The following is a 56435-nucleotide window of genomic DNA, read 5'->3' on the forward strand; positions in this document are numbered from 1 at the left end:
GCGGCTGCAGCGCGGATTGCGCCTGCTTGCGCACGCCGACGAGAACGCTGTCTATCCGTTCCAGACCCGGCAAGGCGTGGTGCACCTGCGCGGCGCATCGCTCAGGGCGCTGCCGGCCGATTCACCCGATCTGGCCTGCGCGGTGCTTTACTGCTGCGATGCGCCCGCCGATACCGCGCCGCGCCTGCTCAGCGCGGCGAGCCGGATGCAATTGCTGTCCGCGGCGGCCAGCGTGGCGTACGCGTGCCAGCTGGCGGACCGGCAGCGGCCGGATCCCGACGCGCTGGAACCGGTATGGACGCAATTGCTGGAATCGCCCCAATGGACGCCCGTGCTACACCAGTACCCGATGCTGCGCCAGGTCCGCGAATTGATGGTCCACGTGGACGACCTGCTGGCAGCGGTCTAGCTGCGCCGACCTTCCGCCCACGGTAGTCCACGCCGATCCGGTCCCGCCCGTTCCTGCCTACCCCGCTGCGATCAAGCGGATGCCGCCGCTGCCTTCCCGTTCCAGCTGCGCGACCAGCCCCAGCTCCCAATCCAGGTATTCGCGGAACCCCTGGTCCCGCGCCGACAGGTCGTCAAACAGATACGGGCTGATGCTCTGGTCGTCGTCGCCGGTCAACACGCCCTGCGCGCCCTTGGCAAGTTCCAGGCCCTGCGCCTTCCAGGCCCGCGTACCGCCCAGCAGATACTGCACCGGGCGCTTGCTGCGCCAGGCCAATTCGGCCGCCACGGCGCTGGCCAGCACACCGTCCGACGACGTCACCACGACGGTGCGCTGGTCGTCCGGTGACAGGAATTCCGCCAGCCGGTCCGGCGCTGCGAAACGCGCGCCGGGCACATGGCCGCGTTCATAGGCCACGCGCGACTCCACGTCGAACACGATGGCCTCGTCCGCGTCGAGCGCGGCACGCAGCGCCTCTGCGCGCAGGCCCGGGGCGTCCGGCCGATGACGCAGCACCCGCCGCGGCTCGGGACCGCTTTGCACAGGCGCCAGCGCGGACGGTTGATACAGATAGACCTCGACCGCACCCAATTGCGCCAGCCAGGCGCCGGTGGTCAGCGCACGCACGCCGTCCCAATCCGCCAGCACGACGCGTGCGCGGCGCGTCGCCAGATACTCATCGGTGGCCTGCACCAGTTGCCCGCCCGGCGCCCAGCGCCAGCCTTCCAGATGCCCGGTCTCGTATTCCTCGCGGGTGCGCACGTCGAACTTGTAGAGCGTGCGCGTCGCCTGCTCCGCCTCGAACGCCGCGAGCGTCGCCGCGTCGATATACCCGATGCCGGCGCGTTGCGCCACGTCGCGGGCCTGTTCGCGCGCAGCGGCCAACGCGGCTTCGCTGGGCTCCGGCAAGGCGGCGTGGCGGCCATAGGCCAATTCCCGGCCCGACAGCAGCCATTCCATCGTGCCGTTGCGCAAGGAGGCGACACGGTTCGGGATGCCGGCGTCGATCAGCGTCTGCGCGCCGACGATGCTGCGGGTGCGGCCGGCGCAGTTGACCACCACAAAGGTCTTGGGATCGGGCGCCAGCTCGCGGATGCGGTAGACCAGTTCCGCCCCCGGCAGGCTGTGCGAGAACGGCAGCGTGAAGTTGTGGAATTCCTCAGGCGTGCGGCTGTCGACCACGACGATATCGTCGCCGCGCGCCACGCGCTCGTGCAGTTCCTCGACGTCGATCCAGGGCGTGTGCTTCTCATGTTCGATGACCTCGCCGAACGCCTTGCTGGGCACGTTCGTGCCCGAGAACAGCTCCAGGCCCGCGCGCTCCCAGCCGTCCGTCCCGCCAGCCAGTACCGATACGTCGGTCCAGCCCAGGCGGGTCAGCTTGGCCGCAGCCTGATGGGCCTGGGTTTCGTCGTCGTCCACCAGCACGATGCGGGTGTCGCGGCGCGGCACCAGCCGGTCGGCCAGCAGTTCCAGGCGCCACAGGGGCGCCGGCACGGCATACAGCAGATGGCGGCGGGCATAGCGGCCGGCCTCGCGCACGTCCAGCACGGCGATCTCGGCCTCGCCACGCAGTTCGTCCTGCAATTCTTGCGGCGACAGGCGCGCGTGATAGATGGCTGCGGGCGGCGAAAACGTCCGGTACGTGCCGCCCGCGGTGCTTTCGAACACCACGCGGCCGTGCAGCCGGTCCAGCGCCAGACCATAGAAGTGCAGATGCGCGCCAGGTTCGTCGCCGACCAGTTCGATGGTGTGCACGTCGCCCGGACCCAGCACGATCGAACTGCCGGGGCCGACGTCCACGCGCCGCACATGGGTCAAGGTATCGCGCAGCGGATCCTGGCTGGAGGCGCGCGCATAGACCTCGTTGCGCTCGTTGCCGTTCACCCCGGCGATGATGGCCCACGTCGTATGGTCATGCGGCGGCTGCGCCTTGCCCGGTTCGCCCAGCGACAGGTACAGCGCATAGCCGCCGTCGATGTCCTCGGCTAGACGATAGATCGAGGTCGGGCGGCCCGGCACGACGGCAAAGGCCTCGGCGGAAAACAGGTCGCGGCGTTGCCCCAGCGCTTCCAGCAGCGTCGCTACCTGGGCCAGTTGCGCGGGCGTGGCTTGCGCCGCATCGGGCGCCAGTTGCCGGACCTGGGCGATGAAGGCGCGCACGGCCTGTGCGCGTTCGGTGTGCTTGCTGAGGGCCGGCGCGGCCGTTTGGGCAGAGGTGCTCATGGGATGACCTGGACTTCCTGTAATGAAGAGAAGTCCAGGCTACGTGCGCGCCCCGGACGGGACAACGTAGAAATGCGTCTATGGATATGCGGCGCGCGGTTCGGCCCTGCGTCAGGCCTCGCCCTTCAACTCGCGGTCCACGACTTCGCGCGTCAGTGTCGGCACGAACATCTCGATGAAATGGAAGGCGTAACCGCGCAGCCAGGCGCCCCGGCGGATGGCCAGCCGCGTCAGGTTGATCTCGAATAAGTGGCGTGCATCGATGGCGGTCAGGCGGGTGTCGCGTTCGGCGTCCCAGGCCACCGCGGCCACGATGCCCACGCCCAGTTCCAGTTCCACATACGTCTTGATCACGTCCGCGTCCATCGCGGTCATCACGATGTCGGGCGTGATGCCTGCCCGGGCAAAAGCCTCGTCGATATGGGCGCGCCCGGTATAGCCGCGCCCATACGTGATGAGCGGATAGCGCGACAGCTGCGACAGGCTGACGCCGTCGTGCTCGCGCTCCAGCGGGTGGCCGCGCGGCACGATGATGCTGTGGCTCCATCGGTAGCAAGGCAGGTTCACGAGCCCGGGATAGTCCGCCACGGCCTCGGTCGCCACGCCGATATCGGCCTCGCCTTCCAGCAGCATTTCAGACACCTGCTTGGGCGAGCCCTGATGCAGATGCAGCACCACGTCGGGATAGCGCTGGCGGAATTCCTTGATGACGGGCGGCAACGCGTAGCGCGCCTGCGAATGCGTGGCCGCGATCGACAGCACGCCCTTGCGGCTGTCGGCGTATTCCGCGCCCGCATGCCGGATGTTGTCGGCGCATTGCAGGATCTGCTCCACCAGCGGCAGGATCAGCTCACCGGGCGGCGTCAAACCGATCAGCCGCTTGCCCGAGCGCACGAAGATGTCGACACCCACCTCTTCTTCCAGCTCGCGTATCTGACGGCTGACGCCGGGCTGGGACGTATGCAGGCTTTCGGAAACATCGGTCAGGTTGAAGTCCTGGCGCACGGCTTCGCGCACCGACCGCAGTTGCTGAAAATTCATCGCGCGCCTTCAGCCCAGAAAGGCCAGTTGATTGCCTGACGGATCTTTCACGTACATGACGCGCGGCTGCGCGTCGGGCAGCGAACAGACAGGGTGATGCCCCGCTTGGCGCAAGCGCGCCAGGATCTCGTCGTAGGCAGGGGTATTGATGGCCAGGTAATCGGGTTTGACGGCCCGGCTGACTTCCGCCACGGGCGACAGCGACAAGGTCGCTCCGCCCAGCGAAAAAAGCAGGCGCTGGTCGTCGGCACCCCCCACCTCTTCCAGGCCGATCACGCGGTGATAGAAATCCCGGACCGCTTCCGTCCGGCGCGACAAGAACGGAAGCTGTACCGATTCAATCGAAAGAAATGGAGTCATGCCCTGCTGCCAGCCATGGAACAAGGCAAATTCTAGTACCCGGGGGTACAACCGGACAAAGAGGTTGTAATTGCTTCTACATAGCCAGAAACCCTAAAGCGCAAGGCTTATTTGCATATGCCTCACGCGCTGCGGCGCAGTGCGTCGCGGGTGGCGGCGAAGGCGCGATCCAGATCGCCGATCAGGTCCAATGGGCTTTCCAGGCCGATGTGCAGGCGCACAACGGAGGGTTTGCCCGCGCCCTGTTGCCAGAAGCTGTGTTCGGCCAGACGCTCGGGCGAAGCCTCCAGCGCCAGACTTTCATAGCCGCCCCAGGACGCGCCGATGGAAAAGTACTGCAACGCATCGATGAAGCGCGATGCGGCCGTCGGATCCGGGTTGCCGAAGGCGAACGACACCAGGCCGCTTGCGCCGCTGAAGTCGCGCCGCCACAGCGCATGGCCCGGGTCTTGCGCCAGTGCCGGGTAGTAGACGCGCCCCACGTCCGCGTGCCGCGCCAGGTATTCGGCCACGGCCAGCGCATTCGTTTGATGGCGCGCCAGCCGCACGTCCAGCGTGCGCAGGCCCCGCAAGGTCAGATAGGCGTCGTCCGCGCCCACTGACAGGCCCAGCGCGTCGTACGTCACACCGAGCTTCTGCGCCAGTTCCGCGCTGTCGACGGTGACCACCCCCATCATTACGTCCGAATGGCCGGCCAGGTATTTGGTGGCCGCCTGGATCGAGATGTTCGCGCCCAGCGCCAGCGGCTGGTAATACAGGCCGCCGCTCCAGGTATTGTCGGCCGCGACCAGCACGCCGTGGCGCCGCGCCGTGGCGGCCAGCGCGGGCAGGTCCAGCACTTCGAACAGCAGCGAACTGGGGGACTCCAGGTACAGCAGCCGCGTGTTGGGCCGGATGCGCGATTCCAGCGCATCCTGTGCGGGTGAGAAATATTCGACCTCGATGCCGTAGCGTTGCAGCAGCGACTTGTCGACCTTGCGCACGGGCGAATAGACGCTATCGGCCACCAGCGCATGGTCGCCCGGCGCCAACGTCGCCAACAGCACCAGCGCAATCGCCGACAGGCCGGACGGCGCCAGCACGGTCCGGTAGCCGCCTTCCAGCGAGGCCACCGCTTCCTCCAGCGCCTGGTGGGTATCCAGGCCGTGACGCCCGTAAGTCGCCACGCGATCGCCCGCGGCGCGCTGCTTGTTCAGGGCTGCATGGGTGGCGGTATCGGCAAAGCGCACGGTGCTGGTGCGTACCACCGGCACGTTCACCGGACCCGACCCGCCCTTCAATTCTGGCGACCCGGCATGCACCAGCCGGGTCTGCACTTGTGCGTGGTCGAGGCTCATGCGCGCACCTCTTGGCCGGGCTTCATCTGGGTGGCGTTGTAGTTCAGGATCTGGCCGGTGGCCAGGTCGATGCCGATGCGCCCCGACAATGTTTCCAGCGGCTGGCCATAAAGGTGGAAATGCAGCGTCGGCGTGTCGCCGGTGACGTGAATGCTATGGATGTCGTCGGCCAGGAACGACACGGACTGCCCGGGTTGCACCACCACCTCGCGCACCTGCTCCAGCGTGGCGCGCCCTTCCTGCGAGCCGTCGTCACTACGGCGGTACACGCGATTCAATTCCTGCCCGGACAGCGCCACGATGGCGGCCCAGGTCGTATGGTTATGCGGCAACGTGGTCTTGCCCGGATTGATCGAATTCAGATACAGCGCCGGCACGCCCGGCGCATCATCCGGGTTCAGCCGGTAGCGGGTGGACGCGCCCACGCCCTGCCCGGGTGCGGGTGGCGGGAAGTCGGACACGGGAAACAGTTCCTGGCGTTGCGCCAGTTGCTCCAGGCGCGCGGTCACCGCAGCCAGGCCCTCTCGGGTCACGGGGCCGTCGCCCAGCAGGTGTTGGATATCGGACAGCGCCGCTTGCACCTGCTGGCGGCGTTCTTTGGAGATTGCGGATTCAGTGCTCATGGTCAGACTCCAGTGGGGATCACACCGCCAGGCGCAGCGGATCGAATGTCAGGTAGCTTGCAATAGGGTCAGGCGACGATTGGCGGGCCACGGCGGCACCGGACGACCGTTGCAGGAAGGCCCGCGTGCGTTCGCTTTGCGGCGAACCGAAGATGCGCGACGGGAGCCCGGATTCCACGATGCGGCCCGCCTCGGTGAAGTACACGGTGTCGCTGACCTCTTCGGCAAAACGCATCTCATGCGTCACCAGCATGCAGGTCAGGCCGTCCTGCACCAGGTCGCGGATCACGGTCAGCACCTCCCCCACCATCTCCGGATCCAGCGCGGACGTCACCTCGTCGAACAGGATCAACTCGGGCTGCAGCGTCAACGCGCGCGCAATGGCCACCCGCTGCTGCTGCCCGCCCGACAGCTCGCCCGGATAGGCGCGTTCCTTGTGGTCCATGCGCACCTTGGCCAGCAACTCGCGCGCACGCGCCTCGGCCTGGGCCCGCGGCTGCCCGCCCACCTTGATGGGCGATATCACCAGGTTTTCCAGCACGCTCAGGTGCGGGAACAGGTTGTATTGCTGGAAGACGAAACCCACGCGCTTGCGCAGCGCGATGAAGTCCGATTCCGTTTTCAGCCCGTCCACTCGTACATCGCCCACCTGGATCGTGCCGCGCTGCGGACGCAGCAGTCCGGTGATGCAGCGCAAGATCGTCGATTTGCCCGACCCGGACGGCCCGATGATGGACACGGCCTGCCCCTGCTTGACCTCGACGTCGATGCCCTTGAGCACCTCGGTGTCGCCAAAAGCCAGGTGGACGTCGCGCAGGCTGACCAGCGGTGAAATATCAATAATGCTCATGGCGTCGTTCCAGATACCGCGTCCAACGCGCGATGGGATAGCAATAGGCGAAGAAAAGCGCCAATAGCGTGAAATAGACCAGGATGGTGAAGTCGCTGCGGGCGACGGTGTTGCTGGCGACAGTGGCCGTGTCGACCAGGTCGTGCACGCCCACCAGCGAGGCGAGCGACGTGCTCATGGTGATGCTGGCCATCAGGTTCATCCAGGACGGCAGCATCCGCCGCACGCACTGCGGCAACACGATCATCCGGAAGATCTGCGTGCGCTTGAACGCCAGCGACTGCGCGGCCTCCCATTGCGCGCTGGGAATCGACTGGATCGCGCCACGGAAGATCTCGGCCACGTTGGCGCTGGCGGGCAACCCCAAACCGATCACGACTTTGATCCAATCCGGAAACGGCAGATACCACCCAGCCAGGTTCACCTCGAACGGGAACACATAGGTCGTGAAATACACCAGCACCAGGATGGGCGCGTTGCGAAACAGCAGCACGTAGGACCGCGTCAGGCGCCGCAGCAGGCGCGACGGCGACAGGGACAGCGCACCCACCACCAGCCCGACCAGGGTGCCCAGCGCCATCGCCAGCACGCTGATCTGGATATTCATCCCCAGCCCGCGCAGCAACGCCGGCGACCAATGCCACAGTGCCTGCACGGCGGCGGGCGTGGTGCCGGTCGCCGCCCACCCGACGCCCAGCGCCACCAGCGCCAGCAACAGCCCGAACCACGGGTCGCGCAGCAAGGCGGGCAGGAAGCGTCCGGAGGCCTGCGCGCGGCCGGCCTGCAATGCAAGATCATTGGCCATAGCCGGGCATCCTCAAACGGTCTTCCAGCCAGCGGCCCGCCACGCTGACCAGCCAGGTCAGCAAGCCAAAATACAGCAGGATCAGCAGCAGCAGCTCCAGCACGTTGTCGCGGTGCGACCAGATCATGATGGACTCATAGGTCACGTCGCCCACCGCGATGGCCGAGGCGATGGCGGTCATCTTCACCAGGTCCACCAGGTTGTTGACCAGTGCCGGCAAGGCAAAGCGCACCGCCAGCGGCAGCTGCACCTGCGTCAGGATCTGCCGCCGCGAGAACGCCAGCGACCGCGCGGCTTCCATCGTCACCTGCGGCACGGCCTCGATCCCTGCGCGCAGGGCTTCCGCATGGAACACGCCCTTGTGCAAGGCCACCACGATCACCACCCACGCAAACGGGGTGATGGGATTGCCGCCGCCCAGCTTCTGCGTGATCAGCATGTTCAGCACCAGGAATGCGCAGTACAGCTGCACCAGCGTGGGCGTGTTGCGGGTAACTTCCACGAAGGCCTGCAAGGGCCGCGCCAGCCACGGCCGGCCGCTGGTCAGCGCCGCCGCGATCAGCACGCCGAACAGCAGGCTGACCGGAATGGTCCACGCGCACAGCTGCAGCGTCACGAGCAGGCCGTGGCCAAACGCCGACAGTTCGCCCGGGTCCTGCACAAAGCTGTAGTTCAGCCCCAGGGGCTTGAAGAACGCCACCCAGGCATGCAACACCGAATCGATCATGCGGCGGCCTCCAGCGTCTGCGGCAGGGCCAACACCGCCACCGCCCGGCCGATGCGTTCCAGCGCCGCGTCGATATTGGCGTCGGACGCGGCGAAGGACAGGCGCAGGTACGGCGACAAGCCGTACGCCGCGCCGCGCACCACTGCCACGCCCTCGGATTCCAGCAGCCAGTCCACCACGTCGCCATCATCTTCGATGCGCCGGCCGTCGGGGCGCGAGGCACCGATCAGCCCGCCCACGCCGATCCAGGCGAAGAACGATCCCTGCGGCGCGTGCACCTGTACGCCGGGCACGGCGGCCAGGCCGTTCACGACCCGTTGGGCACGGCGTTCATAGGCCTTGCGGGCGGTATCGACGAAGCCGTCTGCCGCGCCTTGCAAGGCCGCCAACGCGGCCGCCTGGCCCAGCGAGCTGGGACCGGAAGACACCTGCGACTGCACCGCTTCCAGCGCATGGATCAAGGCCTGCGGGCCGGTGCCCCAGCCAATCCGCCACCCGGTCATGGCATAGGCCTTGGACACGCCGTTGACCACCAGTGTGCGGCCAGCCAGGTCGGGCGCGGCGCGCAACAGGTGCGCGGGCGGCTGGCCGAACCAGATCTCTTCGTACATCTCGTCCCACAGCACCAGCACATGCGGCGCGGCGCGCAGCACCTGCGCCAGCGCCCGCAATTCGTCGGCGGTATAGACCGCGCCGGTCGGGTTGCTGGGCGAGTTCAGGATCAGCCACTTGGTGCGTGGCGTGATCGCCTTGCGCAATGCGTCGGGCGTCAGCTTGAAACCTTCTTCGGCTTGCGTGGCGACGATCACCGGCACGCCGCCGTTGATGCGCACCGCGTCGGGGAACGTCGGCCAGTACGGGGCCGGAACGATGACCTCGTCGCCGTCGTCCAGGGTGGCGTTCAAGGCCAGGTAGATCACTTGCTTGCCGCCATTGGAAATGATGACGTTGGACGCATCGACCTCCAGTCCGTGCCGCTCGCGGTAGCCGTCCGCGACGGCGCGGCGCAATGCCGCCGTGCCCGCGGTGGGGGTGTACTTGGTCTGGCCGCGCTCCAGCGCGGCGCTGGCGGCATTCTTGATCGGGGCCGGGGTATCGAAATCGGGCTCGCCCGAGGTCAGTACGATGATCGAGCGGCCCTCGGCCGCCAGACGCGCGGCGCGGGCGCCGGCCGCGGCAATGGGCGACAGCTCGGCGCTGCGGGCACGGCGGGACAACACACCGGGAAACAGGGTTTCGGTCATGACAGTACCTTTCCGGGATTCATCAGGTTCAACGGGTCCAGCGCCTGCTTGATGCGGCGCATCAGGGCCAGTTCCAGTGGGCTTTTGTAACGGGGCAGCGTGTCGCGCTTGACCTGGCCGATGCCGTGTTCGGCGCTGATCGACCCGCCCTGCGCGTGCGTCTGCGCATGCACGAGGTCGTGGATGCGGTCTTCCAGTTCGAACAGATGGCGCACGGGCCGCAAGGGGTCGTGCGACACGTTGTAGTGCAGGTTGCCGTCGCCCAGATGGCCGAACGCCATCGGCCGCAGCCCCGGGTCCAACGCGCGCAATGCGTCGGCGGCGCCGCGCAGGAATGCGGGCACGCGCGAGATCGGCACCGAGATGTCGTGCTTGACGTTGCCACCATCGCGCGCCTGCGCCAGCCCGATCGCCTCGTCGCGCAGGCGCCAGAAGGCGGCCGACTGCTGCAGGTTGTGCGCGATCACCGCATCCGCCAGCAGGCCGGACTCCAGCGCCTCCTGCCCCAGCCGCAGCAAGGCGGCGCCTGCCCCGTCGGGCGTTTCGGACGCCGCCTCCAGCAAGGCGTACCAGGGCTGGCCCAAGCCCGGCAGCGGCTGGGGCTGTTCGGGCACATGGCTGGCCACCAGGTCCAGCACGGGCTGGCTGATCAATTCAAAACCCGTCAACGCCGCGCCCAGGCGCTGGCGCGCCAACGAAAGAAAGGCCAATGCCGCGTCGATGGATGGAAAGCCGACGAACGCACTGCCCTGCCCGCCCGGCAATGGATACAGCTTGAGCGTGGCCGCGGTGATGACACCCAGCGTGCCCTCGCTGCCGATATACAGGTCCCGCAGCGAATAGCCGGTGTTGTCCTTGCGCAGGCCGCGCAGTCCGTTCCAGATTTCGCCCTCGGCGGTCACGACCTCCAGCCCCAACGTCAGTTCCCGGGTATTGCCGTAGCGCAGCACCTGCGTGCCGCCCGCGTTGGTGGACAGGTTGCCGCCAATGGTGCAACTGCCTTCCGACCCCAGGCTCAGCGGGAACTGGCGGTTGGCCTGGCGCGCGGCCGCTTGCACGGCGGCCAGCACACAGCCAGCCTGGACCGTGATGGTGTCGTTGTCGGTATCCAGCCCCAGCACGCGGTTCAGGCGGCCCAGCGACAGCAGCACGGCCTGCCCGCCCGCGTCGGGCGTGGCGCCGCCCATCAAGCCAGTATTGCCGCCCTGCGGCACGACCGGCACGCCCGCCGCGCGGCACAAGCGCAACACCGCCGCCACTTCCTCGGCATCCGCCGGGCGCGCCACGGCCAGCGCCTGCCCGTGCAGGCGGCCGCGCTGGTCCGTCAGATACGGCGCGGCATCAGCGCCTGTCCACACCCATTCCTGCCCCAGCCTGGCACGCAAGGCGGCCAGCAGGGAATCGGCGACGCCGGCCGTCATGGCTTGGCCTGCGCCTCGGGCGGCGCGCTGTCGAATTTGCCGGTTTGCGCCTGCGCGGTCGCCTGCTTCAGATAGTCCGCCGGCACGCCATAGCGGTCGGCCTCCTTGACCAGCAGGCCCGTCTTCAGCCAGTCCTGGATCACGCCGTCGACAAAGGCGCGCGTATCGGCCTCGTTGCGGCGGGTCCAGATGACCGTCGGCGACGGGATCAACTGGTCGGAGGTAGCCAGTTCAAAGTCGTTCCATTCCTTGCCGTTCGGGCCGTGCAAGGTCTCATACAGCGCCGGCTGGATGTGCACCGACGCGTCGCAGCTGCCGCCCTTGAGCGCCAACAGCGATTCGGGGATGTTGCGCAAGCCCTTGACCACCGCGCCATAGGTATCCTGCAGGGGCTTGGCGAAGTTGCTGCCTTGCGACACGCAGGCCACCTTGCCCTTCAGGTCTTCCCAGCGCTTGATGCCGCTTTGCTTGGACACCATCGCTGCGCCGCCCACCAGGTTATAGGGCGTGGGCGCGTAGCTCAGGATCTCGCTGCGCTCCTGCGTCCACTGGATGTTGGCGATCAACAGGTCGACCTTGCCGGCCTGCAGGAACTGCACGCGTGTGGACGCTGTCACCGGCACGGTCTCCAGCGTCACGCCCAGGCGCTTTGCGATGTCCGCGCCCAGTTCGGTCTGAAACCCGCCGACCTTTCCGGTCGCCGGATCCAGGACGCCGAACGGCGGGCTGGCCCCGTCCACGCCGATCACGATCTTGCCGCGTTGCTTGACCTTGTCCAGCGTGGCGTCCGCCTGCGCGGCATTGCTGGCCAATCCGGTCAGGGCGGCCAAGGCAACGGCGGCGGCCGTCTTCCATCCTGTTGTCTTCATGCTGATGTGCTTCATTTCTGCTTTCCGTTCCTGTCGTGGCCGCGCTCAGCTGCCTTGCTTGTATTTCGCGTTCAGTTCCTGCAGCAGCGGTTGCGCCGGCTCCAGCCCCAAGCGCTTTTCCGTGGCGATCAGCCAGCCCGTGCGGTGCCAGTCCTGCACCACCTTGTCGACGGCGGCGATGGTGTCGGCCTCGCCCTTGCGCGTCCACACGACGGAATTGGCCGGCAGCACCTCGGTGGCGATGGGCGCGTGGTAGTCGGCCCATTCCGGATTGCTGCGCAGCAAGGGGTGGATCAGCGTGGAATCGTGCACGGCCGCCACGCACTGGCCGCCGCGCAATGCCAGCAGCGAATCGGATGAACTCTTGTAGCCCTTGACCACGGCGCCGTAGTCGGCCGACAGGGGCTTGGCGAAGCTGCTGCCTTGCGACACGCAGACGGGCTTGCCTCGCAGGTCTTCCCACTTGGTGATGCCGCTGGTCTTCAGGGTGGCCGCCGCGCCGCCCACCCGGAAGAACGGCGTGGGGGCATAGCCCAGGATCTCGGCGCGTTCCGGATTCAGTTCCATGGACGCGATCAGCAAGTCCACCTTGCCGGAAATCAGGAATTGCGTGCGGGTGGCGGTCTGCACCTGCACCAGCTCCGCCTTTACTCCCAGGCCGCGGGCCAGTTCACGCGCCAGTTCCGGGTTCCAGCCCACCAGCTGCTGCGTGGCGGGGTCCAGCGAACCGAACACGCCGCCATTGGCCAACACGCCGATGGTGACGGTGCCCCGTTCCTTGATCTTGTCCAGGGTGGCGTCGGCGTGGGCGGAGCCGGCGGCCAAAGCCAGCGCCAGCGCGATTGCGGTGCGGGCTGCGCCCGGTATCTTGCGGATTGCCATGTTGTCGTCTTGTCGTATGCAGTGAACGGAGGTCCATGCTGCGTGCCGCAGGCCGGCAAGACAAAGAAGACTTTCAGATATCAATATGCGGGGCGTCGTGTCCCCAGGGGAAGACGCGTCCGCGCATATAACGATATGACACGAAGCCGCGCTACTTCAGCTTCACTTCCGCCGAAGCGATCACGCGCCGGTAGGTCGCGATGTCGTCGCGCACCGTCTGGTCCACGGCTTCGGGCGACGTGGCCGCAATGGTGAACCCCAGGTTTTCCAGCAGCGCCGCAGTCTCGGGTTCACGCAGCACCGCCACCACATCGTGGTTGATGCGGTCCACGATGGCGCGCGGCGTCGAGGCCGGCACCGAGAACCCTTGCCAGCTTTCCACCACGTAGTCCGGCAGTCCGGCCTCCTGGATCGTCGGCACATCCGGCAGCGCCTTGGACCGGTACGGCGTGGTGACGGCCAGGGCCACCAGCTTGCCGTTACGGACGTTCTCGGTGGCCGCGGCCAGCGTGATCAGCATGGCGTCCACGTGCCCGCCCAGCACGTCCAGCGTGGCAGGCCCGCCGCCCGGGTAGGGAATCTGATTGGTCTTGGCGCCGATACGCTCGTTCAGCAGTTCCACTGCCAAATGCTGCAAGCTGCCGGTGCCGCCGGGCAAGGCCAGCGAAATCTCGCCCGGCCGCTGCTTGACCAGCGCCACGAATTCCTGGAAGGTCTTCACGCCCAGCCCTGGCCGCACCACCAGCAATTGCGGATTCACAACCGCCTTGGTCACCCCCTGCAAATCCTTGCCCGGGTCATAGGGCAGCTTGCCCGGCTGCAGGGCGTTCAGCGACAAGGCGTCGCCGCTCAGCAACAAGGCGTAGCCGTCACCCCGCGCGTGCGCAACCGCCGCGTTGCCGATGGCGCTGCTGGCGCCAGGCTGGTTTTCGACCACCACGCTTTGGTGCCATTTCTCGCCCAGCTTCTGCGCCACCGTGCGCGCCAGCTTGTCCGCGCTGCCGCCGGCCGAGACCGGAACGATGATCTTGACCGGCCGGTTCGGATAGCGGTTGGCGTCCTCACCCGGCACGGGCGCCGATCCGGCGAAATTGCTCAACAGCCCTGCACCCAGCACCACGCCCGCCAGCAAGCCCACACCGGTACGCCAGGCCCGCTTGCCGGCCCATTTTTGCTTGATGCTCATGCCACCGCTCCCGTATCCACGCCGAACGCGCTGAACGGCTTGCCCAGCACAGCATTCGAATGTCGGCCATCCACGCCCACGGGCACGTCGCCCTCAAGCGTGATGCGGTACAGCACCCGCTCCACGTCCAGATAGGCGAAATCGCCCGGCCCCTGGTGCGCCGTGGCGCGGTTGTCCCAGAAAGCGATGCTGCCGGGCTCCCAGCGAAAGCGCGCGGTGTACTCGGGGCGGGTGATTTCCTCGAAGAACAGATTCAGCAGGTGGCGGCTTTCCTCTTCATTCACGTCCTTGATGCGGCGCGTGAAGCCCGGGTTCACGAACAGCGCGCGCTCGCCCGTCTCAGGCAACACCCGCACCACGGGATGCTCGGACACCAGCGGACTGGCTTGCACGCGTTGCGCGTAGACGGTCTGGTTGTCGAAATCGCCGTTGTAGCCGCCGAACTGGTGGCGTGCCCACAGCGTGTCTGCCAGCGCGCGCAAGGCGGGCGACAGGTGTTCATAGGCCGCCACCAGGTTGGTGAAAACCGTGTCGCCGCCGTAAGCGGGAACCTGATGCCCGGCGCGCAGAATGGATCCGGCCGGCGGATTGACCACCCCGGTCACGTCCGTATGCCAGCGCTCGCCGCGGCGGCCGGTCTTCGATGTGGACGAGATGGTGCGGATCTGCGGATAGCCTTCAGGCGGATTGGCGTCGTACGGATGCGCCGAAGTCGGCCGCCCGAAATACTGCGCAAACGCCAGATGCTGCGCGTGGTCGATGTGCTGGTCGCGAAAGAAGACCACCTTCCAGCGCAGCAGCGCGGCCTTGATCTGGTCGACCTCGTCGCCGCTCAATGGCCGGGTCAGGTCCACGCCGTGGATCTCTGCGCCAGTGAAGACGGAAAGCGGCCGGATATCCAGCCGCGTGCTTGCTAGCGTGCTCATGTGCTGCCCCTGTCTGTTTGGTAAAACAGGATAGGTGCGGCCCATGCGCTCAACAAATACCGATACGCAATGTGAAAATAGCGCGCGGCGCGTGCCAAGCGTCGAAGCTCATTGCCAGCGCACGTTACTCGATACGGTACAGGCTGCCGAATCCCTCCCCTTGCGCGGGCGTGCTGTCGGTGCAGCCTGGCATTGGCAGGCCCTCTCCCCATCCGGCGGCCAAGACCGCCACGTCACGCACAGGATCGGACGCCTTGGCCCGCTCGTTGCGCATGCGACAAGTTTCAGGATCGGTGGCGAACAGCCCGCGTGCGAAGACTCGACCTTGCTCCGCTAGCTTTGCAGTTTTGGGGCTGCGTACCTTCGCGAACGCCCGAAAGGCCTCATCCAGGCGGCCGCTCGCGCCATCCAGGCACCGGACCAAATGCCACGCATCCTCCAACGCCTGGCAGGCCCCCTGCCCCGACGTCGGCAACGGCGCGTGTGCGGCGTCCCCAACCAGCAGGACATTCGCCCGACTCCATGTATGCAGCGGCTCCAGGTCGTGCACCGCTATCAGCCGGATGGCATTTTCGGGCGTGGCACGGATGATATGCGCGACCGGTTCGGGCCATCCCGCGAACACATCTTCGACCTCCTTGCGTATATCTGCGGTCGGTGTGGCTTCAGATAGTGGCCGAGCCTGGGCTGCAGCCCAATACACCAGTTGGGGTCGAATCGCGACGCAACCAAAGCGCTCGCCCGCCCCCCAGAAATCCTGAATCGAAATATCATCCACCAGCGCATGCTGCCCCTGCGCCACGCCAATCCAGTTCACGAAGCCCTGATAGACAGGCGTGTTGTCACCTGCGACAAACTTGCGAGCCACGGAATTCATGCGACCGTCCGCGCCAATGAGCAGGTCCGGGCGGATGCTCGCACCGTTCTCGAAATGGGCCACAGCCCTGCCATGGGCATCCAGCTCAATATTCACCGCCCGGTGTCCGAACTCCACCGGTATCCTGGCCCGGGCTACATGATCGAGTAAAACCTCCTGCAAGTGCCGGCGTAGCACCGTGTAGGTCGGGTATCCCATCGTCCGGTCCAGCAACGCAATATCGAGGCCGCCCAATGCATTGCCGGTAGCGTCCTGGCGGTGCATGACCAGCGGTCGACCGCCAATGGCGTCGATGTCTTGCAGCAGTCCCAGTTCGTCCAGCACAAAGCTGGCATTGGGCCAAAGCGTCACGCCGGCCCCCATGGTTGCCGGCTCCGCTCGGCGTTCATAGACCCGAGGGTTGTAACCCTGCTTGCGCAAAGCCAATGCCACGCTCAGGCCTGCGATGCCGCCGCCAAGTATTCCAATTTCCAAGGTGAATCCCTCCTGTCCAACCGATGCTCGATGCACGGCTCACCAATTCGCATCGAACAAAATGGCATCTTAAATTCCGCCATGGCAGAGAACTAGCGTGCAAAAATGGGACGATTTCATACCTCAATCGGGATAATCAATGCGCGATGCACTCGATCTGAATACCGTCCGTGTCTACACAGCAGTCGTTGATGAGCAAAGCTTTGCTGGCGCATCGCGTCTTTTGGCTATTCCCTCGTCCAACGTCAGCCGCTACGTTGCCGCACTGGAACGTCAACTCGGCACACGCCTGCTGGAACGAAGCACTCGCCATCTGCGAATGACGGAAGCCGGTCGACTGCTCTATGAACGCGCCAAGCCCTTGCTTGACACCCTGCTCTCCACGCAGGAAGAGCTAGGTGCGGTACAGCGCGACCTTCGTGGTCCTCTGAAAATGTGCATGCCCGGCGAAGCGCCAAGGCTGCTGGCTCCCATCCTCGCCGAATTCTGTAGCCTCCATCCAGGCATCGAGCTGGAATGCGATACCCGGATGACCGGCCTGGAAGTGCTTCGAGAGGACGTTGACCTTTCCATCGTCTTCCACCGGGGCCATCAGGAGGACAGCGCCTTCATCACCCGAGAACTCGCCACGCTGCCCAGCATCGTGGTTGCTGCCCCCTCCCTGCTGGCCACGACCGGCATGCCACGCCACGTGCGCGAACTGAAGTCCCTGCCCTGTATCACTACCCTCAGTGCGCTGAAGGGCCAGCCCTGGCAGTTTCAGGATGCCTCCGGGGATATTGTCAAAGTGCCGGTACGCAGCCGCTACCGCGTCAACAGCGGAGAATTGGCAGTGGCAGGCGCACGCCAAGGCATCGGCTTCGCGATTGTCGCGGCCTATCCCTGCCAGGACGACCTTGCCACGGGCCGATTGCAGGAGGTATCACTGGACCTGTGTCCCGCACCCCTGCAACTGCTGGGGGCATACAGCCATCGTCATTCCGTAACTGCGCGTGTTCGGGCGCTGCTGGATTTGATACAGGTCCGGTTGGCTGGATCGGCGAGCGTGAATAAACCAAATCTCACGCAGTCTTGATGTAAAGGGTGTCGAGTTGCCGCTTTCTATGAACATCGACATCAGGCGCGGCTCTGCGTCAGGAACGCCAGCATGCGGCGCGCCAGTTCGCGTGGCTGCTCTTCGGGCAGATAGTGGCCGCAATCCTCCAGCACGCCGCCTTGGAGGTCTTGCGCCAAGGGCTTCAAGGCCTGGTGCAGATCAGGCGCGCTGCCCCGGTCGCCACCCAGCGCCAGCACCGGCACCGTCAGCGGCGTATCGCGCAGCGCCCGGTTCTGCGCCGCGTCTTCCACCGCCGCCCGGTAGTACCCCAACATGCCCCGCAGGCCGCCCAAGGTTTGATAGACGCGTTCGTACTCGTCGATGTCTGCACGGCTGAAAACCCCGGGCTTGTTGGCAGTCTTGCGCGAAAAGAACCATTCGATCAGGATGCGCTCGCGGCCGGCCAGCAAGGCTTCGGGCAGGTCCGGCACGCTGTTGAACAGGAAATGCCAGCTCTTCCAATTGTCGGGCCCAAGCTCGATGGCAGGCTTCAACGTCACCCCGGGGATGTTGGCGTCCAGCAGCACCACGCGCTCGACCTCGGCGGCGTAGCGCGCCGCATACGGGTACGCGATCCAGGCGCCGATGTCGTGGCCCGCCAGTGCATAGCGCGTCAGGCCCATGGTGTGGAACAAGGCGCGCAGCCGCTCGCCGGCGGTGCGCGTATCGTAGCCATCCAGCGGCTTGTCCGAATCCCCCTGCCCAGGCAGGTCCACCGCGAACACGCGGAAATGCGGGGCCAAAAGCGGCATGACCCGGCGCCACGCGTACCAGCTCTGCGGAAAGCCCGCCAGCAGGATCAGCGCCGGGCCAGCGCCGCCTTCCACCACGTGATAACCCAGGCCGTCCACCGATACCCGCCGATGCTGGAACGTCACGCCGTCCAACGCAAAGGCGTCCGGGCTTGTGAAGGTGCTCATTGTCGGTTGCTCCGTGTCAGTGCAGCGCGCCGCCGCCGACCTTGATGTCCTGGGTTACGGCGAGCGAGGTCGCCACCATGATCTTCACGCCGTGCACCAGCACGTCCAGCGCCAGGCTGGGCGCGCCCGGATGGCGGGTCGCCATTTCCGGCAGATACGGCACGTGCACGAAGCCGCCGCGCAGCGCGGGCCGCTCCGTGGCAATGAAATGGGCCAGGCCGTAGAAGATGGTGTTGCAGTTGTAGGTGCCCGCCGTCAGCGACACCGACGCCGGCACGCCGCCCGCGCGCAGGTCCCGCACGATGGCCTTGATGGGCAGCGACGAGAAATATGCCGCCGGGCCGCCCTCCACCACCGGTTCGTCGATGGGTTGGTGGCCGTCGTTGTCCGGAATGCGCGCATCCACCACGTTGATGGCTACCCGTTCGACGGTCACATCGCTACGCCCACCCGCCTGGCCCAGGCAGATCACCAGGTCCGGCTGCACGTCTTCGATCGCCTGCCGCAGCACACCCACCACCTTGCCGATCACGCAGGGCAGTTGGCGCGCCACCAGGCGGGCGCCGGCCACCTCCTGGCCATCCAGGCGGCGCGCCGCCTCCCAAGACGGGTTCAGCGATTCGCCATCGAAGGGTTCTATTCCGGTGATGAGCACGGTGGGCATGGCAGGTTCCTTTTCTGTATCCATGCCGGCCATGGTAGAAGCGCGCCGTTCAATTGTTGAAATCGATAATTGTTATTCGTACTATTGATGGCATGAATCTATCTGCCGTCGACCTGAACCTGCTGGTCGCCTTCGAAGCCCTGTACGAAACGCGCAACGTGACCCTGGCCGGGCAGCGCATCCACCGCGCCCAGCCTTCGGTCAGCAGCGCGCTCAACCGTTTGCGCCGTGTCTTCAATGACGAGCTTTTCGTGCGCACGGCCGACGGCATGCAGCCCACCGACCACGCCGTGGCGCTGATGCCCGCCATCAGCAGCGCGCTGGACCAGATCCGCCGCGCCCTGGAGCAAGGCGCAGGCTTCGACCCGGCCGCTGCCAAGGGCCGGCGCTTCACGCTGGCTGCCAGCGACTACGCCGACGTCGTGTTGGTGCCGCACATCGTTGCCCGGCTGCGGCGCGAGGCGCCCGCGGCCGATCTCCGCGTGGCCCGGCTGGACCGCGCCACCATCTATGAACAGCTGGACAACGGCAGCGTGGACATCGCCATCGGCGGCCACCTCACGGCGCCCAAGCGCATGCGCGTCACGCCCCTGTATGAAGAATCGTTCGTCTGCATCGCCGACAAACAGCACCCTGGCCTGCGCGGCCGCAAGCTGACCCTGGACCGCTACGTGGCGCTGCCCCACGCGCTGTTCGTACCCAGCGATGACGGCTCGGCCCGCGGCGTAATCGACGCCAGCCTGGCGCGGCTGGGTCGCAAGCGCCGCGTCGCCTGCACATTCGCGCATATCGTCGCCTTGCCGCACGCGGTGGTCGGTACGGACTTGATCGCCACGCTGGCACGCCGGGCGGCGTTGCGATTGGCCGGACATGCCCTCAGCCTGCGGCCCTTGCCGCCTGAAGTGGACCCCGGCCCCTTCGGCATCGACATGGTCAGCAGCCGCCGGGCGCCGGCGGATGCCGCCCTGGCCTGGCTGCAGGGGCTGATCCAGCGCGCGGTCAAAGACCTGACGGATTGACCGCGGCTGGCGAGCGGCCCTGTGGCCTTATTCGACGCCCGAGAAGAACGCGCACTGGCCCGGGTAGCCGGGCCGCGCATCGCAGGCCTTCAGGCATCCGGGTTTACCGCCCGGGAAGCTGGCGGCCACCGACATTCCGAAGCCATACGTCGGCGTCGTCACGTCGAAGCGGCTTTCGCATACCGTCTTCGCGCTGTAGGCGAACGTCATGCCCTCACGCCGGCCATTGATGGCAAACGCGACCTGAAAGCTGTGCATGCTGTTCCACCCCGGCCTTGGCAGCACAACGAAGCGGTAGCGGTTGGCGTCCAGGCGTTCGCCAAAGATCTTCAGCTGCGCGGACGTCGTCCGCGTCGTGGGCGACGGGTACGGCAAGGCCAACAGTGCCCGCGGGTCGCCCAGCACGCCCAGATCGAAGCCCAGGCCCTTCTGGTAGAAAGGCACGTCCAGGCTGGGATAGCCGGCATACTCCACCCGCTTGACCTTCGACCCGAACTCATTCGTCTTGGGTTCGTAGTCGGGCGCCCGCGCAAACGTCACATCAAGCGTCAGCGCCACATCCGCCGGGTTGGCGTCTTCGGACCGGACATGCTTTTCGTACACGTCGGGCGAGCTTGCACACCCGGCAAGCGCCGCGGCACCCGCAAGGGCAAGCCCGCGCAGAACCTGGAACACAGGCGTTCTCATCACGTCATCGCTCCTGCCGGGACTGCACCGGCAGGGGAACCGCCTTCAAGCCCTGCCCCACGAATTGCCAGCCGTCCTTGCCTTCCTGCCATCGAAAATTCCTGTTGATCCATTCGGCCTTCATGTTGGCGTAGAGCCGGCGCTGGTCAATGCGCTTGCCTTCGGCCAGCGCCTTGCGCGCAAGTTCCGAACTGCCGTCCGAAGCGGGCCTGAAGGCGGCGATCTGCATCGCCCTGGTAAACGGCACGCTGGCATACGGGCCTTCGTCCGCTTTGCTCAATCGGATCTCGTTATCCAGCAGCAACGCGCCATGGCGATTGTCTGGCGACACCGACACCAGAAGCGGAATGGAACGCTGATATTCCTTCGGCAATGCGTGCTCAAACCACAGCACCTGTCCCGTGGACGTCACCAGCGCGCGCGACCCCGCGGTGAACAGCAGCAGGTCCTGCCGCCCGGGTTGCGCCAGGCCCATGTCCGGGTCGCGCATATCGACGGTCGGGCTCAGCACGCGCGCAAGCGGCGTGTCGTTCTGCACGGCGATCAGTATCGTACCCACGCCCATGAAATCGTTGGACACCGCCAGCAGCATCGGCTGGCCCTCTTGAGTCGGACCCAGCGCTTTCACGTAGATGAACTCGTAGGCGTTCAACGGCCGGTAGGCCTTGCCGCGATACTTGATCTGCCGCAGCGTGGACGCCGGATAGCCTTCCAGTTCGAAGGCACCGCCAAGCGGCTCGGTCGCCTTCAGGTAAGTGGGTGCGGCGGCGGGCGCGGCCACCTGCGCATGCGCGGCAGCCGGCATCCACAAGGCCAATCCCAGTACGGCGACGGCGCACGCTTGGGCGCGCCGGTTAAGCGTCAGAACGGTTCTACGCAGATGAAGCAAGGCATCCTTGGCGGACAGCGCCGCATGAAAGAGGTGCCCGCATTCTAGGCCAAGCCGGCTCCCCCCGCTGCCTGGCCTATGCGCCTGGCAGCCGCACGATGCAGTCCGAGTTGACCGCCTTTACGTCCACCACGCCCAGCAGCCCCATGTTGCGCCGGACCTCTTCCACGATCAGGCCGATGGCGTGGGCCACGCCGCGCTGCCCCGCCACCGCCGCCGCATAATTGAAAGGCCGGCCCACGAAGACGCAACGCGCGCCCAGCGCCATGGCCTTCAGCACGTCCGACCCACGCCGCACCCCGCTGTCGAGCATCACGTCCATGCCGCCGGCAGCGTCCACCACCGCCGGCAAGGCCTGCAAGGGCGACATGCTGCCGTCCAACTGCCGGCCACCATGGTTCGATACGATCACGCCGTCCATGCCCTGCGCGCGCGCCGTGCGCGCATCGTCGGGATGCAGGATGCCCTTGATCACCATCTGCCCCTTCCAGCGGCGGCGGATGGCCGACACATGCTGCCAGTTCAGATGGCCCCGGTCGGAAAAATCGCGCAGCACATTGGCGGACAGGATCGGCGCGCCGCGCGTCGCGTAGTTGTTCTCGAAGTGCGGCATGCCATGGCGCCACAGCGTGCGCAGGAAGGTGCCGAACAACCAGCGCGGATGCGTCAGCCCCTGCCAGGCCAGGCCCGCGCTGGGCCGCAGCGGCGTCGAAAAGCCCGCGCGTACATTGTTCTCGCGATTGGCGGCCACCGGCGTATCCACCGTCAGCACCAGCGTCGTCACCCCGGCCGCCGCCACCCGGTCGATCAAGGCCGCGATCTGCGCGTCGTCGCCCGGCAGGTAGGCTTGGAACCACGTGCCCGGCGCGGCCTGCATGACTTCCTCCAGCCGGATCAGCGACGATCCGCTCATGATGCACGGCACGTCCGCGTCCGCCGCCGCACGGGCCAACACGATGTCGCCGCGGTAGCTGGACAGGGCCGAAATGCCCATCGGCGCCACGCCGACCGGCGCCGCGTATTCGCGGCCCAACACTGTCGCCCGCGTGCTGCGTTGGGACACATCCACCAGCACCTTGGGCCGGAAACCAAACTGGGCGAACGCCTGCCGGTTGCCGCGCTCGGACTGCCCGTCTTCCACCGCCCCGGACACATAGGCGTAGATCGGCTTGGGCAATCGCCGCTTCGCGGCCGCCTCGAAATCATGCAGGCTGAGCAAATGGCGCAGAGGGTCGGGCATGGCTTGGGGCTCCTCGCGGCGGTCGACCAGCCTGTGCAGGGGCCGCCGCGCTGTTGTCATGGGAATGGCGGATGACTATAGGCGCGGCGCCATTTTGAATAAAGTGACTTTATCGATATTGGTTATTACACTTTTATTCGCCCTCGACTCGATCTTCCGCTACTGCCCACCGCCGCCATGACGCTTAAGCAACTTGAAGCCTTCTACTGGGCCGCCACCTGCAAGAACTTCGCCATTGCCGCCAACCGGCTGAATATCTCGGTGTCGTCGCTGTCCAAGCGCATCGGGGAACTGGAGGCGTCCATCGGCGCTGACCTGTTCAGCCGCAGCGCGCGCAGTGCCACGCTGACCGCCCTGGGCGAACAACTGGTGCCCCACGCCAAGGACCTGCTGCGCAACGCCGACCAGTTCATGCAGCAAGCCAGCAACAACCTGACGTATTCCGGGCGCTGCCGGTTTGGCGCGGGAGAACTCACGTCCATCACCTGGATGCCCCGGCTGATCGAGGAAATCCAGCGCGCGCATCCCAATCTGCTGGTGGAACCGTACGTGGGCGTGGGCGAACTGGTGGAGCGCGGGCTGGAAGAAGGCGATCTGGATTTTGCCGTGATCGCCGGTCCGTCGTCGCGCGCGTCCATCGCATCGCACCTGATCGGCAGCGCGGACTTCGAATGGGTGGCGTCCTCCCGCGCGGTGCCCGACCCGGCGGCGCTGACCCCCGCCGACCTGCCGGGGCTGACCTTGATCACGCAGCCGCAAAGCTCCGGCGTGATCCGCATGCTGGACGACTGGCTGACCGAACAAGGCGTATCGCCCGGCCGCACCCAATGCTGCAATAGCTGGGGCGCCATCGCCGGCATGCTGCGCCAGGGCCTGGGGCTGGGTTTCCTGCCCACCGCCTGGGCGCGTATCCTGATCCAGCGCGGCGATCTGCACCGCCTGCCGGGGCTCGCGCCCCTGCGCCCCTGCCCTACACCTTCCAGTGGCGGCGCGACGACACGCGGCCCATGCTGGAAAGCCTGCGCGTGCTGGCGCAGGACACGCTGGATTTCGAGGCACCGGCTGGAATGGTGTGAGCGGGCCAACTGTTTACTAAAAGTCGCCCTTAACTCCGAAAATTATTCGCTTTATCTCCGGTTTCGGCACGGGTAGAGTCGCCTCAAAAGACACCATGCCTATACGGAGACCACGCGCAATGCCGGATTTCGGTTCCTCTCAGCAAGACTTCCCCAAACGCCTGTGCCGGCTCGACCTGTGGCTGAACCCGGTGTTCGACCAGCTTATCGAGGCCGAGCCCGGCATCGGCTTGTCGGTGCTGCCGGCGCGTGGCGACGATGCGCGCACGTTGGCCGGCCTGAAGACCGCCCACGCTTATCACGTATCCGCCGCCCGCGATGAACTGCCCCGCCAATGGTTCGTGAACGCGGAACTGATTTCGCAATGCCCGGATCTGGTTTGCGTGTCTTCGGGTGGCGCGGGCTACGACACGGTCGACGTGCCGGCCTGCACGGCCGCCGGCATCGCCGTGGTGAACCAGGCGGGCGGCAACGCCGCGTCGGTCGCCGAACACACGTATGCGCTGCTGCTGGCGGTGCAGCGCCGCGTCGTCGAATCGCATCAACGCTTGCGCCACGACACCGGTTTTTCCCGCGAAGACCTGATGGGCCACGAGATCCATGGCACGGTGATCGGCCTGGTGGGCATCGGACAAATCGGCTCACGGGTCGCCCGCATCGCGCAAGGCTTCGGCATGCGGGTAATTGCGCATGACCCGCTGCTGGACGCCGACACCATCCGCAGCCGCGGCGCCGAACCGGTTGGGCTGGCCGAGTTGCTGGAGCAATCGGACGTGGTGTCGCTGCATTGCCCGCTGGACGCGTCCACGCGCGGCCTGATCGATGCGCGCGCCTTCGCCGCCATGAAACCGGGCGCCGTATTCATCTCGACCGCACGCGGCGGCATCCATGACGAAGCCGCCCTGTATCACGCCTTGCAGGGCGGGCACCTGCGCGGCGCCGGCCTGGACGTCTGGCAGCAAGAACCCCCTCCGCGCGATGCGCCGTTGCTGGGGCTGCCCAACGTGGTGGCCACCTTCCACACCGCGGGCGTCACCCACGAGGCCCGGCGCAACGTCGCGCGATCGTCCGCGACCCAGCTGATCGCGATGCTGCGCGGCGAGCGCCCCCCGCAATTGCTCAACCCCGAAGTCTGGCCCGTCGCCGCGGCACGCATCGCCAAATTGAAGTAACGCAGTGCCCGCAACGCCACCACGGCGTTGCCCCCCTTAAAAAACAGCGCGGCACCAAGCCGCCGACCCATCCCCCCGAGGAGACACCATGCAACACCCCAACAAGCGCCGCATGCTGCGCGCACTGGCCGCGTCGGCCGCCCTGCTGTCGGGCGCCGCCTTCTTTGGCGGCAGCGCCCAGGCCGCCGGCTACCCGGAGCGCCCCATCAACCTGATAGTGTCCTACGGTCCCGGTGGCGGCACTGACCTGGTAGCGCGCATGATGGCGCCGTTCCTGCAGAAATACCTGGGCAACGACGCCCGCATCGTGGTGCTGAACCGCCCGGGCGCAGGCGGCGCCATCGGCTTTACCGAACTCGCGCGCGCCCAGGCCGACGGCTACACCATCGGCTTCATCAACACGCCCAACCTGCTGACGATTCCCATCGAACGCAAGTCCAACTTCACCTGGCAAAGCTATGACTTGCTGGGCAATCTGATCGACGATCCCGGCGCCTTCACCGTGCGCAACGACAACGAACTGAAGACGCTCGCCGACCTGTCGGCGTACGCCAAGAAGAACCCCGGCAAGGTGACGGTGGGTACGACAGGCACGGGGTCGGACGACCATCTGGCGATGCTGCGGTTCGAACGGGCGTCAAGCACGAAGCTCAGCCACATTCCCTACAAGGGCGCCGGCGAAGTGCGCGGCGCGCTGGCGGGCGGCGAGATCATGATCGGCGCAATCAACGTCGGCGAGGCGCTGCAGTACCAGAAAGGCGGCACGCCGTTGCGTTTCCTTGGACAGATGGGCAAGACGCGCTCGGCAGCGCTGCCCGACGTGCCCACCTTCAAGGAACAGGGTTATGACTTTGAACTGGCGTCCTTGCGTGGCCTGGCCGCCCCCAAGGGACTGCCGGCGGAGGTGCGCGGCAAGCTCGTCGACGCGGTCAAGCGCACAGTGGACGACCCGGAGTTCCAGGCGAAAGCCAAAGAGATGTTCGCCCCGCTGCGCTACCTGGCCCCCGCCGACTACGCGCGTGAATTGGCGGCCGGCGAGGCGGAATTCCAGACGCTGTGGAAGGAAGCCCCCTGGCTGGACAAGTGAGCCGGGTGCGGCCAGACCGGGCCTGGGCCTGGGCCGCCAGCGCTTACTGCGCCTTGACGTCTTCGCCCGGGTAACCGTCGATATAGGCTCGGCCCGAGCAGCGCACCATGGCCACGCAAGCCGGCGCGCCCGTCTTGGCCGTGCACGTGGTGCGCGACGTCTCGCGCGCCGACACCGCATCGGTGTTCACCGCCGTGAATCGCGTGCCGCGGCCTTCGCTGCCCTTGACCCAGGCCATGCCCACGCAGCTGTCCTTGTAGGTCAGCAGCTTGCGGCAGTCCTTGCAATCTTCCCACTTCAACAGCATGGTGACGGCCTCGTCTTCGGTGGGATAGCCGTCCGCATAGAGCATGCCCCCATCGCCGTTTTCAGCCACGGCGCCCCAGTAGCCGCGGCTGTCCATCTTGGCCGACAGCGCTTCCACGTCGGCGGGCTTGGCCCGCTTCGGGGCCGCGAGGTCTTCGGCGCTATAGGCCGGTCCCGCGCACAACGGCATCGTGGTCAGCCGGCACTTGCCGTCCGGACTGCCTGCCGTGCAGCGGCGCATGGCCTTCTTGGCCGCCATTTCCGGCGACACACTGTTGCCCGGAAACAGGTCCTGGCGCGAATTGCGCGCATAGACCATGCAGCTGTCCCAGAACGTGGTCAGCACCTTGCATTCCTTGCCGCCCGCCCGCTTGCACTCGGCGATCGCCCCCATATCGGCCCACTGCTTCGTCTTTTCCGGCATCACCCAATAAATCTTGTCGTGCTTGCCGTCGGTGGCAACGCCGCCATAGACCGTATCAGCGTGCGCCGCAGGAGAGGCCAGGCCCGCCACCAAAGCAAGAGCGGCGAACGCGGCACGGATCAGGGGAAGGAATCGGGCAGACATCATCGTCGGAGTCAGGGGTCGAGTGGAGAGCGGGGACGATCTTAGCAAGAAGCTCCCCGGGTCCGTCCCCCTGTGAATATCGCCTGCCGGCATATTACGTAACAAATTTCACAGACCGCGAAGGGCTACTGGCCCCGTTTTCCGGTAAAAATGTCGAACTTTTCTGAAAGCAGACCGACAGCGGCGGGCGCATGCGCCACCAGACGGTGTCTGCGGCTCGGACAGCCCTCGGTCACGAAAAGAAACAAACGCGTTGAGCCACCTTGATCCGCCACGGAGCATCGACAGCACGCCATGAAGTCGCCCCAGCCCTCCCCGATTCGCCGCACACCGCTCTGGCAAGCAGCCAGCCTGATTGCCGCCGCCGCCAGCCTTGCCGGCTGCGCGCCGATGCCGACGGGCGGCAGTTCCGCGCTGCCCTCGTTGGGCAATGTGTTCAAGTCGGGCCTGTCCTTCTCGCCCAGCGTGAACGTGGCCAAGAACATGGAAGGCCGCTCGATCAATGACGCCATCGCGGCCCTGGGCGAACCGTCCAAGACGCGCACGGTGGGCAACACCGTCGAGCTGGAGTGGTCCGACTATCAGACCGCACCCTACACGGAATGGGTCACCACCGGCTCCAGCCAGCAGGTTGTCGGCATGATCCCCGCCACCAACACCACCGCCGCCACCCCCGTCTTCCAGACCAACACGACCGGCCACTACCAGAACCGGTCGCGTGTCTATGAATGCAAGGTGCTGATGCAGATGCAGAACAGCGTCATCGTCAGTTCCAGCGTCGACGGCAACGTGTGCCCGGAGTTCATCGCCGCACTGCGTAAATGGGCAGGTGAAAACGAGGCGAACAACTACGTCGTGAAGTAAGCGGCGGGATCAGCCCTTGGCGGCTTCCGGCAGTTTCGCGATCACCTTGATCTCGAAGTCAAAGCCGTACAGCCACGTCACGCCCACGGCGGTCAGGGTCGGATGCGGCGCCTCGCCCCAGTATTCCGGCACCACCTGCCAGATGGCTTCGAACTGGGATGCGGGATTGACCATGAAGACCGTCACGTCGACGATGTCGTCGAACGTGCTACCGGCCGCTTTCAAGATGGCGTTCAGATTGTCGAACGCCCGCCGGACCTGCGTTTGAAGGTCCGGCTCCGGCGAGCCGTCCTCGCGGCTGCCCACCTGCCCCGACACGAACAGAAAACCATTGGACCGGATCGCCGGCGAATACCGGTTGCGTTCGTAAAGCGCCTGGCGGCCCGGGGGAAAAACGACGTCGCGCGTAGTCATCAGTAAGCTCCATCAATGGGCCGGAACCGGCCCGTCATTAACCATGGCTTCACTGTAAAGACCGGGCCGGGCCCGATAAACGGGCAACGTTGTCCATCACTGTTTGTAGAATCCAAACAATCTGCACACCCCCTGGAGCCGGCATGGACCGATTCGATGCGATGCAGGCGTTCGTCCGCGTGGTGGAAGCCGGCAGCTTCACCAAGGCGGCGGAAACGCTGCACATGAGCAAGACCAGCGTCACGCAACTGGTTCAGCAACTGGAGGCGCGCCTGCGCGTCAAGCTGCTGAACCGGACCACGCGCCGGGTCGCCGTCACCGCCGACGGCGCCGCCTACTACGAACGCGTCGTCAAATTGCTGGCCGACATGGACGATGCCGAAACCGGCTTATCCGCCGCCTCGGCCGCGCCCCGTGGACGCTTGCGCGTGGACGTGCCCAGCCCGCTTGCCCGCATGATCCTGATCCCCGCCCTGCCGGCGTTCCACGCGCGATATCCCGACATCCAGCTGGACATGGGCGTCAGCGACCGCATCGTGGACGTCATCGGCGAGAACGTCGATTGTGTCGTGCGCGGCGGTGAAATCACCAACCAGTCTCTGATGGCCCGCCGGGTGGCCGACCTGCAACTGGGCGTCTATGCCGCGCCCAGCTATCTGGAACGCGCCGGCCTGCCGTCCCACCCGAAGGAATTGGAAGACACGCATCACCGGATCGTCGGCTACCTGTGGTCGCGCATCGGCCGCGCCTTTCCGTACGCCATGCACCGCGGCGACGAAAGCGTCAACGTGCACGGACGCTACGTGCTGGCGGTGGACGACGGCAATGCCTACCTGGCCGCCGGCCTGGCCGGCATGGGCGTGCTGTGGCTGCCGCAATACATGGTCCGGCCCTACCTGGCGCGCGGTGAACTGGTGCCGATTTTCGAAGACTGGCGCCTGGACCCCATGCCGCTGTACATCGCCTTCCCGCCGAACCGGCACGTCAGCGCCAAGCTGCGCCTGTTCATCGATTGGGTGGTGGAATTGATGGGGCAATATGTGCCAGCGCCTGCTGGGTCCATCACGTCGTGAGGTCCCTCACCCAGTCCGTGTGGCCTACCTAACAGAGGCTGTGAGCTAGACGCGGTGGCCGCAACTCCACCGCCGCGCCGTCCATCACCCCTTTCACGCCGATTCTCGACAGGCAATCCGAACCATGAAGATCTTTGCAGCAGCGTTGCTAAGCCTTTCGTTCCTGGTGATGGCTCCCTCCGTCGCCGAGACTGACGTGGATCAAGCGGAGCTCCTGGGGACGCTGACTGGCGGAAGTTGGCATTCCCGCGACGGGCGGGGCTCCTACCGGGTGATCTTGGAGAGCGTGGGCTTCGAGCATGTGAGCTGCCATGTCTGGATCGAGTGGCTGGCCACTACGACATCCGGAAAGAAGCAACCCGAGCAACCGCCGCGCCTTGTCGCCAGGGTGTCATACAACGAAATCTCGAGCGGCTTCTGGTCTTGCAATCCAAAGAAGGTCGGGTTGGCCGGTGCCACGCTGACCATCCACGCCAAGCACACCTATTCCGGCGAAAACCGCAAGTTTTGCGCCGTGCTGGGCGCACCGGGTGAGTACCGCGATCAGGGCTTATGCTGAGCCTGCTTCCATATCGCGCGGGTTAGTGCCTGCGGCACACCACGAACATTCCAATCTGTCTGGATATCTCGGCCCAGGAAGGGGCAGGAACGCGGCAATTACCGGGTCTTCGCGCACTGCTTCAACACGGCCCTCGACAACGGCGCTCTTACGCAGGGGAAACGCTCTAAGACGTCCTGCGGACATTGGTGAACGGCAGCTATAGGCAAGGCACAAGGACCGCTTTGGGTCGGGAGCGGCCTGTCGTCATAGACGGCTCCCGGCCAGGAGCGATCGCTGGGCGCGTGCGGTCCATTAGGGTTATTTGAACGAACTGGACCGCAGGGAGACTTAACGGGTTGCGTCATTTTCGGGTCAGTCCGGCGCCTTACTGCTGAGAGGTGAGGCTTTACTCCTTCGGCTTGGCCGCACCCTGGCCGCTATGCCCCCCCGCGCCAACGGATAGGTTGCATACCTACAAAAGGACGCTGGCCGCGCTGGCGAAATTTGAGGGATCAACGTCTTTTACGCAGAACACCAGTAGGGTGAAACTTCGACATTGCCTATGCGAAGGCTGGCGTCTACGTCAAAAAGAGAGCGATGTATGAATGATCTTTCAGGAAAGCGGGCGATCGTCACCGGTGGGGCCCGGGGGATCGGCGCGGCGATTGCGCGGGAGCTATCTGCTCGCGGCGCGGACGTCGTGATCACCTACAAGAGTGCCGTCGGGCAGGCCAACAGCCTAGCCGATGAGTTGACTGACGAGAGCCGACGTACCGTGGCCATTCAGGCCGATAGTGCCGATGCGCAAGCGGTCCGCTACTCTGTCGAAGAAGGCACCCGCCTGATGGGGGGACTAGACATACTCGTCAACAATGCGGGCATCCTGATTTCGAGCACTCTACAAACAATGGCGTTGGCTGATATCGACCGAATCCTAGCAGTCAACATCCGTGCAGCCATCGTCGCCTCGCAAACAGCGATACCACTCCTCTCGAACGGTGGGCGCATCGTGTCGATCGGATCGTGTCTCGCGGAGCGAGTAGCCATCCCGAATGTGACCGTCTATTCGATGTCGAAATCGGCTCTGCTGTCTTTTACTCGCGGACTCTCGCGCGAGCTTGCGCCGAGGGACATTACCGTAAATCTTGTTCATCCAGGTCCCACTGACACCGATATGAACCCAGCCCAGGGCCCTGATGCCGACTACCTCCGATCACAAATAGCGCTTGGGCGATTCGGAAGCCCGACTGACGTCGCGAAAGCTGTGGCCTATCTTGCGGGCCCAGACGGACGCCACATCACAGGCACCGGCCTGGTCGTTGATGGCGGAATCAACGCCTGACGAGTTCAATCTTCATCGCTCATTCCAGGATAGTGCAGATGGCACCCTGCCAGTCTCAGCAAATAGCGCGCCCCACATTGCTGCTAACCGGCGCGAGCCGTGGTATTGGGCATGCGACAGTGAAACTGTTTCACCACAGAGGGTGGCGTGTCTTGACGGTATCGCGGGCGAGCTTTGCGAGTGAATGCGCGTGGGTGGGCGGCGTGGACGACCACATTACCGCCGATCTGGCGAACCCGAGCTCGTATGAACTGATCGCGGCTGAAGTCCGCCGGCGCCTGGGTGGCGCGAAACTGGCTGCGATTATCAACAATGCCGCGATATCACCGAAACTGGCGAACGGCGGGCGCAAGGGCGTCAGCATGACGGCATATGAAGAGTGGCTTTCGCTTTTCAACGTCAATCTTTTCTCCGCAGCGATGATCGTCCGTCTACTCCTGCCGGAACTCCGCATAGCGCAAGGCGCGATCGTCAACGTGACATCGATAGCGGGTTCTCGCGTTCATCCCTTCGCAGGAGCGGCTTATGCCTGCTCTAAGGCGGCCCTCGCAGCGCTCACGCGCGAACAGGCTTTCGAGTTCGGTCCGATGGGAATCCGGGCCAATGCGATCGCGCCCGGCGAGATCGACACCTCCATCTTGTCTCCAGGCACCGAGGCCATGGTTCAGGCGAACGTGCCGATGGGCCGGCTTGGCGACCCAACAGAAATCGCAGGAGTGATGTTCTTCCTTTGTTCGAACGGAGCCTCGTATGTGAATGGCGCGGAAATCGACGTGAACGGAGGCCAGCACGTCTAATCACCTGGATGACCCGCGCCTTCCGCGGCAACAATCGCTGGGCGCCTACTGGGCATGCCAGTCCGGACGGCCGCCGGATTAAAGGATTAGCTCCACTCCCGGGTGGGCACCATAGTCAGGCAAGCGGATACGCTTCCCGGGATGCCATGCGTCGGATGCTCTGCGGCGGATGGCCAAGCACGCGAATGAATGCCCGGCGCATTCTTTCGGGATCGGTGAAACCGATTTTTTGGGCGATGATTTCGATAGGCTCCGCACCACGCTCGACGCGCTGCCTGGCCACCTCGACTCTCAGGCGCTCGACGGCCTTGGCCGGCGTCTCCCCCGTTTCGGCAAGAAAGGCGCGGCCGAACTGCCGGGGGCTCAGGCAGGCCACGGAAGCCAGGAGCTCGGTCGACAATGATTCGTGCAAGTGTTCACGTATATAAGTCAGCACATTACGAATTCTGTCCGACTCGGGCTCCATATCGGCGATGGCCGAAAATTGGGATTGCCCGCCGGGCCGGCGATGGTAGACGACCAGCATCTGGGCGACCGCGTGAGACAAGTCGGCGCCATGATCCTCTTCGATCATTGCCAACGCCATGTCGATGCCAGTCGTGACGCCGGCTGACGTCCAGATGCCACCTTCTCGGGTGAAGATCCGATCGCCATCCACTTTCACCCGGGGGTACTCCCGTTGCAGACGGGCGGCGTATTTCCAGTGTGTCGTCGCGCACCGGCCGTCCAAGAGGCCGCTCGCAGCCAGAATGAAGGCCCCAGTGCATACGCTTGCTATGCGGCGAGCGCCCTTGGCGACGACGTGGTTCAAGTAGTCGCAGGTTTCCGGCAATGCGTCATCGGGGTAGGCGCCAAGGCCGGCTCCCGCCACGATCACTGTGTCGTAGGCGGAAAACCCGGCCTTCCCCGTGGTGACTTCCAGGCCCGCCGAACTTTGAACGGGTCCTCCAGCCAGCGATATGACCTGGCATCCGTAAGCGTCGTCGCCCAGGAGCCTGCTGGCCACCTCGAACGCCGCCAGCGGCCCGGTCACGTCCTGGATCTGAAAGTCGCGGAATACGAGGAAAGCGACGTCCCGCGAAGCGGGACTCGCGCTTGAGGATGTTGGGTTCATAACACTCTTGCACAACGCTCGGAAGCAGGCTCCACCGCATCCTGGCTACCGGCCGGTGCGTGGACGAAATCTGATGGTACACACCCAGCATGGTGGCGGGTAAGACATATATACCTCAAAAACCGCCACGCCGGCACGACAAGGCACAGTCTGCCAGACGTAAGCGCGCCATGGCTCTAAAGGAGGGAACTTAGTCCTTTTGCCATTGGCTCCCCGGCCGGAGAATCTGCACACGTTGAAAGCCTGGGATAACCCGGATTCACATCGCTCGACGCGACTCCCACATCCGCCGGGCGGATTGTCTCGGGCCAACGAAAGCGTCTGTGCCAACGGATAGGCCGTAAAAGCGTGGCCGACGTACGCATGGCGCATTCGAGTCTTCTTACATAGCGATATCCAACATGAAGCATAGAGAGTCCAACCCTGCGTGGAGTGCAGCCGCATGACCCGTCCACGCCTTCCCTCCCGCACGGGAGCAAAACCGACCTTCCTGCGCGTGGCCCTGCTGGCCGTGGGGCTCACCACCGCAACGGCATGCGCCTTGTTTCTACTGCCCGGCAAGAAGTCGTTGTCGGCCGGTACCTTCGAGCCTCCCACGGTTTCCGTCGCATTGCCGATGCAGCGCACCGTTATCGAATGGGACGACTATGTCGGCCGTTTCGAAGCGAGCCGCCGCGTGGAAGTCCTTCCCAGGGTGTCGGGCCAAATCGTAGGGGTGCATTTCAAGGACGGCGAAATCGTCCAGCAGGGCCAATTGCTTTTCTCCATCGACCCGCGCCCCTACCAGGCCGCCTACGCCGAGGCGCAAGCCGGCCTCGCGAGCGCGAACAGCGAGCTCGCGCTGGCACGCGCCGACCTCGCGCGAGCGCATCGACTGGCGGGCGACAGCGCGATTTCAAAGAGCGACATCGATCAGTTGCAGGCGCGTGTGCGGACGGGAACGGCAAACGTCGCCGGCGCTCAAGCCCGCGTCGCGCTGAAGTCACTTGAGCTGGAATTCACCCAGGTACGCTCGCCCATTACGGGCAGAGTCTCTGACCGACGCGTCGACCCGGGCAACCTGGTCATGAGCGGAGAGGCCGGTAGCGGCACCCGCCTGACCACCATCAACGCGCTGGATCCGATCTATTTCACATTCGACGCGTCGGAAGCCTTGTACCTCAAAGCGATGCGCGCACAGGAACCAAGCGCAGCCCAAACCCAGGTCGAGATACGTCTTCAGGATGAGCCTGACTACGCCTGGCGCGGAAAGCTCGACTTCACGGATAACGGGATCGACCCCCGCTCGGGGACCATACGGATGCGTGCCGTGATCGAGAATCCGAGATTGTTCTTGACACCGGGATTGTTCGGAAACATGAGGCTAGCAAGCGGATCCGGCACGCCTGCCTTGCTGATCCCCGATTCCGCGGTCCAGATGGACCAGACGCGCAAGACGGTTCTTACCGTTTCCGCCGAAGGCACCGTGCTCGTCAGGGCCATCGAACTCGGCCCGCTCATTGATGGGCTCAGGATCGTACGTGGCGGCCTGGCCGCCGACGACCGAGTGATCGTCGCCGGGCAACAACACGCCATTCCAGGCGCAAAAGTACAAACGAAGCCGGAACCGGCGGCCTCCCAAAGCGGGATGGGGAACTCGACCCCTCTCATTTCCGGCAGCAAGCCCGCGTCCGCGTCGTAACGATGCGCTGGCGGCTGTCCTAAAGGAAAAATCTCATGCGCCTGTCGCGCTTCTTCATTACGCGCCCGATATTCGCCGCGGTGCTAGCGATCGTCATCACGATTGTGGGTGCGATCTCCTATTTTGCACTTCCCGTTGCGCAGTATCCGGACATCATCCCTCCCACCGTGGTCGTTTCCGCGACCTACCCTGGCGCGTCGGCGGAAACCGTCGCGGAAACCGTTGCCGCTCCTATCGAGCAGGAAATCAATGGCGTAGAGAACATGCTCTACCAGTCCAGCCAGTCCACGGCGGACGGGAAGGTGTCCATATCGATTACGTTCAAGGTCGGGACCGATCTCGACGCGGCCCAGATGCTCGTTCAGAACCGGGTGGCAGCGGCCGTGCCTCGCCTGCCGCAAGAGGTTCAGCGCCTGGGCGTCACCACCCGCAAGACTTCGCCCAGTGCCCTGATGGCGATCAACCTGGTTTCTCCAGATGGCTCGCGGGATCAAACCTATCTTTCAAACTATGCCCTGACGCAGTTGCGCGACAAGCTGAGCCGTATCGACGGAGTCGGCGAGGCTCGAATTTTCGGCAGCCGTGAAGTGGCCATGCGCGTCTGGATTGACCCACGGCGCGCCGCCGCGCGTGAGCTGACGGCCGGCGAGATCGTCGCCGCCATCCGTGCTCAAAATGTGCAGGTTGCCTCGGGAGCCCTAGGCCAACCGCCCACCCCGAGTGCCGACGCCTTCCAGCTAAACGTTCGGACACAGGGCCGGTTGAGCGAGCCCGAGCAGTTCGCCGACATCGTCATCCGCACGGATCCCGCTGGCCGGCAGACTCGCGTTCGCGACGTCGCCCGCGTGGAGCTGGGTGCCGACGACTACGGAACCAATGCCTATTTGTCAGGCAAGCCATCCATCATGATCGGCATATTTCAACGGCCCGGGACCAACGCGCTTGAAACCGGCATCACTCTCGAACGCGAGATGCAGGCAGCGGCCAAGGCATTTCCGCCAGGGCTTGAGTACCGGATTATGTGGAACTCAACGCGTTTCATCGCGCAGTCTACCGAAGCCGTCCGGGATACGCTTTTCGAAGCCGCGGCACTCGTTGTGCTCGTCATCTTCATCTTCCTGCAGAACTGGCGCGCCGCCATCATCCCCGTCGTGGCGATTCCCATCTCGCTGGTCGGCACCTTCGCCTTGCTGGCGATGTTTGGCTACAGTCTGAACAGCTTGTCGCTGTTCGGGCTGGTCCTCGCCATCGGCATAGTGGTGGACGATGCCATCGTCGTGGTTGAAAACGTGGAAAGAAACCTCGCTCAGGGCCTGAACCCGCTAGAAGCGGCTCGCATCTCGATGGACGAGGTTTCGGCGGCGCTGGTGGCCATAGTGCTCGTGCTTTGCGCGGTGTTCATTCCCACGTTCTTTCTGACCGGCCTTTCTGGGGCATTCTATAAGCAGTTTGCGCTCACCATTTCCGGCGCTACCGTCATTTCGCTCGTCTTGTCGCTAACGCTCTCGCCCGCCTTGGCGACGGTACTTCTGCGGGCGCACACGAAGGAGAAAAGTCGGCATCAGATCATCCGGCGTATGCAGTTTGCCGGCGACAGGTTCAACGAACGATTCGACCGGTTCAGCGCTAGCTACGGCCGATTGACGCAATGGCTCGTGGTGCGCCCGAAGCGTGTCTTGATCAGCTACTGCGGACTTGTGCTGGCGACCATAGGCATTTTCTGGGTAACGCCCACCGGCTTCGTACCCTCGCAAGACCAGAGCTATCTAATATCGATCACTCAACTTCCACCGGGAGCCTCGCTGGCGCGTACCGATGCCGTGGTGCAAGAGGTGTCCAAGCGCTTGTTGAAGATCGATGGGGTCCGAGGCACGATCATGCTGCCCGGCTACGACGCCGCGTCGAACACGAATTCCCCGAACACCGCCACCGCCTTCATCCCGCTCAAGCCATTTGAACAGCGGTCCCGCCCCGCCAGCGACATCCTCGATGAAGCACGCAAGGCCGTCTCGGACATCGATCAAGCACGGGTTCTCATCATTCCTCCTCCGCTGATCGACGGCATCGGTTCGGCGGGCGGCTACCGGATGATGGTGCAGGATCGCGGCGGCCACGGTTACAAACCGCTGGGGACGATTTCCGATCAACTCATGGCCAAGGCGAACGGCACCGAAGGTTTATCGCAGGTCTATTCATTCTTCAACACATCAACCCCCCGCATCTTCGCCGACATCGACCGGCGCAAAGCCGAGGTGCTGGGCGTCCCGCCAGATCGCGTCTTCGAAGCGCTGCAGGTCTATCTCGGCTCGGCCTATGTGAACGACTTCAACCTACTAGGGCGCACGTTCCGGGTGGTTGCCCAGGCCGAGCAAGGCCAGCGCAACAGCGAATCCGACATTGCCAATCTTAAGACACGCTCCGATAGCGGCGCCATGGTGCCCATCGGCTCGGTCGCCACGTTCAAGAGCGAAACGGGGCCGTTTAGGGTCGTGCGCTACAACCTGTTCCCCGCGGTCGAGGTCGACGGAGACACGGCGCCGGGCTCTTCCACGGGCCAGTCGCTAGCCACGATGGAAAAGCTCGCCGACCAGATGTTGCCCCCGGGATACGGCTACGAATGGACGGGCATCGCGTTCCAGCAGAAGATCGCGGGCAACACGGCCGGCCTCGTCTTCGCGCTGGCGGTGGTGTTTGTGTTCCTGGTGCTGGCGGCGCAATACGAAAGCCTCACTTTGCCCCTGGCCATCATCCTCATCGTCCCCATGTGCCTCTTCGCGGCCATGGTCGGCGTGAATCTTCGCGGAATGGACAACAACGTCCTGACGCAGATCGGCCTCGTGGTGCTGATCGCCCTTGCCGCGAAGAACGCGATCCTGGTGGTCGAGTTCGCGAAACAGGCGGAAGAGGAAGACGGCTTGATGCCGGCCGCCGCGGCGGTGCGCGCCGCGCAGACCCGCCTGCGCCCAATCCTGATGACGAGTTTCGCCTTCATTCTTGGCGCTGTGCCGATGCTCCTAGCCTCGGGCGCGGGCGCCGAGTTGAGGCAGGCCCTGGGCACCTCCGTTTTCTTCGGCATGGTCGGCGTCACCGTCTTCGGCCTGCTCTATACCCCGACGTTCTACGTCGTTTGCCGCAAGCTCGGAGATCGGCTGTCCCGGCAGGCCGGCGCCCGCTCGCTGGCATCGCGGCACGAACAATCAGGAAGCATCAAGTGATTCGATTGCACACCCTATCGATGCTGGTTGCGCCGCTGCTCTTGAGCGCGTGCGCGATCGGCCCGGACTATGAGACACCGCCGTTCCCGGCTTCCGCGGCGGGGCCTTTCCTGACCCAAAGCGATGCGACCGCGCCCGACGCCACGCCCGTTTCCGCCGACTGGTGGAAGCTCTACCAGGACCCGGTGCTGGACAGGCTGGTACAAGATGCGCTCGCCTCGAATACCGACCTGCGCGTGGCGATCGCTCGGCTCGCCCGCGCGCGCGCCCAACTTCGCCAAACGTCCGCCGATCGGCTGCCCAGCACTGAGATCGCCGCAGGCGTGAACCGCCAGCGGCAATCCACCATCCAGGCCTCGCCCGGCGTCGATCGCGAGAATACCGTTGTCGATGCGGGCCTGTCCGTCGCGTACGAGGTAGACCTTTTCGGCCGCGTACAGCGGAACATCGAAGCCTCGCGGGGCGACTACCAAGCGGCACAGGCCGAGCTGGACGCCGTGCGGGTATCGACCGTGGCGGAGACCACCCGCGCCTATCTGGGAGCCGCCAGCGCCGCGCACCGCCTGGCCGTGGCGCGGCAGATCGTCGAGTTGCTGGACCGCTCGGTCGGCGTGACGAGCAGCAGGGAGGACGCCGGCCTGACAACTTCGCTCGACACCGCGCGTATCGCGGCGCTTCGGGAGCAGCGACGATCCGACATTCCCAGGATCGTTGCCGAGCGCCAGGCCGAGCTGTTCCGGCTCTCCCTGCTCACCGGCCGAGCGCCCAAGGACCTCCCCTCTGAGGCCAGCGCCCTCGCGGCACCGCCCACGATCCTGCAGCCCATCCCTATCGGCGACGGGATGGCCCTCCTCACCCGGCGTCCGGACGTCCGCGCTGCAGAACGACGACTGGCGGCGGAAACGGCCAGGATAGGCGTGGTGACGGCGGATCTGTATCCGCGCGTCTCCATCGGCGCGTCGGTCGGCTCTACCGGGTTACGCCTAGACGACTTCTTCGGAAGTGGCCCGCTACGCTGGCTGGCTGGATCGCTCCTCTCCTGGTCGTTTCCGAATCAGGAAGCGATCCGCGCCCGCATCGACGGCGCGACCGCCGACGCCCAGGCCGCGCTGGCGGCGTTTGATGGGACGATATTGCAGGCCTTGAGCGAAACGGAAACTGCGCTCTCGAACTACGCCCAAAGCCTGGACCGGCGCTGGTCGTTGGCCGCGGCCAGGGACCAAGCGGAGAACGTGGCGCGCATCGTTCGGGCACAAGCGCGGGAGGGGCGCGCCGACAGTCTGGCTCTGCTCGACGCCGAGCGCACCTATGCTGACGCGCAGGCACAGCTTGCCGAAAGCGAAGCGCGGGTCGTGAATGCTCAAGTGGACCTGTTCAAGGCGCTCGGCGGTGGCTGGGAGTCGGCCCGCGCTGACCGCGTGGTTGCCAAGTAGTTCCCCGTCTTCTGGATGGGCTCAAGGCGGATTATCCGTGGATGGAGGGCGTGGCGCATGAAGGCAGATATCCCGACGGCGATTCTTGGCCCGGCCCGCTCGTCATCCAATGCGCTCCGCGCGAACATACAGCTGAACGACATTGCCATGTTTATCGAGGTTGCGAGGCGGGGCAATTTCAGCCTGTCCGCCGCGGCGCTGGGAGTTCCTACGTCGACGCTCTCCCGGCGAGTGAGCGGGTTGGAACGCGATCTGGGAGTGCAGTTGCTCAGGCGCAGCACTCGAAAAATCGGCCTGACCGAGGCCGGCGCGCTCTACTTCGAGCGTTGCCGGGACCTCATCGATGAAGCTCGTGTTGCGCACGAGCAGCTGCATACAAGCATCGCCTGCGCCAGCGGGCAACTGAGCGTGTCGCTACCCGCCTCACTGGCACAGGCACTCGTACCTAAAGTGATCGACGCCTTCCACCGCCGGTATCCCGATATCCATTGTCATTTCGAGTTGGGCAATCAGCACGTCGACCCGATCAGCAGCACCTGCGACGTCGCGTTGCGCTTCGGCCACCAACCGAGCTCCAGCCTGATTGCGCACGTAATCAGCGCGATGACGCCGCGCCTTTACGCATCCGTTGACTATCTTGATAGGCATCGCGCGCCCCGGTCACCGGCCGACTTGGCCAGGCACCAATGCCTTGCCGGCGCGCGCAGGGGCGAGTTCGAATGGGTGTTGCGCTCCGGGGCACGAGTGGATCGGGTGCGGGTATCGGGCAAAGTCGCGGCTAACGATTCCAGCATGATCCGATCATTGGTCCGCGCAGGAATCGGCATTGGGCCCCTCATGAAGTTCGAGGCCGCAAAGGCCGGCGGCGACGACAAGATTTCCCAGGTTCTGCGGCAATGGTCTTTGCTTCCTGTGCCGCTCGTCGCCTTGCTCCCTAGCCGGAAGGTGCCGGCGCGAGTCAAGGCGTTCCTGGATTTCATTCATCCTTATCTGCAGGATTGCTGATGTCTTCAAATGGCATCTATAGCCATTGCCACGCTGATCAGCACGACTGCAGCGATGGAAGCCGCGAACACCCGCCGCGCCCAGCGCACATCATCGCCGGCCGTAAACCCGACCATGGCAGTTTTCAGCCAGTACAGTCCGCTTAATAGAACTATAGAGATGTAGAGATTTCCCACGTAACCAAGCGCCGCCAGGGAAAGCGCGGCCACAAGAAATGCGGCAATGTACAAAACGATGCGCTTCTTCGCTTGATGCCGCCCCTTCACCAGGGGCAGTATGGGGATACACGCGGCTTCATAGTCCTTCCATCTAAACATGGCGATGGCGTACGAATGAGGCATTTGCCATATTCCGAAGATCACGAAGAGCGCGACAGCGGCCGTGTCGATGGTTCCGCGTACCGAACAATAGCCCACGACAGGCGGGATCGCGCCCGATATGCTGCCGACCAACGTGGCGTGGACCGATCTGCGTTTCAGGAAAAGCGAGTACAGGCCTACATAGACAATGTATCCGATGAGCATCAGGACCAGCGGCTCAATTCGACGCGTCGCGACATACAAAAGCCAGAACCCGACGAGACCCAGAATACAGGCAAAGGTCAGAGCCGACCTTATCGAAATGCTGCCGGCGGCCATCGGGCGCGTACAGGTGCGTTCCATGAGCCGGTCGATGTCACGGTCAATCACGTTGTTGGCGGCGCATCCGGATCCGATTACGAGCGCGACTCCAGATATCACCAGTGCAATATGAATGGCATCCACGACGCCTCGCGATGCAAGCAGGTAGCCGCCGAAGAGAGATACTAGGTTACCGGCCACGATGCCTGGCTTGACCAATTCGAAATAGGTGCGATGCATAGAATTTTGTCGGGTCGGACTGACCGCAGACAAGGAACAGCAGAACAGGCTTGGATGACAGGAAGAACCGTGATCACGCGATCGGTGGGCCAAAGCCTGGGCCTGTCGGATCAACCGGAAGTCACTGCGATACGGTCGAATGTGGCGGAGGGGTCCCTGAATTACGGAACGCTTCGTTGCAACTGAAGCTTTATACCTTCTGGACGAGAGGGCACGAAAGTGAAATGCCGGACAAAGATCCCGCAGATACCGACGCCGCGAATGACCGATGACGAAGGCCGTCTTGGGACGATTTTGTTGCTACCTCGCTGTTCGGCATCATCGCTCCGAGACAGGCTTAGCCCGGCCCGGCCACAGCAGCCCCCCGGGCCGGCCCACGAGCCCACCACCATGTCATCAGACCGGCAGCCAGCACCACCGGCAACATGGCCGCGTTTAGCGCTTCCCACCCGAAGGCGTCCAGCGCCGGTCCGGCCGCCAGCGTGGCCAGCGCGGTAGCGGCATAACGCAGTATCTCGGCCGCGCCTTGCGCGCGGGCGCGTTCCGAGGGACGGTAGGACTGCGCCAGCAGCGTGGTTCCGCCGACGAACATGAAATTCCATCCCACGCCCAGGCAGAACAGCGCCGCATAGAACGCGGGCAACGACGCCGAGGCCATCGCGATCAGCGAGCAGGCGACGTTCAGCAGCATGCCGGCGCCCAGCACCCGCGGCAGGCCGAGGCGCTGGATCAGCGCGCCGGCAAAGAAAGCCGGCGCGTACATGCCGACCAGGTGCCATTGCATGATGTTGGCGCCGTCACCGATGCTGTGGCTGCACGCCACCGCGGCCAGCGGCGCGGCAGTCATGATGAACATCATCGAGACCGATCCGACTACGTTGTTGGCGAGGGCGGCCACGAACACGGGCTGGCGCGCTACCTCGCGCAGCGGCCGCGCCGGCAGACCGGCCTGGGCCAGGCCGCCCATAGCCGGCGCTTCGGCGTCGCGATAGCCGCCCCAGAGCAGTGCGGCGGACAGCAGTGCCAGCAAGGTCACCATTAGATAGGCGCCGGCGAAGGTCACTGGTGCGAACAGATCACGGCTCCAGGTGGCCAGCGCGGGGCCGGCAACCGCGGCGATGACACCGCCGGCCATTACCACCGAGATCGCGCGGCTTTTGGCTGCGGGTTCGACGGCGTCGGCCGCCGCTAGGCGGTAGTACTGGGCAAAGGCCTGGAACACGCCGACTAGTGCGGTGCCGACACAGAACACCCAGAAATCGGCGTGGAACACGGCCCAAACCGATAGGCCGCCGCCCGCCGCGCCGGCCAGGGCGCCCAGCGCGAAGCCATTTCTCCGGCCGATACGCTGCATCAGCAACGAAGCGAACCAGGTGACCACAGCGCCCGCTACCGTTATCAATGCAAATGGCAGCGTCGACAACGTTCTGTTGGGCGCGAGCATGTGGCCGGTCAATGCCGTCAGCGTCAAGTCGATGGAAATGGCGGCGACGAATAGGCCCTGGCAGATAGCCAAGATACGGGCGTTGCGACGGCCCTTAGTGTGGGAGGCTGATAGGGGCATAGCGCGATCGGTGGGAATGAACGGAATGGGGAGGCCGGTTCGGCAAGCTCGGCCTGGTGGGGTTGACGGGTTCGACAGGCCCGACTTTACCGAAGCACGCACTAGCGCAAATGACGTAATTCCCTTAAAAACTGCCGTGCCAAACAGCGTCACATGTCCAGCGCCTTGGGTCGGGTGCGGTCTGTCGTCGAGGACGGCTCCCGGCCAGGAACGGTCGCAGGAGATCGGGGTCCGTATGGTGTGTAAAGCGCACTCAAGAGCTATTCGTGCCAGAGGCATCCAAGAGCGACGTGTCGCCCGCAATGCGTTGAAATGCGTTGAAATGCGGTGTGATGGGAAGGTCTGGGCAGCGTCCATGCACCCGTGCTAATGTGAACTCCAGTGCACGGGAAAAGCGCCCGTTGCACCGTAAGCGTTCACGTCAACCAACGCACCTGGGACCGCCTTCGCCGCGGACCGGTGCGGCTGCGTGCTCGCGTGGGCCAAGCCTTTCCGGCGTGGGCGTTTCCTTCTCGGAACCGTTATTCATGGCTCACGATTCTGCCCCCGCAGCCCCTGCTGCGCCTTTGGCTGCTGACGCGGACAAACGGCGAAATACCTGCACCGCTCTATTGGTCGCCACGGCGTTCTTCATGGAAAACCTGGACGGCACGGTGATCACGACCGCCGTGCCGGCGATGGCACGAGATTTTGGCGTCATTCCCACGGACCTCAGCCTGGGTGTCAGCGCCTATCTGTTGACACTGGGCGTGTTCATTCCCATCAGCGGTTGGATGGCCGATCGGTTCGGCAGTCGCCGCGTTTTTTCTTCTGCATTGATCCTATTCACCCTTGCTTCTCTGGCTTGCGCACTGGTCAGCAACCTTTGGGGCTTTGTGACGCTGCGGGTCCTGCAAGGGATCGGAGGGGCGATGATGGTGCCCGTGGGGCGCCTGGTGCTACTCAAGAGCACACCCAAGGGCGACTTGATGCGCGTGATGTCCATGCTGATCTGGCCGGGTCTGTTTGCACCGGTGCTGGGCCCTCCGTTGGGGGGCTTCATCACGGAATACGCGTCGTGGCAGTGGATCTTCTATCTCAATATTCCGATCGGCATAGCGGCGCTGACGGCGGCATGGGTCTTGATCCCCGCCGAAGACGGCAATGAACGGCGCCCTTTCGACTGGGCGGGGTTCTTCTGGATAGGCGGCGGGCTGACCAGCCTGCTGTGGGCCCTGGAACTATTCGGCCGGCCCGTTCTGCCATGGGGGCAGATCTACCCTTGCCTGGCCATGGGGCTAGCCTTTCTCTACAAGGGGATCAGGCACCTGAATTGCCATCCCCATCCTATGCTGTCACTGGCGCCCATCAAAAAGCACACCTATGCCGTCAATATCTGGGGCGGATCGTTGTTCCGCATGTCGGTCGGCGCGGTGCCGTTCATGCTGCCTCTGATGTTTCAAGTGGGGTATGGCATGGATGCGTTCCGTGCTGGACAACTGGTGCTGGTGGTATTCGCGGGCAACCTGACGATGAAGCTGTTCACCACGCCGGTGATGAAGCGGTTTGGCTTTCGTCGGATTCTGTTGTGCAACGGCGTATTCAACAGCCTGGCCCTGGCCGCATGCGCGTGCATCGGACCGAAAATGGGTTTTGTGCCCACTGCGATCATTCTTTTTATCGGCGGCCTGTCGCGGTCGATGCAGTTCACCGCTTTGAACACCTTGGCGTTTGCCGATATGCCCAAGGAAGACCTCAGCGCCGCGAGTTCGCTGTTCTCGACCATGTCGCAGTTGGCGCTGGGTATGGGCATTGCGCTGGGAGCCATTGCCATTCGCCTGGGCGACTGGGCCGTGCCGCTGCTTGGCCTGCGGGAGGCCCCGGGGGCCGCTTATCGATTGGCGTTCCTGTTCGTGGCGCTGGTGTCTCTGCTAGGCATGCTGGATCTGCTCGGCTTGAAACACGACGCGGGGAGCGCGTTAAATGCGCCTGAAGAAGAGAAGGAGGCTTAGGGAATTGTCCTTGCCGCGGCTTACGCCGTGGCAAGGACGGATCGCTTTGCACGAATACCGGGCTACCACGAAGTCACCAAGTGGGCGCAGGCCGTGAAGATCTCGGGCGCGTGCATCGGCTGAACCCGGCCTGGCGTCAGCGCAGCACCAGCGCGCGGACGTCGGCCAGTATGCGGGCCGCGATGGCCTCGTCGCCCACCGCCCGGGCCAGGCTGACCGCGCCCACAATGGCCGTGAAAATGGCGGTCGCGCGGTCGGTTGCCTGCGCCCCGCCGCCCAGCGCGGCGGCAAACGTGGTCGATCGCAAGCTTGTATACAATCGCGCCCCCGGGAAACCACCACGCTTTATCGGGGTATTCCCCTATACGGAACGAGAATCGTCTAGTCTCTGGCCAGCCTGCCCTTATTCCAAGCTGCAGCGACACCCCACGCCGACCCGGTCGGCATTTGATCCACTTTTGCCCGATTGCCTGATCCCGGCGCATGTTCCCAGACGCCCGGCGGCCTTTCGCGTGCTTGACCGCCACGGAGGTGCCCACCCCTGTCTACCTGTAAGTCCCCATAAGAAAAAAATAATCCTTTGAACCAAAAGGTCTCTAACCCATGAGAAAGTTCCTCAAAATCGTGGGCAGCCTGGCTGCATTGCTGGTCATTGCGGCGGCGCTGTTTCTTTATTGGCCGCTGCACCAGCGGTCAGTCCCGGCAGCCGAGAACGACAAGCCGGTCGACGCCGTGCTCGTCGGCGGCGGCATCATGAGCGTGACGCTGGCCACCTATCTGCAGGAATTGCAGCCGGACTGGCACGTCGAGCTCTTCGAACGTCTGGACGGCGTGGCACTGGAAAGCTCCAATGGCTGGAACAATGCGGGTACCGGCCACTCGGGCTTTGCCGAACTGAACTACACCCCCGAAATGCCCGATGGTTCGGTCGACATCAAACGCGCCATCAACATTGCCGAGCAGTTCGAGATCTCGCGCCAGTTCTGGGCGCATCAGGTCAAGGCCGGCCGCCTGGGCCAGCCCTCAGACTTCATCAATCCCACGGGCCACATGAGTTTCGTGTGGGGCGATGACCGCATCGAATACCTGCGCAAGCGCCGCGACGCGCTGGTCAAGAGCCCGCTGTTCTACGGCATGCAATATTCCACCGACACCGCCCAGATCAAGCAATGGGCGCCGCTGTTGATGGAAGGCCGCGACCCCAATCAGAAGGTTGCCGCTACCTACATGCCGCTGGGCACCGACGTGAACTTCGGCGTCATCACCAATCAGCTCACCCAGGGCCTGCAGCGCAACCCCAACTTCAAGCTGCAGCTGCAGCATGAAGTCACCGCCCTGCGCCAGAACGACGACAAGACCTGGAACGTCACGGTCAAGGACCTGAAGACCAACCAGGAACGCACCACCAAGGCGCGCTTTGTCTTCATCGGCGCCGGCGGTGCATCGCTGAAGGTGCTGCAGATGTCGGGCATTCCCGAATCGAAGAATTACGCCGGCTTCCCGGTGGGCGGCCAGTTCCTGGCCTTTGACGCGTCGTCCATCGCCGGACGCCACGACGTCAAGGCTTACGGCATGGCCGACACGGATTCCCCGCCGATGTCGGTGCCCCACCTGGACGCGCGCAAGCTCGACGGCAAGCCGGTGGTGCTGTTCGGACCGTTCGCGCTGGCCACGACCAAGTTCCTGAAGGAAGGCTCGGCGTTCGACCTGTTCTCGTCGGTGAACCACAACAACGTCACCAGCATGGTCGACGTCTGGCTGGAAAACCTGGACCTGGTGAAGTACCTGGTCAACCAGGCCCGCCTGACCGACGAAGACCGCCACGCCCAGCTGCTGAAGTATTTCCCGCAAGCCAAGCGTGAAGACTGGCGCCTGGTGACGGCCGGCGAACGCGTGCAGGTCATCAAGCGCGATCCGGAAAAGGGCACGATCCTGCAGTTCGGCACCGAAGTGGTGACCGACAAGGACAACACCATCGCCGCGCTGCTGGGAGCTTCGCCCGGCGCATCGACCTCGCCCCCCATCATGCTGAACCTGTTGGCCAAAGCCTTCCCGCAGCAGATGGAAGCCGGCTGGAAGGCGCGCCTGAAGGAGATCATCCCGTCGTATGGCCAGAAGCTCAATGACAGCCCCGCGCTGACCAACCAGATTCGCGCCATGACCAGCCAGACGCTGCACCTGCCGTACGTAGAAGTGCCGGTGACGGACAACGCCACGGCCAATACGGGCGTGCCGGCGGTGAACCCACCCGCTGCGCCCAACCCAGCCGCAGCGCAACCGGCCCGCAACGCCAACACCGAGATGCAGGCCCTGTAAGCCAACGGGCACCGCCATCACGAAAAGCCTCGGGGGGAAGCCGGCATGCGCCGGCTTCCCCCCGATTTCTTTGCGACGGCGGCGTCAATCGCGCACGCACATAAGAATTCGACGTTTGAAGACGCTGTTGTGGTGTGGCGCGAGGCTCAATGACTGTATGGGGTGGGAAGCGGCCCGATGCCACGCGCAATCGCACGGGACTTCTACAATTGAACTTAGGCGCAGGCTTTGAGGGCTACCCGCCTGCCCTTGCGGCGATGCGATAATCCCCCCGCGGCGCAACGATTCTGGACGAATCGTTCGCCCGTCGTTGAGTAAACTTCCAATAGCTAACATAGGAAACATCGACATTGTCGCGCGCCCTTCGATATCTCTCGTTGCCGGCCTTACGTTGGGCATTGCCGACGCTGGTCCTTCTGGCCGCCGCCGGGTGCGGGTCTAATTTCGCCGATAGCCCGGCCAAGGCTGACACCGCATCCAACGCGCACACGCCGCTGCGCAAGCTGAACCCCGCTCCGACGCAGGCCTATGAGATACGGCTCACACTTGCTAATGCGTCCGATCTCTCAAGCGCAGCCGACGGCAAATCGCCGTTTACGGTAGTAGAAGGCACTGTGCAGTTCGACGCCAGCAACGGTGCCCGCTGTGGAAAATCCAACGCCCTGTCCGGCCACGTGCCGACATTGTCCAGCCACGAACCATTCCGCCTTTCCCGTATATCCGCCACCGAGTACGTGGGCACCGTGTATGCCGACATGCTGATCGATGAGGACTATTACGGGCGCGGAGTATGCCATTGGGCATTGACAGAGGCCCGCGTCGCTTTGCGAGCGCGGGCGGACATCGCCGATACGCGATTCGTAGCCGGGCTGCCTGCGAAAAAAGTGCTCGCGGGCGGTACACAGGCGCGCTATTTCTGGAAAGGGTATTACCCCCGATTCAAGGACGGGCAACATGCTGACTATGGCACTCACCAGTTGAATGCCGTTCCGGCCGATAAGGTGAACGAGTTTTTCACCGTGACGCTGACGGCCAGGAAGATCGGTGGCGACGCGCAAGGCAAGTAAGTAACAGGGCGGAGAATACCGAAGCCGCCCCCGGGCGGCCCCGGGGAACGGCAGCGGCAGCGGAATGAACGTCTGCATTACGCCCCTGACAATCGGCGACTGGCCGACCTGGACGCCGGCCGCCTCGTCACGTTGCGGATCGAGCACTTCCTGGCGCGCACGGCACGCCGTGAGCGTTGCGGCCCTATCGCCGCGGTGCTATAAAGCCGTGTCGGAAAAGGCAGACTTGGTCTGGTAAGCCCAAGTCCTTTCGGTAACGAAAGCTCTGGTCTTTGGCCTCGTGCATGAGATCCCACGACGAACATCGGGCGCTATCCCAGCGTCCAGTCGTTCGTCGGCGCGGGTGTCTGCTTGCGAAACGCTTCCGGGATCTGGTCGGCACCCGCGACGGCGCGACGTATTTCGCCGAACGTGTCTGGGGCGTATCCCAACGCTACGACTTGGGCAGCAGCCATCCGCTGGTCGGCCGCAGCATGCCCGATTTCGAACTGGCCGACGGCACAAGAGCGGGCACCCTGCTGCGCCAGGGCAAAGGCCTCTTCCTGGACTTCGCGCCTGCCGCCTCAGCGGATGCGTCTTGGGATGCGCTGACCCGCGGCTGGCGGCAGCAAGTCAATTATGTCGCGGGTGACGCCCGTGAACGGCTGGGTTTGCGGGCAGTGTTGGTGCGGCCTGACGGCATCGTCGCGTGGGCCACCGATTCCCACCCGGACGAAACCGGGGCAGCGCAAGCGCTATCGTGTTGGTTCGGCGGCGCGTAGGAAGCTCGGCCTTATGCCACGCGTTCCAGCAAGCGCGGAACGGAAGACGCCAGCAAGGCAAGCCCGGACGCGGTCAGCAAACCCAACACGATCTGCCGGAAGCGCGCCTCGCTGATGCCGATGTACAGCTTGGCGCCCAGCAGCGTGGGCACCAGCATGGCCGGCGCCACGATGGCGAACATCGGCAGCATGTCGCGCGTCACGATGCCTGTTGCCAGGTACGTGCCCATCGTCACCGCCAACATCGACAGGTTGAAGTTCTGAATGATGGCGCGTTGCTTGTCCTTTTCGAAGCCGCGCAGCGTGCACCAGAGCGTGGGCAATGTGCCGGAAAAGCCACCGATGCCCCCCAGCACGCCGCCGGTGAAGCCCGCGGTTCCGTCAGCCAGACGGCCGCCAGCCGTGATCTTCGGCATGTTCTTGGCCAGCAGCATGGCCGGGCACCAGACGATCAGCAAGGCGCCCAGCAGCGCCTTGAACCAATCCATGTCCAGCGTCGGCAACACCGCCACGCCGATCGGAATGCCGGCCAGTCCGCCCAGCACGAACGGCAGCAGCTGCTTGAAATCGAACCCGCGCCGAACCGTGATGGCCGCCAGCACTTGCCCCACCAGCGCACCGAACACCGCCAGCGTGGCCGCCAAACGCGGCTCCAGCGCCCAGGCCCAGAACGACATCGCAACCAACCCGAAGGCAAAACCCGACAAACCCTGCACGAAACCCGCGACCACCGCGCCCAGCGCCACCACCAGATACACCGATTCCATCGTCATCCTCTATGTTCTATTTTTAGCCCCGCCGAGGGTTTGGGGCGGACGGTATGCATTGTGGTTCATAGCCATAAGAGAAAAATTCCCTTTCTTGATGGCCGAATAAGGGTTTGCTTATGGCGCGCCCCGCCCCGCGCCGCCAAAACCCGGACGCGGGGTGATAACGTTCACCGCAAGCACCTGAAAACTCCGCCCCATCCGCGAGCAGCAAGACACACCATGACAGCAGCCCCGATCGCATTGCCCAACGCCCTCGCGGCCTCCCTGCGCCCGCTTCAGCTCCATGACGCGGCGGCGTGGTCGGCATATCTGAACCGCCCCGGCGTCATAGAACACACAAGCTGGGGCGATATCAGTCCGGCCGCCATCGCAGCCCTCATCAGCGGTTATGCCGAAAACCGCGACGCGCTCCGCTGGGCCATCGTGGACACAAGCGGCCGCCTGTTGGGCACGGTAGGTTTGAACGAAATAGCTCGCGCACATGGACGCGCTGAACTAGCCTATGACCTTGACCCGCTTCACCAAGGCCGTGGGTTGGCGACGCACGCTGCGCTTGCCGTCATGAATTGGGCGCACGATGCCCTGGGCCTGCAACGCATTCAGGCCACCGTCCTGGACAGCAACGCTTCCTCCATTGCCGTCCTGGAGCGCATCGGCATGCAGCGCGAAGGAATCCTGCGCCAGTACCGCAAGGTGCGCGGCCAGGCGCGCGACTACTGGATGTACGCGGCGGTTCGGACGGGCCAAGGAACAGCCGTTCCCCGCCCGTCGCCGCATCAGAGCACTTGAATATCCCTCGGCCGCAAGGTCGGTCACGCCACCGGAGTCCCGTATGGCACTGAAGCACGCGAATCCGCTGGAAGTCATCGACCTGTTTCATCGTCCCAGCCTGGAGCCCGCCCCGCCGGTCAGCGTCAGTCTGCTGCGCACGGCAGAATTGCAGATCATCCGGCTCGTGCTGCCTGCAGGGCACCGGATGCCCTCGCATCAAGTCCAGGGTGTGGTGACCCTCCAGTGCCTTCAGGGACGGGTCGACATCGATGCCTCAGAGGGCCGATGCACGCTGACAGAAGGCCAACTGGTGACGCTTCCCGGAGATGAGCCCCACAGCCTGTACGCCGACGTTCCGGCTATTGTGCTCCTGACCTTGATACACCCGCTTCCCGGCAAATGGCGTCCCCGAGACGAATAGGGCCGCCACGCCGTGCCTTGGTGCACGGCGGGACGCAGGCTTGCCCTACTTGTCCAAGCCCGCCATCAGCACATATTTGACCTCGACGTATTCTTCGATCCCGTAATAGCTGCCCTCGCGGCCGTAGCCTGAGTGCTTCATGCCGCCAAACGGAATCGATGCGGTGCCGACGGAGCCGGAGTTCAGGATCACCATACCGGCTTCGATGTTCCTGGATAACCGGAAGGACCGCGCCAGATCACGCGTGAAGACGTACGCCACCAACCCATATTCGGAATGGTTCGCGCGCGCGACGACCTCGTCTTCGGTGTGGAACCGATACACCGCAAACACTGGTCCGAAAATCTCGGTGTGCGCCACGCGCATGTCGTCGGTCAGGCCGGCCAGTACCGTGGGCTCGTAGAACAGCCCGCCCTTCGCATGGGGTTTGCCTCCCAGCACCACCTGCGCGCCGGCGCGTTTGGCGTCATCGACCAATTCGGCCACCTTGTCGATGCCCGCCTGATTGATCAACGGCCCCACTACGAACGCTTCCTGCATGCCTTGGTCCACCCGGATCCGGGCGACTTTCTCGGCTACCGCCGCCACAAAACTGTCGTGGATCGCATCCTGCACGTAGATGCGGTTGGGCGAAATGCACACTTGGCCCGAATTACGCAGCTTCGCGGCAACCAGGTTCGTGGCCGCATCGTCGATGCTGGCGTCGTCGAAGACGATGAAGGGCGCATTGCCTCCCAGTTCCAACGTCATCTTCTTCAGGCCGTTGCCGCAGGCGGCAGCCAGCATTTTGCCGACAGCCGTGGAGCCGGTGAACGAGATCTTGCGGATGCGCGAGTCGCCGGTAAACAGTTCCCCGATCTCTTTCGGATTGCCGGTGACCATCTCGAACACGCCTTCCGGGATGCCGGCCTTGCGGGCGTACGCAAGCATCTTGTACGCGGTCAAGGGGGTCAGTTCGGACGGCTTGATGATCATGGTGCACCCCGCCGCCAACGCGGTGGCGATCTTGCGGGCGATCATCATGAACGGGAAGTTCCACGGCGTGATGGCTGCGGTGGGGCCGGCGGGCTCCTTGAACACCAGGATTTCGGCGCCGGCGGCGTGCGACGGAATGGTGTCGCCATAGACGCGCTTGGCTTCTTCGGCATACCACTCGATGAAACCCAGTCCGTAATCGATTTCGCCCAAGGCTTCGGGCAGGCATTTGCCGTTTTCCTTGACCATGATCTCGGCGAACACGCGCTTGTCCGCGCGAATCAGTTCAAACCAACGGCGCAGCAGGTCACCACGCTCCTTGGCGAGTTTGCGGGACCACTGCGGGAAGGCGCTGCAGGTTCGATCGATGGCGGCCTGGATGTCGGCTGCGCCCAGTTCGGGCGCTTCGCCGACGATCGAGCCGTCGGCGGGATTGAATACGTTGATCATGATGGTGTTCCTGTCGGGTTGAGGAATGCCTGAGGCACGGATGTAATGCTAGGATTTCCGACACGATCATTCGATGGCCTACGGTCTTTGTTTATTGCCTAAAACTATTGGGCTGGATATTTTTGTCACTTCCATGGCAAGCTGTTAACCCACCGCCCGACCCTGTCCCGGACCATGCCCGACAACCCCAAACCCGACGACTTGCTGGCCCCCGTGCGCCAGCGGATGGCCCGCCTGCTAGACGTGCTGGCGCCCACCGAGGGCTACAACCTGACGGTCCTGGAAGACGTGCGGCTACTGCGTTCCAACCGCCCGCTGAAGTCCGTTCCCGTGCTGTACGACCCCGGCATCGTGATCGTGTGCCAGGGCAAGAAGCGAGGCTTTTTCGGTGGGCAGACCTACTTGTACGACGCGCATCAATGCCTGGTCGTCTCGGTGCCGGTGCCCTTCACGATGGAGACGGACGCCAGCGAAGCTGAGCCCTTGCTGGCCCTCTACATGCATCTGGACTTCAAGCTGGCGGCCGACCTCATGTTGCAGATCGACCAGTTGGGCGGTTTTGTGGCGGCCGAGCCGAAAGGCATGATGTCCAGCCCCATGGATCCGCCGCTGACGGATTCCGTGCTGCGTCTGCTGCAAGCGCTGGGCGACCCCATCGAGGCGCAGGTCCTGGGGCCGGCGCTTGTGCGCGAAATCTACTTCCGCATCCTGACTGGTGCGCAGGGGCCGGCCATGCGGGCGGCACTAGCCATGCAGGGCCAGTTCGGCAAAGTCGTCCGGGCATTGCGCAGGATCCACGCCGCTTTCAAGGACGACCTGACCGTGGACCAGTTGGCGCGGGAAGCGGGCATGAGCGTGCCGGCGTTCCACGTGCATTTCAAGGCGGTGACCAGCACCTCGCCAATGCAGTACCTGAAATCCACGCGCCTGCACCACGCGCGGCTGCTGATGGTGCGCAATTCGATCACGGCGGCCGCGGCCAGCGCCGCAGTCGGCTATGAAAGCCCGTCGCAGTTCAGTCGGGAGTTCAAGCGCCTGTTCGGACGCAGCCCGGTCGAAGAGGTGAACCGGATGCGGGCGGATTTTGCCGTGCCGCCGGCCTTCGCCGCGTCGGCTTACGTCTCGTCCCATTGAAGGGGCAAGGGAATCCAGGGCGCGATAGGCTACAGTGCGAAGGGTCGAGCGACATTTCGCGCTCCCAAGCAGCGCCCTGCCCGCTGAATGATTGCATCGGCCTGATGGGCCATCGCAACAGTCGAGGTCAGCCGCAGCGCCGCGCGCACACGAATCCAGGAGAAGTACAGCAGTGAACGACACCCGCACAACGGATACTGATACATCGGAAGACCGCAAGGAACAAGAGCCCCGACTTTGGCGTGATGACGGCTGGACCGCCCGGATCATCAAGAACGAGGACGACGACGGCTGGGCCGTTGAAATGACCCTGGACGGCCAGGCCGAGCCGGCCCTGGTAGGCCCGTGGACCATGGGCCGCGACAAGAAGAACCCCAAACCGCTCGACTCCCCCGCCTTCTTCACCCTGGTCAAGACGGCCAACGAAGTCCTGCGCCGTCACGAACAGCAATTGCATGCGACGCTGCACAAGAGCGTGAAGATCGACGCCGCCGCCGGCCGCCTGACCGTCAAGCTGGACATCGTTCCCGACGAAGATGAACCCTACGCCGTCCTGAGCGCCTACGACGAACTGGGCGAACAACTGGCCCAGGTCAACGTTGCGCCGACGTACAAGCTGAACGTGCAACGCGCATCAGAGTGGGTCAGCAACGGCTTTCCCAAGCACGGCTGACCCCGCCCGCGGTCATTGCGCCAGCGGCCCCACCGCAATCGCGATTTTTCCTTGAACGCCGTGGTTGGGGCTTTCAAGCCGGGCATGCGCCAGCGGAATATCGGCAAGCGAATAAACAGCGCCTACGTGTGGCCGCAGCTGACCGCGCGTGACCAAGGCGCTCAGCTCATCAAGCTTGCCGCGGTGCTGTCTGGTGAACACGAAGTGGTAGCTCGCGTTCTTGCCCCAGGCCTGAACCAGGTTTTGGGGCTGCGCAATATCCACGATCGTCACCACGCGGCCAAGTTGCGCAAGCGCGTCGGGGCTGCGCGACAACGTGTTGCCGCCAATGGTGTCGAACACGACATCGACGCCGCGCCCGCCCGTTTCCCGCATGATGGCGTCGACGTAGTCTTCCTTTTCATAGTCGATCACCACATCGGCGCCCATGCGCCGGGCGAACTCGAAGCTTGTTTCACGCACGGTCGTGAACACCCGCGCACCGATCGCTTTTGCCAGCTGGATCGCCACGTGCCCCACGCCCCCTGCTCCGCCGTGCACCAGAATGCTCTCGCCCACCCTGAGCCCCGCACGCACGGTCAGCGCTTCCCATGCCGTCCCGCCCACCAAGGTCAGGCTTGCCGCCTCAAGATGGCTTAGCGACGCCGGCTTCTTTCCGACGATGCTTTCGGCGGCAACGTGGTATTCGGCATAACTTCCCGGCCCGTCGAATATTTGCGGGGTGTACCAGACTTCGTCCCCGGGCGAGAACGCCGTCACACCTGGCCCGACGGCTTCGACAACGCCTGATACGTCGTGGCCGGTGATGGCCGGCAACGGCACTAGGTCGGGATAGTCGCCACGCCGAACCTGGTAGTCCAGGGGATTGATCGAGGTCGCCTGTACTCGAACCAGGACCTGCCCCGTGTGCGGCACGGGCGTGGGCAGGTCGCGAAGTTCGAAAGCGTCCGGGCCGCCAAAAGAGTTGAGTGTTATCGCTTTCATTGCAATCCTTCGTTTCGGCAAAAAGGGATATCGGGAATTATCGATATAATGGAGTAAAAAATTACAGCTCTTTCCCGATCACCTGGGCCAGAGCACGGATGGTTGCTTCGTTTCGCTTGTAGTAGGTCCACTGCCCGATACGCCTGGCTTCGACCAGGCCAGCACGTTGCAGCGTCGCAAGATAATCAGACACGGTGGATTGCGACAGCCCAACGCCTTCTTGAATACTGCTGACGCAGACGCCGACCGTATGCACGTCACCTTCATCCTGTGGAGGAAAGTTCTTGGCCGGATCCTTCAGCCCTTTCACGATGTCCAGGCGGGTGCGGTTCGAGAGCGCTTTGAATATTTCGAGCAAATCCATAACCGGATTGTATCGGTATTTCCCGATATGTCAATACGATAGTCAAAGCAGGCGCAACTCATCGGCTTTTGGCAATCACGCCACTCATGTACTGATTCAGATCGCGAAAATCCTGCACCGTCCAGGTGTGTGGCGCCAGCTTCACGCCGTTCTCCCGCAAGGTGCGGGGAATCAGGTCTCCATTGGGCCGAAGGATTACCGACGAAACAATGACGCCCGGATAATCATGGAGTCGTTTCTTGAAAGCGGCGGTGGTCAAATCAGGGGTGGGAGGATTGCTTTTCTTGGCCAACGGCCCGGTCCCCTTGATATCCGCGCCATGGCACATGGCGCATCTCTGGGTAAAGAGATTCTTTCCATTGCCATTTTGCGCGAAGGACACTGATGCTTGAGTCAGCAGCACAGCCCCTAGCGAAGCAATGCAGAATGCGCGTACTTTCATTTCGCCTTGTTGTATAAACCTGAGCACTATCAAGAGCAAACTCCGGGGTGTACATTCCGGAGTGCCTGGCACGGCCGGCGGGCCGTGGCTCATTGTCGGCCGCCGCGCGGGCCGCATTATCGCAGACGGCAGCAGTGCACACGAACACAATAGGCATGGCGCCTGCCTATTGCCCTTCCATGCGCTGACTTCGCGATGGCCTCCCTATCAACATGACCCCCCCGGCCAGCACAAACTGCCTGCTGCCGGCGAGCAGACTTCGCATGCAACGACATTTTTCAAGTGCCCTGTTCTTTGCCCTCATTGCCAGCGTCGGTGTTTTTAGTCCTCCGACGCACGCCCAGCCCCCATCGACGCCAAAGGTGCAAGCCGGCGAGGGGCGCCCATACGAAA

Annotated in this window: 55 protein-coding genes (2 of these 55 cut by a window edge); 24 read left to right on the forward strand and 31 right to left on the reverse strand. The window is 64.4% G+C overall.

The genetic code is table 11. The features are described 5' to 3' along the window. Positions 1-409, forward strand: the final stretch of a protein-coding gene (locus CEY09_RS07235) for a 3-deoxy-D-arabino-heptulosonate 7-phosphate synthase (RefSeq protein WP_088588108.1). Its footprint begins 965 nt before the window's first position; 409 of the gene's 1374 nt are visible here — the last part of the coding sequence; the start codon falls outside the window, past its left edge; its stop codon occupies positions 407-409. Between the two features lie 57 nt (positions 410-466). On the opposite strand, the gene CEY09_RS07240 is transcribed toward CEY09_RS07235, so the two are convergent. The 15 genes from CEY09_RS07240 to CEY09_RS07310 form a co-directional block, all read right to left on the reverse strand. Next, complete coding sequence (locus CEY09_RS07240; protein WP_088588109.1) at positions 467-2674, reverse strand: rhodanese-like domain-containing protein; 2208 nt, start codon at positions 2672-2674, stop codon at positions 467-469. Positions 2675-2785: 111 nt separating this feature from the next. Further along, complete coding sequence (locus tag CEY09_RS07245; protein ID WP_006223069.1) at positions 2786-3715, reverse strand: CysB family HTH-type transcriptional regulator; 930 nt, start codon at positions 3713-3715, stop codon at positions 2786-2788. A gap of 9 nt (positions 3716-3724) precedes the next feature. Continuing rightward, positions 3725-4075 (reverse strand): VOC family protein, encoded by a 351-nt coding sequence (locus CEY09_RS07250; protein ID WP_088588529.1) that lies wholly within the window; start codon positions 4073-4075, stop codon positions 3725-3727. A 122-nt stretch (positions 4076-4197) separates the two neighbouring features. Next, a complete protein-coding gene (gene metC, locus CEY09_RS07255) occupies positions 4198-5412 on the reverse strand; it encodes a cystathionine beta-lyase (protein ID WP_088588110.1) in 1215 nt (404 codons plus the stop codon). Then, a complete protein-coding gene (locus CEY09_RS07260; RefSeq protein WP_006223072.1) occupies positions 5409-6035 on the reverse strand; it encodes a cysteine dioxygenase family protein in 627 nt (208 codons plus the stop codon). The genes metC and CEY09_RS07260 overlap by 4 nt, the downstream gene beginning before the upstream one ends. 19 nt (positions 6036-6054) lie before the next feature. Beyond that, positions 6055-6885 carry an amino acid ABC transporter ATP-binding protein gene (locus CEY09_RS07265; protein WP_088588111.1) on the reverse strand — a complete coding sequence of 277 codons (831 nt, stop codon included), beginning with the start codon at positions 6883-6885 and terminating at the stop codon, positions 6055-6057. Continuing rightward, entirely contained in the window at positions 6872-7690 is an 819-nt protein-coding gene (locus CEY09_RS07270) for an amino acid ABC transporter permease (protein ID WP_088588112.1), read from the reverse strand. The genes CEY09_RS07265 and CEY09_RS07270 overlap by 14 nt, the downstream gene beginning before the upstream one ends. Beyond that, positions 7680-8417: an amino acid ABC transporter permease gene (locus CEY09_RS07275; protein WP_088588113.1), complete on the reverse strand. Its 738-nt coding sequence runs from the start codon at positions 8415-8417 to the stop codon at positions 7680-7682. The genes CEY09_RS07270 and CEY09_RS07275 overlap by 11 nt, the downstream gene beginning before the upstream one ends. Continuing rightward, entirely contained in the window at positions 8414-9661 is a 1248-nt protein-coding gene (locus CEY09_RS07280) for an aminotransferase class I/II-fold pyridoxal phosphate-dependent enzyme (protein ID WP_088588114.1), read from the reverse strand. The genes CEY09_RS07275 and CEY09_RS07280 overlap by 4 nt, the downstream gene beginning before the upstream one ends. Further along, positions 9658-11082: an FAD-binding oxidoreductase gene (locus tag CEY09_RS07285; RefSeq protein ID WP_088588115.1), complete on the reverse strand. Its 1425-nt coding sequence runs from the start codon at positions 11080-11082 to the stop codon at positions 9658-9660. Before CEY09_RS07285 ends, CEY09_RS07280 begins: the two co-directional genes overlap by 4 nt. After that, positions 11079-11966 (reverse strand): transporter substrate-binding domain-containing protein, encoded by an 888-nt coding sequence (locus CEY09_RS07290; protein ID WP_175216722.1) that lies wholly within the window; start codon positions 11964-11966, stop codon positions 11079-11081. The genes CEY09_RS07285 and CEY09_RS07290 overlap by 4 nt, the downstream gene beginning before the upstream one ends. A gap of 30 nt (positions 11967-11996) precedes the next feature. Next, a complete protein-coding gene (locus CEY09_RS07295; RefSeq protein WP_088588116.1) occupies positions 11997-12833 on the reverse strand; it encodes a transporter substrate-binding domain-containing protein in 837 nt (278 codons plus the stop codon). A 151-nt stretch (positions 12834-12984) separates the two neighbouring features. Beyond that, complete coding sequence (locus tag CEY09_RS07300) at positions 12985-14019, reverse strand: Bug family tripartite tricarboxylate transporter substrate binding protein (protein WP_088588117.1); 1035 nt, start codon at positions 14017-14019, stop codon at positions 12985-12987. Beyond that, positions 14016-14945 (reverse strand): TauD/TfdA dioxygenase family protein, encoded by a 930-nt coding sequence (locus tag CEY09_RS07305; protein WP_088588118.1) that lies wholly within the window; start codon positions 14943-14945, stop codon positions 14016-14018. Before CEY09_RS07305 ends, CEY09_RS07300 begins: the two co-directional genes overlap by 4 nt. Positions 14946-15069: 124 nt before the next feature. Further along, the gene (locus tag CEY09_RS07310) at positions 15070-16296 is read right to left on the reverse strand and encodes an FAD-dependent monooxygenase (protein ID WP_088588119.1); all 1227 of its coding nucleotides are present in this window, start codon (positions 16294-16296) and stop codon (positions 15070-15072) included. Positions 16297-16435: 139 nt separating this feature from the next. Here CEY09_RS07310 and CEY09_RS07315 point away from each other — a divergent pair, with 139 nt between their 5' ends. Next, entirely contained in the window at positions 16436-17371 is a 936-nt protein-coding gene (locus tag CEY09_RS07315; protein WP_088588120.1) for a LysR family transcriptional regulator, read from the forward strand. Positions 17372-17412: 41 nt separating this feature from the next. On the opposite strand, the gene CEY09_RS07320 is transcribed toward CEY09_RS07315, so the two are convergent. Then, a complete protein-coding gene (locus tag CEY09_RS07320; RefSeq protein WP_088588121.1) occupies positions 17413-18312 on the reverse strand; it encodes an alpha/beta fold hydrolase in 900 nt (299 codons plus the stop codon). Positions 18313-18328: 16 nt separating this feature from the next. Then, positions 18329-18976 carry a pyroglutamyl-peptidase I gene (gene pcp / locus CEY09_RS07325; protein WP_088588531.1) on the reverse strand — a complete coding sequence of 216 codons (648 nt, stop codon included), beginning with the start codon at positions 18974-18976 and terminating at the stop codon, positions 18329-18331. A 92-nt stretch (positions 18977-19068) separates the two neighbouring features. Between pcp and CEY09_RS07330 the strand changes: the two genes are divergently transcribed. Next, on the forward strand, positions 19069-19995 hold the full coding sequence (locus tag CEY09_RS07330) for a LysR family transcriptional regulator (RefSeq protein ID WP_088588122.1): 927 nt from the start codon (positions 19069-19071) through the stop codon (positions 19993-19995). 27 nt (positions 19996-20022) lie between these two features. On the opposite strand, the gene CEY09_RS07335 is transcribed toward CEY09_RS07330, so the two are convergent. From CEY09_RS07335 to CEY09_RS07345, 3 genes are all read right to left on the reverse strand, one after another. Beyond that, a complete protein-coding gene (locus tag CEY09_RS07335; protein ID WP_234818262.1) occupies positions 20023-20682 on the reverse strand; it encodes a hypothetical protein in 660 nt (219 codons plus the stop codon). Positions 20683-20686: 4 nt separating this feature from the next. Continuing rightward, complete coding sequence (locus CEY09_RS07340; protein ID WP_234818242.1) at positions 20687-21571, reverse strand: hypothetical protein; 885 nt, start codon at positions 21569-21571, stop codon at positions 20687-20689. Positions 21572-21647: 76 nt separating this feature from the next. Next, positions 21648-22811, reverse strand: a complete 1164-nt coding sequence (locus CEY09_RS07345; protein WP_006223090.1) for an alpha-hydroxy acid oxidase — start codon at positions 22809-22811, stop codon at positions 21648-21650. 177 nt (positions 22812-22988) lie between these two features. On the opposite strand from CEY09_RS07345, the gene CEY09_RS07350 reads away from it, so the two are divergent. From CEY09_RS07350 to CEY09_RS07360, 3 genes are all read left to right on the forward strand, one after another. Next, positions 22989-23963, forward strand: coding sequence for a LysR family transcriptional regulator (locus CEY09_RS07350; protein WP_234818243.1), 975 nt, complete (start codon positions 22989-22991; stop codon positions 23961-23963). Between the two features lie 43 nt (positions 23964-24006). Then, positions 24007-25059, forward strand: a complete 1053-nt coding sequence (locus CEY09_RS07355; RefSeq protein WP_088588125.1) for a hydroxyacid dehydrogenase — start codon at positions 24007-24009, stop codon at positions 25057-25059. 88 nt (positions 25060-25147) lie between these two features. Next, positions 25148-26146, forward strand: coding sequence for a tripartite tricarboxylate transporter substrate binding protein (locus CEY09_RS07360; RefSeq protein ID WP_088588126.1), 999 nt, complete (start codon positions 25148-25150; stop codon positions 26144-26146). A gap of 43 nt (positions 26147-26189) precedes the next feature. Here the strand turns inward: CEY09_RS07360 and CEY09_RS07365 are convergent, their stop codons facing one another. Continuing rightward, entirely contained in the window at positions 26190-27023 is an 834-nt protein-coding gene (locus CEY09_RS07365; protein WP_088588127.1) for a DUF4189 domain-containing protein, read from the reverse strand. 291 nt (positions 27024-27314) lie between these two features. Here CEY09_RS07365 and CEY09_RS07370 point away from each other — a divergent pair, with 291 nt between their 5' ends. After that, a complete protein-coding gene (locus tag CEY09_RS07370; RefSeq protein WP_088588128.1) occupies positions 27315-27884 on the forward strand; it encodes a hypothetical protein in 570 nt (189 codons plus the stop codon). Between the two features lie 9 nt (positions 27885-27893). Here the strand turns inward: CEY09_RS07370 and CEY09_RS07375 are convergent, their stop codons facing one another. Then, positions 27894-28298, reverse strand: a complete 405-nt coding sequence (locus CEY09_RS07375; protein ID WP_088588129.1) for a RidA family protein — start codon at positions 28296-28298, stop codon at positions 27894-27896. Positions 28299-28441: 143 nt separating this feature from the next. On the opposite strand from CEY09_RS07375, the gene CEY09_RS07380 reads away from it, so the two are divergent. The 4 genes from CEY09_RS07380 (at position 28442) to CEY09_RS07395 (ending at position 32051) form a co-directional block, all read left to right on the forward strand. Further along, positions 28442-29371, forward strand: coding sequence for a LysR family transcriptional regulator (locus CEY09_RS07380; RefSeq protein ID WP_006223097.1), 930 nt, complete (start codon positions 28442-28444; stop codon positions 29369-29371). Positions 29372-29495: 124 nt separating this feature from the next. Further along, on the forward strand, positions 29496-29930 hold the full coding sequence (locus CEY09_RS07385; RefSeq protein WP_088588130.1) for a hypothetical protein: 435 nt from the start codon (positions 29496-29498) through the stop codon (positions 29928-29930). 583 nt (positions 29931-30513) lie between these two features. After that, complete coding sequence (locus CEY09_RS07390) at positions 30514-31254, forward strand: SDR family NAD(P)-dependent oxidoreductase (RefSeq protein WP_088588131.1); 741 nt, start codon at positions 30514-30516, stop codon at positions 31252-31254. A gap of 38 nt (positions 31255-31292) precedes the next feature. Next, the gene (locus CEY09_RS07395) at positions 31293-32051 is read left to right on the forward strand and encodes an SDR family NAD(P)-dependent oxidoreductase (protein WP_208625053.1); all 759 of its coding nucleotides are present in this window, start codon (positions 31293-31295) and stop codon (positions 32049-32051) included. A 115-nt stretch (positions 32052-32166) separates the two neighbouring features. Here CEY09_RS07395 and CEY09_RS07400 read toward each other — a convergent pair whose 3' ends face one another. After that, entirely contained in the window at positions 32167-33165 is a 999-nt protein-coding gene (locus CEY09_RS07400; RefSeq protein ID WP_088588132.1) for a GlxA family transcriptional regulator, read from the reverse strand. Positions 33166-33607: 442 nt separating this feature from the next. Here CEY09_RS07400 and CEY09_RS07405 point away from each other — a divergent pair, with 442 nt between their 5' ends. From CEY09_RS07405 to CEY09_RS07420, 4 genes are read left to right on the forward strand one after another with little or no spacing between them, the layout of a single operon-like run. Beyond that, entirely contained in the window at positions 33608-34846 is a 1239-nt protein-coding gene (locus CEY09_RS07405) for an efflux RND transporter periplasmic adaptor subunit (protein ID WP_088588133.1), read from the forward strand. Between the two features lie 35 nt (positions 34847-34881). Next, positions 34882-38061 carry an efflux RND transporter permease subunit gene (locus tag CEY09_RS07410; protein ID WP_088588134.1) on the forward strand — a complete coding sequence of 1060 codons (3180 nt, stop codon included), beginning with the start codon at positions 34882-34884 and terminating at the stop codon, positions 38059-38061. Next, the gene (locus tag CEY09_RS07415; RefSeq protein ID WP_088588135.1) at positions 38058-39494 is read left to right on the forward strand and encodes an efflux transporter outer membrane subunit; all 1437 of its coding nucleotides are present in this window, start codon (positions 38058-38060) and stop codon (positions 39492-39494) included. Before CEY09_RS07410 ends, CEY09_RS07415 begins: the two co-directional genes overlap by 4 nt. Before the next feature lie 57 nt (positions 39495-39551). After that, positions 39552-40499, forward strand: coding sequence for a LysR family transcriptional regulator (locus tag CEY09_RS07420; protein WP_088588136.1), 948 nt, complete (start codon positions 39552-39554; stop codon positions 40497-40499). Positions 40500-40504: 5 nt separating this feature from the next. On the opposite strand, the gene cyoE is transcribed toward CEY09_RS07420, so the two are convergent. Further along, on the reverse strand, positions 40505-41359 hold the full coding sequence (gene cyoE, locus CEY09_RS07425; RefSeq protein ID WP_088588137.1) for a heme o synthase: 855 nt from the start codon (positions 41357-41359) through the stop codon (positions 40505-40507). A gap of 337 nt (positions 41360-41696) precedes the next feature. Next, positions 41697-42923, reverse strand: coding sequence for an MFS transporter (locus CEY09_RS07430; protein ID WP_088588138.1), 1227 nt, complete (start codon positions 42921-42923; stop codon positions 41697-41699). 527 nt (positions 42924-43450) lie between these two features. Here CEY09_RS07430 and CEY09_RS07435 point away from each other — a divergent pair. Next, positions 43451-44914: an MFS transporter gene (locus CEY09_RS07435; RefSeq protein ID WP_337360711.1), complete on the forward strand. Its 1464-nt coding sequence runs from the start codon at positions 43451-43453 to the stop codon at positions 44912-44914. 136 nt (positions 44915-45050) lie between these two features. Here CEY09_RS07435 and CEY09_RS32140 read toward each other — a convergent pair whose 3' ends face one another. Continuing rightward, the gene (locus CEY09_RS32140; RefSeq protein ID WP_158218657.1) at positions 45051-45221 is read right to left on the reverse strand and encodes a hypothetical protein; all 171 of its coding nucleotides are present in this window, start codon (positions 45219-45221) and stop codon (positions 45051-45053) included. Between the two features lie 296 nt (positions 45222-45517). Between CEY09_RS32140 and mqo the strand changes: the two genes are divergently transcribed. The 3 genes from mqo to CEY09_RS07450 all read left to right on the forward strand — a co-directional run bounded on the left by mqo (position 45518) and on the right by CEY09_RS07450 (position 49058). Next, positions 45518-47230 carry a malate dehydrogenase (quinone) gene (gene mqo, locus CEY09_RS07440; protein ID WP_088588140.1) on the forward strand — a complete coding sequence of 571 codons (1713 nt, stop codon included), beginning with the start codon at positions 45518-45520 and terminating at the stop codon, positions 47228-47230. Between the two features lie 350 nt (positions 47231-47580). Then, positions 47581-48297, forward strand: coding sequence for a hypothetical protein (locus tag CEY09_RS07445; RefSeq protein ID WP_088588141.1), 717 nt, complete (start codon positions 47581-47583; stop codon positions 48295-48297). 284 nt (positions 48298-48581) lie between these two features. Continuing rightward, positions 48582-49058 carry an aromatic-ring hydroxylase C-terminal domain-containing protein gene (locus CEY09_RS07450; RefSeq protein WP_208625054.1) on the forward strand — a complete coding sequence of 159 codons (477 nt, stop codon included), beginning with the start codon at positions 48582-48584 and terminating at the stop codon, positions 49056-49058. Positions 49059-49069: 11 nt separating this feature from the next. Here the strand turns inward: CEY09_RS07450 and CEY09_RS07455 are convergent, their stop codons facing one another. Then, positions 49070-49825, reverse strand: a complete 756-nt coding sequence (locus tag CEY09_RS07455; protein WP_175216733.1) for a sulfite exporter TauE/SafE family protein — start codon at positions 49823-49825, stop codon at positions 49070-49072. A gap of 222 nt (positions 49826-50047) precedes the next feature. On the opposite strand from CEY09_RS07455, the gene CEY09_RS07460 reads away from it, so the two are divergent. After that, a complete protein-coding gene (locus tag CEY09_RS07460) occupies positions 50048-50617 on the forward strand; it encodes a GNAT family N-acetyltransferase (RefSeq protein ID WP_088588143.1) in 570 nt (189 codons plus the stop codon). Between the two features lie 43 nt (positions 50618-50660). Further along, on the forward strand, positions 50661-51020 hold the full coding sequence (locus tag CEY09_RS07465) for an AraC family ligand binding domain-containing protein (RefSeq protein ID WP_006223156.1): 360 nt from the start codon (positions 50661-50663) through the stop codon (positions 51018-51020). A 45-nt stretch (positions 51021-51065) separates the two neighbouring features. Here CEY09_RS07465 and CEY09_RS07470 read toward each other — a convergent pair whose 3' ends face one another. Continuing rightward, entirely contained in the window at positions 51066-52445 is a 1380-nt protein-coding gene (locus tag CEY09_RS07470) for an NAD-dependent succinate-semialdehyde dehydrogenase (RefSeq protein WP_088588144.1), read from the reverse strand. 174 nt (positions 52446-52619) lie between these two features. Between CEY09_RS07470 and CEY09_RS07475 the strand changes: the two genes are divergently transcribed. Next, complete coding sequence (locus CEY09_RS07475; protein ID WP_088588145.1) at positions 52620-53579, forward strand: AraC family transcriptional regulator; 960 nt, start codon at positions 52620-52622, stop codon at positions 53577-53579. A 172-nt stretch (positions 53580-53751) separates the two neighbouring features. After that, positions 53752-54252 carry a hypothetical protein gene (locus CEY09_RS07480; protein ID WP_088588146.1) on the forward strand — a complete coding sequence of 167 codons (501 nt, stop codon included), beginning with the start codon at positions 53752-53754 and terminating at the stop codon, positions 54250-54252. Between the two features lie 12 nt (positions 54253-54264). Here the strand turns inward: CEY09_RS07480 and CEY09_RS07485 are convergent, their stop codons facing one another. The 3 genes from CEY09_RS07485 to CEY09_RS07495 all read right to left on the reverse strand — a co-directional run bounded on the left by CEY09_RS07485 (position 54265) and on the right by CEY09_RS07495 (position 56042). Then, positions 54265-55236, reverse strand: coding sequence for a zinc-dependent alcohol dehydrogenase family protein (locus tag CEY09_RS07485; RefSeq protein WP_088588147.1), 972 nt, complete (start codon positions 55234-55236; stop codon positions 54265-54267). A gap of 61 nt (positions 55237-55297) precedes the next feature. Continuing rightward, positions 55298-55600: an ArsR/SmtB family transcription factor gene (locus CEY09_RS07490; protein ID WP_088588148.1), complete on the reverse strand. Its 303-nt coding sequence runs from the start codon at positions 55598-55600 to the stop codon at positions 55298-55300. A 58-nt stretch (positions 55601-55658) separates the two neighbouring features. Further along, complete coding sequence (locus CEY09_RS07495; protein ID WP_088588533.1) at positions 55659-56042, reverse strand: c-type cytochrome; 384 nt, start codon at positions 56040-56042, stop codon at positions 55659-55661. Positions 56043-56305: 263 nt separating this feature from the next. On the opposite strand from CEY09_RS07495, the gene CEY09_RS07500 reads away from it, so the two are divergent. Then, positions 56306-56435, forward strand: partial view of an alpha/beta hydrolase gene (locus tag CEY09_RS07500; protein ID WP_234818245.1) — the start only. Its footprint extends 797 nt past the window's final position; the window shows 130 of its 927 coding nt (coding positions 1-130); it begins with the start codon at positions 56306-56308; its stop codon lies off the right edge, out of view.

This window comes from Achromobacter marplatensis (assembly GCF_002209535.1).
Lineage (GTDB): Bacteria > Pseudomonadota > Gammaproteobacteria > Burkholderiales > Burkholderiaceae_B > Achromobacter > Achromobacter marplatensis.

Bases quoted from the DNA above. Each gene is read 5' to 3' on its own strand.
- CEY09_RS07240 (WP_088588109.1), bottom strand. From the start codon at position 2,674: ATGAGCACCTCTGCCCAAACGGCCGCGCCGGCCCTCAGCAAGCACACC.
- CEY09_RS07245 (WP_006223069.1), bottom strand. From the start codon at position 3,715: ATGAATTTTCAGCAACTGCGGTCGGTGCGCGAAGCCGTGCGCCAGGAC.
- CEY09_RS07250 (WP_088588529.1), bottom strand. From the start codon at position 4,075: ATGACTCCATTTCTTTCGATTGAATCGGTACAGCTTCCGTTCTTGTCG.
- metC (WP_088588110.1), bottom strand. From the start codon at position 5,412: ATGAGCCTCGACCACGCACAAGTGCAGACCCGGCTGGTGCATGCCGGG.
- CEY09_RS07260 (WP_006223072.1), bottom strand. From the start codon at position 6,035: ATGAGCACTGAATCCGCAATCTCCAAAGAACGCCGCCAGCAGGTGCAA.
- CEY09_RS07265 (WP_088588111.1), bottom strand. From the start codon at position 6,885: ATGAGCATTATTGATATTTCACCGCTGGTCAGCCTGCGCGACGTCCAC.
- CEY09_RS07270 (WP_088588112.1), bottom strand. From the start codon at position 7,690: ATGGCCAATGATCTTGCATTGCAGGCCGGCCGCGCGCAGGCCTCCGGA.
- CEY09_RS07275 (WP_088588113.1), bottom strand. From the start codon at position 8,417: ATGATCGATTCGGTGTTGCATGCCTGGGTGGCGTTCTTCAAGCCCCTG.
- CEY09_RS07280 (WP_088588114.1), bottom strand. From the start codon at position 9,661: ATGACCGAAACCCTGTTTCCCGGTGTGTTGTCCCGCCGTGCCCGCAGC.
- CEY09_RS07285 (WP_088588115.1), bottom strand. From the start codon at position 11,082: ATGACGGCCGGCGTCGCCGATTCCCTGCTGGCCGCCTTGCGTGCCAGG.
- CEY09_RS07290 (WP_175216722.1), bottom strand. From the start codon at position 11,966: ATGAAGCACATCAGCATGAAGACAACAGGATGGAAGACGGCCGCCGCC.
- CEY09_RS07295 (WP_088588116.1), bottom strand. From the start codon at position 12,833: ATGGCAATCCGCAAGATACCGGGCGCAGCCCGCACCGCAATCGCGCTG.
- CEY09_RS07300 (WP_088588117.1), bottom strand. From the start codon at position 14,019: ATGAGCATCAAGCAAAAATGGGCCGGCAAGCGGGCCTGGCGTACCGGT.
- CEY09_RS07305 (WP_088588118.1), bottom strand. From the start codon at position 14,945: ATGAGCACGCTAGCAAGCACGCGGCTGGATATCCGGCCGCTTTCCGTC.
- CEY09_RS07315 (WP_088588120.1), top strand. From the start codon at position 16,436: ATGCGCGATGCACTCGATCTGAATACCGTCCGTGTCTACACAGCAGTC.
- CEY09_RS07320 (WP_088588121.1), bottom strand. From the start codon at position 18,312: ATGAGCACCTTCACAAGCCCGGACGCCTTTGCGTTGGACGGCGTGACG.
- pcp (WP_088588531.1), bottom strand. From the start codon at position 18,976: ATGCCCACCGTGCTCATCACCGGAATAGAACCCTTCGATGGCGAATCG.
- CEY09_RS07330 (WP_088588122.1), top strand. From the start codon at position 19,069: ATGAATCTATCTGCCGTCGACCTGAACCTGCTGGTCGCCTTCGAAGCC.
- CEY09_RS07335 (WP_234818262.1), bottom strand. From the start codon at position 20,682: ATGAGAACGCCTGTGTTCCAGGTTCTGCGCGGGCTTGCCCTTGCGGGT.
- CEY09_RS07345 (WP_006223090.1), bottom strand. From the start codon at position 22,811: ATGCCCGACCCTCTGCGCCATTTGCTCAGCCTGCATGATTTCGAGGCG.
- CEY09_RS07350 (WP_234818243.1), top strand. From the start codon at position 22,989: ATGACGCTTAAGCAACTTGAAGCCTTCTACTGGGCCGCCACCTGCAAG.
- CEY09_RS07355 (WP_088588125.1), top strand. From the start codon at position 24,007: ATGCCGGATTTCGGTTCCTCTCAGCAAGACTTCCCCAAACGCCTGTGC.
- CEY09_RS07360 (WP_088588126.1), top strand. From the start codon at position 25,148: ATGCAACACCCCAACAAGCGCCGCATGCTGCGCGCACTGGCCGCGTCG.
- CEY09_RS07365 (WP_088588127.1), bottom strand. From the start codon at position 27,023: ATGATGTCTGCCCGATTCCTTCCCCTGATCCGTGCCGCGTTCGCCGCT.
- CEY09_RS07370 (WP_088588128.1), top strand. From the start codon at position 27,315: ATGAAGTCGCCCCAGCCCTCCCCGATTCGCCGCACACCGCTCTGGCAA.
- CEY09_RS07375 (WP_088588129.1), bottom strand. From the start codon at position 28,298: ATGACTACGCGCGACGTCGTTTTTCCCCCGGGCCGCCAGGCGCTTTAC.
- CEY09_RS07380 (WP_006223097.1), top strand. From the start codon at position 28,442: ATGGACCGATTCGATGCGATGCAGGCGTTCGTCCGCGTGGTGGAAGCC.
- CEY09_RS07385 (WP_088588130.1), top strand. From the start codon at position 29,496: ATGAAGATCTTTGCAGCAGCGTTGCTAAGCCTTTCGTTCCTGGTGATG.
- CEY09_RS07390 (WP_088588131.1), top strand. From the start codon at position 30,514: ATGAATGATCTTTCAGGAAAGCGGGCGATCGTCACCGGTGGGGCCCGG.
- CEY09_RS07395 (WP_208625053.1), top strand. From the start codon at position 31,293: ATGGCACCCTGCCAGTCTCAGCAAATAGCGCGCCCCACATTGCTGCTA.
- CEY09_RS07400 (WP_088588132.1), bottom strand. From the start codon at position 33,165: ATGAACCCAACATCCTCAAGCGCGAGTCCCGCTTCGCGGGACGTCGCT.
- CEY09_RS07405 (WP_088588133.1), top strand. From the start codon at position 33,608: ATGACCCGTCCACGCCTTCCCTCCCGCACGGGAGCAAAACCGACCTTC.
- CEY09_RS07410 (WP_088588134.1), top strand. From the start codon at position 34,882: ATGCGCCTGTCGCGCTTCTTCATTACGCGCCCGATATTCGCCGCGGTG.
- CEY09_RS07420 (WP_088588136.1), top strand. From the start codon at position 39,552: ATGAAGGCAGATATCCCGACGGCGATTCTTGGCCCGGCCCGCTCGTCA.
- cyoE (WP_088588137.1), bottom strand. From the start codon at position 41,359: ATGCATCGCACCTATTTCGAATTGGTCAAGCCAGGCATCGTGGCCGGT.
- CEY09_RS07430 (WP_088588138.1), bottom strand. From the start codon at position 42,923: ATGCCCCTATCAGCCTCCCACACTAAGGGCCGTCGCAACGCCCGTATC.
- CEY09_RS07435 (WP_337360711.1), top strand. From the start codon at position 43,451: ATGGCTCACGATTCTGCCCCCGCAGCCCCTGCTGCGCCTTTGGCTGCT.
- mqo (WP_088588140.1), top strand. From the start codon at position 45,518: ATGAGAAAGTTCCTCAAAATCGTGGGCAGCCTGGCTGCATTGCTGGTC.
- CEY09_RS07450 (WP_208625054.1), top strand. From the start codon at position 48,582: ATGAGATCCCACGACGAACATCGGGCGCTATCCCAGCGTCCAGTCGTT.
- CEY09_RS07455 (WP_175216733.1), bottom strand. From the start codon at position 49,825: ATGGAATCGGTGTATCTGGTGGTGGCGCTGGGCGCGGTGGTCGCGGGT.
- CEY09_RS07460 (WP_088588143.1), top strand. From the start codon at position 50,048: ATGACAGCAGCCCCGATCGCATTGCCCAACGCCCTCGCGGCCTCCCTG.
- CEY09_RS07465 (WP_006223156.1), top strand. From the start codon at position 50,661: ATGGCACTGAAGCACGCGAATCCGCTGGAAGTCATCGACCTGTTTCAT.
- CEY09_RS07470 (WP_088588144.1), bottom strand. From the start codon at position 52,445: ATGATCAACGTATTCAATCCCGCCGACGGCTCGATCGTCGGCGAAGCG.
- CEY09_RS07475 (WP_088588145.1), top strand. From the start codon at position 52,620: ATGCCCGACAACCCCAAACCCGACGACTTGCTGGCCCCCGTGCGCCAG.
- CEY09_RS07485 (WP_088588147.1), bottom strand. From the start codon at position 55,236: ATGAAAGCGATAACACTCAACTCTTTTGGCGGCCCGGACGCTTTCGAA.
- CEY09_RS07490 (WP_088588148.1), bottom strand. From the start codon at position 55,600: ATGGATTTGCTCGAAATATTCAAAGCGCTCTCGAACCGCACCCGCCTG.
- CEY09_RS07495 (WP_088588533.1), bottom strand. From the start codon at position 56,042: ATGAAAGTACGCGCATTCTGCATTGCTTCGCTAGGGGCTGTGCTGCTG.